46 protein-coding genes and 1 pseudogene (2 of these 47 only partly in view) are annotated in these 57671 nt (G+C 61.3%); 39 read left to right on the forward strand and 8 right to left on the reverse strand.

Annotation, left to right across the window (positions count from 1 at the left end; genetic code table 11):
• The 6 genes in view from AC3IX4_RS09605 to AC3IX4_RS09630 are tightly spaced (at most 60 nt apart) and all read left to right on the forward strand, a layout consistent with a single transcriptional unit that may run on beyond the window.
• Window positions 1-476 carry the 3' portion of an SDR family NAD(P)-dependent oxidoreductase gene (locus tag AC3IX4_RS09605; RefSeq protein ID WP_489260307.1) on the forward strand. 298 nt of this gene lie to the left of the window's left edge, so 476 of the gene's 774 nt are visible here — the last part of the coding sequence; its start codon lies off the left edge, out of view; the stop codon is at window positions 474-476.
• Window positions 477-484: 8 nt separating this feature from the next.
• On the forward strand, window positions 485-1111 hold the full coding sequence (locus AC3IX4_RS09610; protein ID WP_489260308.1) for a nuclear transport factor 2 family protein: 627 nt from the start codon (window positions 485-487) through the stop codon (window positions 1109-1111).
• A gap of 10 nt (window positions 1112-1121) precedes the next feature.
• Window positions 1122-2201: an alkene reductase gene (locus AC3IX4_RS09615; RefSeq protein ID WP_489260309.1), complete on the forward strand. Its 1080-nt coding sequence runs from the start codon at window positions 1122-1124 to the stop codon at window positions 2199-2201.
• The gene (locus AC3IX4_RS09620; protein ID WP_489260310.1) at window positions 2198-4048 is read left to right on the forward strand and encodes a long-chain-acyl-CoA synthetase; all 1851 of its coding nucleotides are present in this window, start codon (window positions 2198-2200) and stop codon (window positions 4046-4048) included. Before AC3IX4_RS09615 ends, AC3IX4_RS09620 begins: the two co-directional genes overlap by 4 nt.
• Window positions 4045-5133 carry an MBL fold metallo-hydrolase gene (locus tag AC3IX4_RS09625; RefSeq protein WP_489260311.1) on the forward strand — a complete coding sequence of 363 codons (1089 nt, stop codon included), beginning with the start codon at window positions 4045-4047 and terminating at the stop codon, window positions 5131-5133. The genes AC3IX4_RS09620 and AC3IX4_RS09625 overlap by 4 nt, the downstream gene beginning before the upstream one ends.
• 60 nt (window positions 5134-5193) lie before the next feature.
• Window positions 5194-6762 carry a DUF1302 domain-containing protein gene (locus AC3IX4_RS09630; RefSeq protein ID WP_489260312.1) on the forward strand — a complete coding sequence of 523 codons (1569 nt, stop codon included), beginning with the start codon at window positions 5194-5196 and terminating at the stop codon, window positions 6760-6762.
• A 790-nt stretch (window positions 6763-7552) separates the two neighbouring features.
• Here the strand turns inward: AC3IX4_RS09630 and AC3IX4_RS09635 are convergent.
• Window positions 7553-8791 (reverse strand): acyl-CoA dehydrogenase family protein, encoded by a 1239-nt coding sequence (locus tag AC3IX4_RS09635; protein ID WP_489260313.1) that lies wholly within the window; start codon window positions 8789-8791, stop codon window positions 7553-7555.
• Window positions 8788-9888 carry an acyl-CoA dehydrogenase family protein gene (locus tag AC3IX4_RS09640; protein WP_489260314.1) on the reverse strand — a complete coding sequence of 367 codons (1101 nt, stop codon included), beginning with the start codon at window positions 9886-9888 and terminating at the stop codon, window positions 8788-8790. The genes AC3IX4_RS09635 and AC3IX4_RS09640 overlap by 4 nt, the downstream gene beginning before the upstream one ends.
• Before the next feature lie 209 nt (window positions 9889-10097).
• Between AC3IX4_RS09640 and AC3IX4_RS09645 the strand changes: the two genes are divergently transcribed.
• Entirely contained in the window at window positions 10098-11309 is a 1212-nt protein-coding gene (locus tag AC3IX4_RS09645) for a thiolase family protein (protein ID WP_489260315.1), read from the forward strand.
• Window positions 11310-11311: 2 nt separating this feature from the next.
• A complete protein-coding gene (locus tag AC3IX4_RS09650) occupies window positions 11312-12247 on the forward strand; it encodes a bifunctional OB-fold nucleic acid binding domain-containing protein/MaoC family dehydratase (protein WP_489260316.1) in 936 nt (311 codons plus the stop codon).
• Window positions 12248-12433: 186 nt separating this feature from the next.
• Here AC3IX4_RS09650 and AC3IX4_RS09655 read toward each other — a convergent pair whose 3' ends face one another.
• Both AC3IX4_RS09655 and AC3IX4_RS09660 read right to left on the reverse strand, forming a co-directional pair.
• A complete protein-coding gene (locus AC3IX4_RS09655; protein WP_489260317.1) occupies window positions 12434-12745 on the reverse strand; it encodes a hypothetical protein in 312 nt (103 codons plus the stop codon).
• Between the two features lie 2960 nt (window positions 12746-15705).
• Entirely contained in the window at window positions 15706-16905 is a 1200-nt protein-coding gene (locus AC3IX4_RS09660) for a hypothetical protein (protein WP_489260318.1), read from the reverse strand.
• 748 nt (window positions 16906-17653) lie between these two features.
• Between AC3IX4_RS09660 and AC3IX4_RS09665 the strand changes: the two genes are divergently transcribed.
• From AC3IX4_RS09665 to AC3IX4_RS09755, 19 genes are all read left to right on the forward strand, one after another.
• The gene (locus tag AC3IX4_RS09665) at window positions 17654-18559 is read left to right on the forward strand and encodes a VOC family protein (RefSeq protein WP_489260319.1); all 906 of its coding nucleotides are present in this window, start codon (window positions 17654-17656) and stop codon (window positions 18557-18559) included.
• Entirely contained in the window at window positions 18556-19431 is an 876-nt protein-coding gene (locus tag AC3IX4_RS09670) for a CoA transferase subunit A (RefSeq protein ID WP_489260320.1), read from the forward strand. Before AC3IX4_RS09665 ends, AC3IX4_RS09670 begins: the two co-directional genes overlap by 4 nt.
• Window positions 19432-19442: 11 nt before the next feature.
• Window positions 19443-20252, forward strand: coding sequence for a CoA-transferase subunit beta (locus tag AC3IX4_RS09675; RefSeq protein ID WP_489260321.1), 810 nt, complete (start codon window positions 19443-19445; stop codon window positions 20250-20252).
• Entirely contained in the window at window positions 20249-21160 is a 912-nt protein-coding gene (locus tag AC3IX4_RS09680; RefSeq protein WP_489260322.1) for an enoyl-CoA hydratase, read from the forward strand. The genes AC3IX4_RS09675 and AC3IX4_RS09680 overlap by 4 nt, the downstream gene beginning before the upstream one ends.
• Window positions 21157-22263 (forward strand): NAD(P)H-dependent flavin oxidoreductase, encoded by a 1107-nt coding sequence (locus AC3IX4_RS09685; RefSeq protein WP_489260323.1) that lies wholly within the window; start codon window positions 21157-21159, stop codon window positions 22261-22263. The genes AC3IX4_RS09680 and AC3IX4_RS09685 overlap by 4 nt, the downstream gene beginning before the upstream one ends.
• Complete coding sequence (locus tag AC3IX4_RS09690) at window positions 22260-23012, forward strand: enoyl-CoA hydratase family protein (protein ID WP_489260324.1); 753 nt, start codon at window positions 22260-22262, stop codon at window positions 23010-23012. The genes AC3IX4_RS09685 and AC3IX4_RS09690 overlap by 4 nt, the downstream gene beginning before the upstream one ends.
• Before the next feature lie 24 nt (window positions 23013-23036).
• Complete coding sequence (locus tag AC3IX4_RS09695; RefSeq protein ID WP_489260325.1) at window positions 23037-24203, forward strand: acyl-CoA dehydrogenase family protein; 1167 nt, start codon at window positions 23037-23039, stop codon at window positions 24201-24203.
• 10 nt (window positions 24204-24213) lie between these two features.
• On the forward strand, window positions 24214-25272 hold the full coding sequence (locus AC3IX4_RS09700) for an acyl-CoA dehydrogenase family protein (protein ID WP_489260326.1): 1059 nt from the start codon (window positions 24214-24216) through the stop codon (window positions 25270-25272).
• A 3-nt stretch (window positions 25273-25275) separates the two neighbouring features.
• The gene (locus AC3IX4_RS09705; RefSeq protein ID WP_489260327.1) at window positions 25276-26427 is read left to right on the forward strand and encodes an acetyl-CoA C-acetyltransferase; all 1152 of its coding nucleotides are present in this window, start codon (window positions 25276-25278) and stop codon (window positions 26425-26427) included.
• A gap of 114 nt (window positions 26428-26541) precedes the next feature.
• Window positions 26542-27426 carry an SDR family oxidoreductase gene (locus AC3IX4_RS09710; protein WP_489260328.1) on the forward strand — a complete coding sequence of 295 codons (885 nt, stop codon included), beginning with the start codon at window positions 26542-26544 and terminating at the stop codon, window positions 27424-27426.
• A gap of 16 nt (window positions 27427-27442) precedes the next feature.
• Window positions 27443-28591, forward strand: coding sequence for an acyl-CoA dehydrogenase family protein (locus AC3IX4_RS09715; protein ID WP_489260329.1), 1149 nt, complete (start codon window positions 27443-27445; stop codon window positions 28589-28591).
• A complete protein-coding gene (locus AC3IX4_RS09720; RefSeq protein ID WP_489260330.1) occupies window positions 28588-29766 on the forward strand; it encodes an acyl-CoA dehydrogenase family protein in 1179 nt (392 codons plus the stop codon). Before AC3IX4_RS09715 ends, AC3IX4_RS09720 begins: the two co-directional genes overlap by 4 nt.
• 2 nt (window positions 29767-29768) lie before the next feature.
• Entirely contained in the window at window positions 29769-30566 is a 798-nt protein-coding gene (locus AC3IX4_RS09725) for an SDR family oxidoreductase (protein ID WP_489260331.1), read from the forward strand.
• A 10-nt stretch (window positions 30567-30576) separates the two neighbouring features.
• Entirely contained in the window at window positions 30577-31047 is a 471-nt protein-coding gene (locus AC3IX4_RS09730) for a MaoC family dehydratase (protein ID WP_489260332.1), read from the forward strand.
• Between the two features lie 10 nt (window positions 31048-31057).
• Complete coding sequence (locus tag AC3IX4_RS09735) at window positions 31058-32257, forward strand: acetyl-CoA C-acyltransferase (protein ID WP_489260333.1); 1200 nt, start codon at window positions 31058-31060, stop codon at window positions 32255-32257.
• A gap of 1390 nt (window positions 32258-33647) precedes the next feature.
• Window positions 33648-34616 (forward strand): WD40/YVTN/BNR-like repeat-containing protein, encoded by a 969-nt coding sequence (locus AC3IX4_RS09740; protein ID WP_489260334.1) that lies wholly within the window; start codon window positions 33648-33650, stop codon window positions 34614-34616.
• Between the two features lie 9 nt (window positions 34617-34625).
• The gene (locus tag AC3IX4_RS09745; RefSeq protein ID WP_489260335.1) at window positions 34626-37034 is read left to right on the forward strand and encodes an efflux RND transporter permease subunit; all 2409 of its coding nucleotides are present in this window, start codon (window positions 34626-34628) and stop codon (window positions 37032-37034) included.
• Window positions 37034-38224, forward strand: a complete 1191-nt coding sequence (locus AC3IX4_RS09750) for a helix-turn-helix transcriptional regulator (RefSeq protein WP_489260336.1) — start codon at window positions 37034-37036, stop codon at window positions 38222-38224. Before AC3IX4_RS09745 ends, AC3IX4_RS09750 begins: the two co-directional genes overlap by 1 nt.
• Before the next feature lie 140 nt (window positions 38225-38364).
• Complete coding sequence (locus AC3IX4_RS09755) at window positions 38365-39597, forward strand: helix-turn-helix transcriptional regulator (protein ID WP_489260337.1); 1233 nt, start codon at window positions 38365-38367, stop codon at window positions 39595-39597.
• Between the two features lie 147 nt (window positions 39598-39744).
• On the opposite strand, the gene AC3IX4_RS09760 is transcribed toward AC3IX4_RS09755, so the two are convergent.
• Window positions 39745-39903, reverse strand: a complete 159-nt coding sequence (locus tag AC3IX4_RS09760; RefSeq protein ID WP_489260338.1) for a hypothetical protein — start codon at window positions 39901-39903, stop codon at window positions 39745-39747.
• Window positions 39904-39908: 5 nt separating this feature from the next.
• Here AC3IX4_RS09760 and AC3IX4_RS09765 point away from each other — a divergent pair.
• A pseudogene (locus tag AC3IX4_RS09765) lies at window positions 39909-40050 on the forward strand (IS5/IS1182 family transposase); the annotation flags it as partial.
• Window positions 40051-40809: 759 nt separating this feature from the next.
• Here the strand turns inward: AC3IX4_RS09765 and AC3IX4_RS09770 are convergent.
• Window positions 40810-42012 carry a hypothetical protein gene (locus AC3IX4_RS09770; RefSeq protein WP_489260339.1) on the reverse strand — a complete coding sequence of 401 codons (1203 nt, stop codon included), beginning with the start codon at window positions 42010-42012 and terminating at the stop codon, window positions 40810-40812.
• Window positions 42013-42540: 528 nt separating this feature from the next.
• On the opposite strand from AC3IX4_RS09770, the gene AC3IX4_RS09775 reads away from it, so the two are divergent.
• The 8 genes from AC3IX4_RS09775 (at window position 42541) to greB (ending at window position 52591) form a co-directional block, all read left to right on the forward strand.
• Window positions 42541-43749: an acetyl-CoA C-acetyltransferase gene (locus AC3IX4_RS09775; RefSeq protein WP_489260340.1), complete on the forward strand. Its 1209-nt coding sequence runs from the start codon at window positions 42541-42543 to the stop codon at window positions 43747-43749.
• Window positions 43750-43760: 11 nt separating this feature from the next.
• On the forward strand, window positions 43761-45941 hold the full coding sequence (locus AC3IX4_RS09780) for a 3-hydroxyacyl-CoA dehydrogenase NAD-binding domain-containing protein (RefSeq protein WP_489260341.1): 2181 nt from the start codon (window positions 43761-43763) through the stop codon (window positions 45939-45941).
• On the forward strand, window positions 45938-46918 hold the full coding sequence (locus AC3IX4_RS09785) for an NAD(P)H-dependent flavin oxidoreductase (RefSeq protein WP_489260342.1): 981 nt from the start codon (window positions 45938-45940) through the stop codon (window positions 46916-46918). The genes AC3IX4_RS09780 and AC3IX4_RS09785 overlap by 4 nt, the downstream gene beginning before the upstream one ends.
• Window positions 46911-48047 carry a CaiB/BaiF CoA transferase family protein gene (locus AC3IX4_RS09790; RefSeq protein ID WP_489260343.1) on the forward strand — a complete coding sequence of 379 codons (1137 nt, stop codon included), beginning with the start codon at window positions 46911-46913 and terminating at the stop codon, window positions 48045-48047. Before AC3IX4_RS09785 ends, AC3IX4_RS09790 begins: the two co-directional genes overlap by 8 nt.
• A 200-nt stretch (window positions 48048-48247) precedes the next feature.
• On the forward strand, window positions 48248-49843 hold the full coding sequence (locus tag AC3IX4_RS09795) for an AMP-binding protein (protein ID WP_489260344.1): 1596 nt from the start codon (window positions 48248-48250) through the stop codon (window positions 49841-49843).
• A gap of 58 nt (window positions 49844-49901) precedes the next feature.
• A complete protein-coding gene (locus AC3IX4_RS09800; RefSeq protein ID WP_489260345.1) occupies window positions 49902-50756 on the forward strand; it encodes an SDR family NAD(P)-dependent oxidoreductase in 855 nt (284 codons plus the stop codon).
• Between the two features lie 92 nt (window positions 50757-50848).
• Window positions 50849-51889: a 3-ketosteroid-9-alpha-monooxygenase, oxygenase component gene (locus AC3IX4_RS09805; protein WP_489260346.1), complete on the forward strand. Its 1041-nt coding sequence runs from the start codon at window positions 50849-50851 to the stop codon at window positions 51887-51889.
• 219 nt (window positions 51890-52108) lie between these two features.
• Window positions 52109-52591, forward strand: a complete 483-nt coding sequence (gene greB, locus AC3IX4_RS09810; RefSeq protein ID WP_489260347.1) for a transcription elongation factor GreB — start codon at window positions 52109-52111, stop codon at window positions 52589-52591.
• Between the two features lie 7 nt (window positions 52592-52598).
• Here greB and AC3IX4_RS09815 read toward each other — a convergent pair whose 3' ends face one another.
• Together AC3IX4_RS09815 and AC3IX4_RS09820 are read right to left on the reverse strand one after the other, a co-directional pair.
• The gene (locus tag AC3IX4_RS09815) at window positions 52599-55097 is read right to left on the reverse strand and encodes an ABC transporter permease (RefSeq protein WP_489260348.1); all 2499 of its coding nucleotides are present in this window, start codon (window positions 55095-55097) and stop codon (window positions 52599-52601) included.
• A complete protein-coding gene (locus AC3IX4_RS09820; protein ID WP_489260349.1) occupies window positions 55097-55780 on the reverse strand; it encodes an ABC transporter ATP-binding protein in 684 nt (227 codons plus the stop codon). The genes AC3IX4_RS09815 and AC3IX4_RS09820 overlap by 1 nt, the downstream gene beginning before the upstream one ends.
• A gap of 11 nt (window positions 55781-55791) precedes the next feature.
• Between AC3IX4_RS09820 and AC3IX4_RS09825 the strand changes: the two genes are divergently transcribed.
• The 3 genes from AC3IX4_RS09825 to AC3IX4_RS09835 all read left to right on the forward strand — a co-directional run.
• Window positions 55792-56397, forward strand: coding sequence for an arylesterase (locus AC3IX4_RS09825; RefSeq protein ID WP_489260350.1), 606 nt, complete (start codon window positions 55792-55794; stop codon window positions 56395-56397).
• A 55-nt stretch (window positions 56398-56452) separates the two neighbouring features.
• Window positions 56453-56734 (forward strand): hypothetical protein, encoded by a 282-nt coding sequence (locus AC3IX4_RS09830; protein ID WP_489260351.1) that lies wholly within the window; start codon window positions 56453-56455, stop codon window positions 56732-56734.
• Window positions 56735-56838: 104 nt separating this feature from the next.
• Window positions 56839-57671, forward strand: partial view of a L,D-transpeptidase family protein gene (locus tag AC3IX4_RS09835; protein WP_489260352.1) — the 5' portion only. The gene runs 133 nt beyond the window's last position; only the first 833 of its 966 coding nucleotides appear in the window; it begins with the start codon at window positions 56839-56841; its stop codon lies beyond the right edge, outside the window.

Consider the following 57671-nt stretch of genomic DNA (forward strand, 5'->3'; position numbering starts at 1 on the left):
TCGACACCATGTCGACCGCCGACTGGCACGCCAACTTTACCACCACTGTCGACGGCACCTTCTGGGGCACCCGCGCGGCCATGCGTCTGATGAAGGAAAACGGTGGCGGCTCGATCGTCAACCTCGCCTCCATCTGCGGGCTGTTCGGCATGCCGTGGATGGCGGGCTATTCGGCAGCCAAGGCGGCGGTCATCAACTTCAGCCGCGCGGTCGCTTCTGAAGGCGCAGCCAGCAATATCCGCTGCAACGTCGTGATCCCTGGGATCGTTCAAACCCCGGCCACCGCGGGCATGCTGGACGATGACGCTACCCGCGAAAAAACCGAGCGGTTGATCCCCATGCGCCGCGTCGGGCAAGCCACGGAGCTGGCCAACGCCGTGCTCTTTCTGGCCAGCGATGAAGCCTCGTACATCACCGGCGCAAGCCTGGCGGTGGACGGTGGTCGCGGCTCCGAACTGTACACGGTGCTGGAGTGAACGCGACCATGGAACAGCAACTGCTTGAGCGCCTGGATCGCCTCGAATCCACCGAAGCCATCCGCCAACTGGTGGGCAAATATTCGCTGTCGCTGGACATGCGCGACCTCGATGCCCACGTCAATTTGTTCGCCGCCGACATTCGCGTAGGCCGCGAAAAAATCGGCCGTGCCCACCTCAAGGCCTGGGTCGACGACACCCTGCGTTATCAGTTCACCGGCACCTCGCACCACGTCGGCCAACACATCATCGAGTTCACCGACCCTGACCACGCCATTGGCGTGGTGTATTCGAAGAACGAGCATGAGGCCGGCAACGAGTGGGTGATCATGCAGATGCTCTACTGGGACGACTACGAGCGCGTGGACGGCCAGTGGTACTTCCGCCGTCGCCTGCCTTGCTACTGGTACGCCACCGACCTGAACAAACCACCGATCGGTGACATGAAGATGCGTTGGCCGGGCCGCGAGCCCTACCACGGCACCTTCCACGAACTGTTCCCGTCCTGGAAATCCTTCTGGAACCAAAGCCCCGCGGACGATGGCCTGCCTCAGGTTGCCGCACCTGCGCCGCTGGATGGGTTTTTGCGCGGCATCCGTCGCGATACCCCAGCGCCACGCATTCGCGTGCGTTAAGGAGGCCTGAATGAACGAACTTTTCCAGCCCACGCACTTTGGCGACATCGAACTGCGTAACCGCGTGGTCATGGCGCCCATGACCCGCAGCCGCGCCGACGACCAGGCAGTGCCGACCGAAGTGATGGTCGACTACTACGCCCAGCGCGCCAGCGCCGGCCTGATCATTGCCGAAGGCACCGCACCGTCGATGCACGGCCTGGGCTATTGCCGCACCCCCGGCATCTACTCGCCCGAACAAATCAGCGCCTGGCGCCAGGTGACCGATGCGGTACACGCCCGTGGCGGGCGCATTGTGCTGCAACTGATGCACTGCGGCCGGGTCGCCTGCGCCGAAAACAAACCAGCGGGCGCGCGCACTCAGGCGCCCTCGGCGATCGCCGCGCAAGCCGAACTGTTTACCGACACCGCGGGTCTTCAGCCAACCCTGCAACCCGAAGCCATGAGCCTGGATGAGATCGCCGCGGTGATCGACGAGTATCGCCAGGCGGCAGTCAATGCGCGTGAAGCAGGCTTTGACGGTGTTGAATTGCACGCCACCAGCGGCTACCTGCCGATGCAGTTCATGGCCCAGAACAGCAACCAGCGCAGCGACGAATACGGCGGCAACCTGGCCAACCGGGTGCGCTTCCCGCTGGACGTGCTCAAGGCCATGAGCCAGGCCATCGGTGCCGGGCGTGTCGGCCTGCGGGTCTGCCCGGGCAACCCTTACAACGACGCAGTGGACAGCGATCCGCTGGCCACCTTGCAGGCGCTGTTGGCCGGTATCGACGGCATGGGCCTGGCCTATCTGCACGTGATGCGCGCCCAAGTGCCAGACCTGGATGCCTTCGCCATCGCCCGCGCAGGCTTCACAGGCCCGTTGCTGATCAACGACGGTTTTGACGCCGACAGCGCTCGCCAAGTGCTGGCCGACGGTGCGGCGGACGGTGTGTCGTTTGCCCGTCATTTCATCGCCAACCCTGATTTGGTCGAGCGTTTTCGCGAGGGCTTGCCGCTCACCCGTTTCGACCGCAAGACCCTGTATTCCCCCGGCGCCACCGGCTACAGCGACTACGCCGTGCATCAAGCTGTAGAGGAGGGCGTATGAGCGACCTTGGCATGATCGAACAGATGGCGTCGATGCACGTCACCCGCGAGCATACCCAGCAGCTGCTTGACCGCCGTGCCCATGTCGTCGCGGCCATCAAGCCGGCCGATCACTACACCTTGGCCGACCGCTTCGAAGCACAAGTGGCCACCTACCCCGATCGCCATTTCCTGGTGATCGGCGAGCGCCGCTACAGCTACGCCGAGGTCGATGCCGAGGTGAACCGTTATGCCAATGCCTTGCAGGCCCGGGGCATCGGGTGCGGTGACGTGTGCGCCTTGGCCATGGAAAACCGCGCCGCGTTTTTCTTTGCCTGGTTTGGCCTGGCCAAGCTGGGCGCGGTGACCGCGTTCATCAACTACAACCTGGCCGGCAACCCGCTGCTGCACGCCCTGCAAACCACAGGCGCAAAAGCGGTGATCGTTGGCCAGGAGTGCCAGCAGGCATTCATCCAGACGCCAGAAGCGGCCCAGTACCCGCTGTGGTTGGTCGAAGACCCGGACCTGACGGCGCCGCCGTCGGTGTGTGATTTTGTCGACTCAAGCTTCAGCCAGCAATTGCGCCAGGCGCAGACCACGCCGGTGGACCGTGCAGGCCGTGCCCAGGTACGCGCCGAAGACACTACGATCCTGATTTTCACCAGCGGCACTACCGGCCTGCCGAAGGCCGCCAAGTACAGCCACATGCGCTGGATGACCTCCGGCGATGTCATGAAAGTGACCCTGGACGTCAGCCCTGAAGATGTCTTCTATTGCTGCCTGCCGCTGTACCACGGTGCCGCCGCCACGTCGGTGACGTCCACCGCCCTGACTTCCGGCGCCTCGATCGTGGTACGCCGGCGCTTCAGTGTCAGCGCCTTCTGGCCAGAGGTCCGCAAGAACCGGATCACGGTATTCCAGTACATCGGCGAGATCTGCCGTTACCTGCTGACCCGCGAGCCGCAGCCCGATGATCGCAACCACAGCCTGCGCTGCATGCTCGGCGCGGGCCTGAGCCCGGAGATCTGGCAGCGCTGGGTCGAGCGTTTTGGCAACCTGCAGATCTTCGAAGGCTGGGGCTCGACCGAAGCCAACGCCAACATCATCAACGTCGACAACAAAGTGGGTTCGTGCGGGCGCATTCCGTTCTGGGAAAAGACCAACGTACGGATGATCCGCTTCGACACCGAAACACAGAGCCACGTGCGCGACGAACAGGGTTTCTTCGTGCAGTGCCAGGCCGGTGAAGTGGGCGAGGCGATTGGCTACATCATCAATCACCCGGAGATCGGTGGCGGTCGCTTCGAGGGCTACACCAGCGCCGAAGCTACCGAGAGCAAAATCCTGCGCAATGTCTTCCAACAGGGCGATGCCTACTGGAGCTCCGGCGACTTGCTGCGCTACGACGATGAAGGCTATTTCTATTTCGTCGACCGCATCGGTGACACCTTCCGCTGGAAGAGCGAGAACGTATCGACCCAGGAAGTCGCTGATGCCCTGGGTGATTTCCCAGGCCTTGAACTGATCAATATCTACGGCGTCCAGGTGCCCGAGAACGAAGGGCGTGCCGGCATGGCGGCAGTGCTGATGCAGCCAGGGTATGCATTCGATCCTGTTGCGTTCTTTGAGCTTACCCAACAACGCTTGCCACGCTACGCCGCGCCCGTGTTCGTGCGCGTATGCGCCAGCGCCGACCTGACCAGTACCTTCAAGCTGCGCAAGGTCGACTTGCAGCGCCAGGGTTACAACCCGGACCTGTTCGATGACCCGCTGTACGTGCGTGACGAACGCGCGGGCAGCTACCTGCCGTACAGCGCCGAGGTGTTGGCCAGCAATGACGTGCTGCCTTTCGCCGGGGGCCAGCCATGAGTGACATCGAGGTGGGTGGCGAAGTGCGCAATGGCTTGCGCTTTCCTTGGGTGACGCCGCCTGCGGCGGGCCAGACCCTGGAGGTCGCGCCGGGCCTGTTGTGGTTGCGCATGCCGCTGCCGTTCGGCCTGGATCACATCAACCTTTACCTGCTGCGCCACGGTGAAGGTTGGGTGGTGGTCGACAGTGGCTTGAACACCGACCTTGGCAAAGAGACCTGGGAGCAGGTGTTCAGCACCGCCATGGACGGCTTGCCGGTCGTGGCCCTGATCGCCACGCACTTTCACCATGACCACACCGGCCTGATGTGCTGGCTGGCCGAACGCTTTCGTTGCCCGTTGTACATGACCTCAGGCGAGTTCCAGGCCTTGCATGTAATACCGGGCAAAGAGGATGAGCTGAACTGGGAGTTTCATCAGTTCTATCAGCAGGCCGGCCTTGAGGCGGAGGAAGTCCAGGGCTTTGTGGCGGTGGTCAACAATTCCATGTTCCACAGCCAGAGCCCGCGCAGCTTTCGCCGCTTGCAAGCCGGGCAGGCGCTCCGGATCGGCAACCGTGAATGGCAAGTGGTGATTGGTTCCGGTCATTCGCCGGAGCACGCTTGCCTGTATTGCCCACAGGATCAGTTGCTGATTTCCGGCGATCAGGTCTTGCCGCGCATCACCTCAAGCGTCTGCGTCACCGTCACCGAACCTTTGGCCAACCCCTTGGGCAACTGGCTAGACTCCATTGAACACCTGCGCAGCGTACCCGACAGTGTGCTGGTGCTGCCGGCTCACGAGCGGCCGTTCCATGGCCTGCACCGGCGTCTGGACCAGTTGCGCAGCCACCATGAAGCGCATTTGCAAAGCCTGACCGAACAGATAGACGGCGCCATGAGCGCGGCGCAAATCCGCCCGCTCCTGTTCCCGAAAATAAAGAACCGTTTCGACCTGTTGATGGCCCTGGGGGAAACGCTGGCGCACCTGAACCTGCTGGTCGAGCAGGGCGTGGTGGTGCGCGAGTGCAAAGACGGGGTGTACCAATTCTGCCTGAGTGACTCAGGTAACCAGCCGATTGACCTGTCAGCGGATATCCACCTCTGAGCCGGTCCCGGTCGTTGAAAGTTGGGCCTGTAGGCCTGTGTCCGTTCTCTGGAGAGTGAAATGCAAAATAAGAATAACAGCCGGTTTGCCAACCAACGCTTCGCCCTCGCCAGCCTTGCCACGGCGGTGGCTTTGCAGTCGGGGCTGTTGCAGGCCGGTGAAACAATCTACTTCGACAATGGGGCGACAGTGGACTGGAGCCTGACCACCAACTATGGCATCGGCATGCGCATGTCAGGGCAGGACGATGCGCTCACCAGAGGCATCAACGGTGACGACGGCGATCGTAACTTCAATCGCCATAGTCTGGTGACCAACCAGGCCAGTGCGCTGGGCGAGTTGATCATCCGCAAGGACAGCTACGGTGCGGTACTGCGGGCCAGCACCTTCTATGACGCCGTGTACCACCGCGAGAACGACAACGACTCGCCGGGCACCGTCAACAAGGCCGGCGACTTCAACGAGTTCACCAGCCGCACCCGTTACTACAGCGGCGGTCGCAGCCGTTTCCTCGACGCCTACGTGTTCGATGGCTGGCGCTTCGACAACGGCCAGCGCCTGGACGTCAAGGCGGGTCGCCACGTTGAATCCTGGGGTGAAAGCCTGTTCTATCCGGGCGTATCGGGCGCGCAGTCGCCTTCCGATGCGGTAAAAGCGTCGCTGCCGGGGGTTGAGGTCAAGGAGATCTTCCTGCCGGTCGGCCAGGTTTCGGGTTTGTGGAACATCAACTCCCAATTCAGCTTTGGCGCCTACTACCAGTACGAGTGGCTGGGCACCGAACTGCCGCCGGTGGGCAGCTACCTGTCGACCACCGATGTGGTCGGGCCGGGCCGCGAGTTCATCGCTCCCATCCCGATTCGCTATGACGGCACCAACGAGCCACGTGACAGCGGCCAGTACGGTGTGCAAGTGCGCTACCGCCCGAACGCCGACTGGGAACTGTCGGCCTTCCACATCAACTACCACGACAAGAACCCGGCAGGTGTCACCGTGGGCGGCACCTTCCCGGCGCTGCGCTACACCATCGAGTACTTTGAAGACATCAAACTCAGTGGCCTGAGTGCCTCGACCCGCTTTGGCGATGTCCAGGTCAGTGGTGAGTGGAGCTACCGTGACGGCGCGCCGACCAACGTGCTGACCTCTACGGGCGCTGCCATGACCAAGGCCAAGGGCCAACAGGCACAGTTGTCGGCCGTGTACCTGATGGGCGACAGCTGGTGGGCGCCGCAAACCACCTTCACCGGTGAAGTGGTACGGACCTGGGTGACCAGCGTCGATGAGGTACGCGGTTCTACCAACTACACTTTCGACACCGGCGCTGCGCGCCAGACCCGTTCGGCCTGGGCCTACACCGCAGGCGTAGCCTTGACCTACCCGGGTGTCTTCTCTGGGTGGGACTTGAGCGTGCCGGTCAACTACAGCCAAGTGGTCGACGGCTTCACGCCGATGGCCGGCGCGATTGGTGGTGGTGAAGGTGATCGTCGAGTGTCGGTGGGTGCGACCTTCAAGCGCCTGGGCAACCTGGAGCTGGCCACCAAGTACAACGCCTTCCTGGGTGAAGCGGACCCACTGCGTCGCAAACTGGCAGACCGTGACTACCTGACCTTCTCGGCCAAGTACACCTTCTGATAGGGCGGTGATTTCATTCGCAGGCAAGCCGGAATGCCGGACCACTGCTCCCACAAAAAAGGCGCCCAATGGGCTTTTGATTGTGTGGGAGCTGGCTTGCCAGCGAAGCTGTTGGGGCAGTGACTTCATTCGCAGGCAATGCTCCCACGTTGCAACGTGCCATGGCCTGTGAGAGTGGAGTTGCCAGCGACGCGCAATCGCGCAAACCCCACCGAGCCTACAAAAATCCAAAGCCGAACCACCAAGGCTAACAACGCCGATCCCACAGAAAATGGCACGTTGCAACCAATGTGGGAGCCGGCTTTAGCCGGCGATGCGCCGCGCGGGCGGCGCTCGATCTCAAGAGCAAAGGAAAAACCAAGGCGGACACCATGTGGCTCATGCAATCTGTTGACAGGCACTCTGCGGGTTCATCACCCTGGGAATGAAGAGAGGAAGGCCGTATCAAGGCTTCCAGGCGCTTGCCTTGGGTTTTGTGCTGTTGCCGAGATCGAGCGCCGCCCGCGCGGCGCATCGCCGGCTAAAGCCGACTCCCACATTTTTTGCAACGTGCCATGGCCTGTGGGGTGGGGGTTGTTAGCCTTGGTGGTTCGGCTTTAGATTTTTGTGATTTCGGGGGGGGGGGGCGCGTGGCTGACAACTCCAATCTCACAGGCCATGGCACGTTGCAACCAATGTGGGAGCCGGCTTTAGCCGGCGATGCGCCGCGCGGGCGGCGCTCGATCTACGCAACAGCGCAAAACCCAAGGCAAGCGCCTGGAAGCCTTGATACGGCCCTCCAGCGAAGTTGTTAAGAAACCAACTGATTAAATGCTACGCCCTTGTCATTGCGCGGCTCCGGCGCCAACCCCAGCACCCGCTCGCCGACGTTGTTACGCACGATCTCATCCGTGCCGCCCGCAATGCGCATACCCGCCGCCCCAAACCACAAACGCTGCACGAACGTCATCGTATCCCCAGGCTCACTGGCCGCCAGCACCCCACGTTGCCCTTGCAAGTCCATCGCCAAATAGGCGAAGTGCTGCAGCGTGCGCGCCGCCACGATCTTCGCCACCGACAGCTCCGGCCCAGGCTCACGCCCCTTGCCCAGCGCCGTCAGGCCTTTGCATTGCAACAGCCACAAACCCTGGGTATCCAGGTACAGGTCGCTGAGTTTTTGCCGGTAGCGGCCTTCCTCTAGAGCGGGCTTTCCATTGAACGTGCTGGCATCGATCAGCTCGGCTGCCGTGCGCCATAGATCAGCCGGCATCACCCCGCCAATCGACAGGCGCTCGTTCATCAACCCGGTGAGGGTAACTTTCCAGCCCTTGTTCAACTCGCCCACGCGCTGCTGGTCGGGCACAAACACATCGTTGAAGAACACCTCATTGAACTCCGACTCACCACTGGCCTGGCGAATTGGCCGAATCTCAATGCCCGGTGTGTCCATGGCGAGATAAAAGGTCGTCAGGCCTTCAAACTTCGGCACGTTAGGATCGGTGCGGGTCAGCACCAGGCCGTATTCGGCGAATTGGGCCAGGCTGGTCCAAACCTTCTGGCCATTGATCAGCCAGCCGTCGCGGCCATCGGTGCAGCGCTCGGCACGGGTGCGAACCATCCCCAGGTCAGAGCCTGCGCCGGGTTCGGACAACAGCTGGCACCACAGCTCGTCACCGCGCAGGGCCGGGCCGACAAAGCGCTCCACAACCTCGGGGCTGGCGTGTACAAACAGCGAGGGGATGACCATGCCCAGGCTGATACCGAAGGCCCCGACCGGCACCCGATAGTGGCCTTCCTCCTGGCGATAGATCACCTCGTGCAAGGGGCTGACCCCGCGTCCGCCCAAGGCCTGCGGCCAGGTGATGGCGCCAAAGCCGGCTTGCGCCTTGCGGTGTTGCCAGGCACGGGCGGCGCTCATGAAAGCCTGGGGCTCAAGCCCTTGGCCAAACACTTCATCGGCGCGCACCTTGCGCTGGGCGTTGGCCTCAAGCCAGGCGCGGCATTCGGCGCGGAAAACTGCTTCTTCCGGGGTGTCTTTGAAATCCATCATTCGCCTCCAAGGCGCTGTTGCAGCTGCTGGCTGATCTGTTCGCTCCACACATCCTGGCCGCCGAGCATCACCGCCAATTGCCGGGTGCGGCGATAGAACAGGTGGCAATCGAGCTCCCAGGTGTAACCCATGCCGCCGTGGGTCTGGATGTTCTCTTGGGCGGCGTAGTCGAAGGCCCGCGTGGCGCTGACCCGCGCTGCTGCGGCGGCGATGCTTAGTTCGGGGGCGTTGCTGGCCAACGCCCAGGCGCCGTAGTAGCAATGGGCGCGCGCCAGTTGGTTGAGGGTGTAGAGGTCGGCCAGCTTGTGCTTGATGCCTTGATAAGAGCCGATGGTGCGGCCGAACGCCTTGCGCTCGCGGGCATAGCTTGCCGCCATTTCCAGCGCGGCGTCGGCGCCACCGAGCTGTTCGAAGGCCAACAGGATGGCGGCGCGGTCGCGGACCTGCTGCAGCAATGCAGCCGAATCCTGGACCTGATTCAAGGGTTCGGCGCCTTGGCGATTGAACTGCAAGCTCGCCCAGGGCCGGGCATTATCGATACAAGCTTGGGCGTGGCGTTCAGTGTGGCTATCCAGCCGGGCGACCACCCAGCACGGGCTGCCTTCAGCGGTTTGCGCCAGCACCACGGCGATCGCCGCGGACTGTCCGTCGGGCACCAGTGCGACTTCGCCTTCCAGACAGCCCTGGTGGTAACGCGGCAGCACGGCGTGACCACCGTCCAAGGGCGCCGCCAGGGTCGCGATCTCGCCTTCGGCAATCGCGCCGAGCCAGGTCTGTTGTTGTGCGGTATCTGCCCCCAGCAACAAGGCCTGGGCCGCCAGGTACTGGGTTGAAGAAAACGGCACCGGCGCCAGCTGGCGACCAAGCTCTTCAGCCACCACGCACAGCTCCAATGCCCCCAGGCCGATCCCGCCGCAATGCTCAGGCAACATCAAGCCGTGCAGGCCCAGTTCGCCCAGCCCGCTCCACACACCAGGGTCATGGCTCTTGCCCTGTTCCAGCACCTGGCGGGCGACGGTCAAGGGCGATTGTCGGCTCAGGAATTTGCGCAGGCTATCGCGCAGCATGTCCTGTTCTTGAGTGAAATCGAAATTCATCGAAGGTATCCCTGCAGGTTGCAAGAAGCGCCCCATCTGGGGCGCGCCCTCCTGAGCATGGGGTTTTGACTTGGCACTGTCGTACTTGGTTTGGACTATCTAGGCCTTTCGGACGATGAGCCCGTCATGCCTGCCCCCCAACAATGGCCGCACTAATGGCAGTGATCACGCTGCTTTGATGGACCTCTCTTGATGGAGTTGCCAGAACAATGGGACTAAAAGGTCAGGCAGCGATTGTTGGCGCTGCACAGTACAAGCCTGAACGCTACGCCACCGCGCCGCGAATGTTTCACCTGGAGCAGGTGGCCGACCTTGCCGCTCGCGCCCTGGCCGATGCCGGCCTGCAGGCCAGCGACCTGGACGGGCTGGTCATCAACGGCCCGCACTTTCATGAAGCCCAAGTATTCGTGCCGGCCATGGCTGCCGAGTACCTGGGGATTGCCGTCAACTTTGCCGAAGTCGTCGACCTGGGCGGCACCACGGCGGTCGGCATGATCTGGCGCGCCGCGGCGGCCATCGAACTGGGCTTGTGCAAGGCCGTGCTGTGCGTGTTGCCGGCACGCCTGGCGCCGATGGGCCCCGATGAAGACCCTAGCGCCATGGCGCGCTCCATGCGCTTTGGCGGCCACAGCACCAACTTTGGCGCCCCTGAAGCCGAGTTCGACCTGCCGTATGGCCATATGGGCCAGAACACCGGCTACGCCATGATCGCCCAGCGCTATGCATCGCAGTACGGCTACGACCCGATGGCCCTCGCCAAAATCGCCGTCGACCAGCGCACCAACGCCCAGGCCAACCCTGATGCCATCTTCCTCGGCCAGACGTTGACCTGCGAAGACGTACTGAACAGCAAGCTGGTGGCCGACCCGCTGCACATCCTTGAAATCGTCATGCCGGTGGCCGGCGGTGCCGCGGTGATCGTGGCTTCTCCAGAAGTGGCTGCACGCTCGCGCAATCGCCCGGCGTTGATCACAGGCTTTGGTGAGCACCTGGGCTTCAAGTCCCCTACCTACGCCGAGGACATGACTCGCACCCCCGTTGGCCCAGCGGCCCAGCGTGCATTCCAGATGGCGGGGCTCAAGCCTTCGGACATCCACGCGGCGCAAATCTACGACTGCTACACCATCACCGTGCTGCTGACCCTGGAAGACGCAGGCTTCTGCGCCAAGGGCGAGGGTATGCGCTTTATTCGCGAGCACGATCTGACCTGGCGCGGTAACTTCCCGATGAACACCCACGGTGGCCAGCTCAGCTTTGGCCAGGCCGGTGCTGCGGGTGGTTTCTCTCAGGTGATCGAAGGTTTCGCCCAAATTTCCCGCAAGGCCGGTGACCGTCAACTCAAACGCTGCGACCAGGTCTTCGTCTCCGGCACCGGTGGAGTGATGAGTGAGCAGGGCGCATTGATTCTTCAGGGAGCTTGAACATGTCCAACAAACCGATGCCGGTGTACACCAGCCTGTCGGCGCCTTTCTGGGAAGGCCTCAAAGACGGCGAGATTCGTCTGCAGCAGTGCAACGCCTGCCAGCTATACACCTTCTACCCGCGTCGCCACTGCAGCCACTGCCTGGCCCATGACCTGAGCTGGAAAGTCGTCAGCGGCCACGGCACCCTGTACACCTACACCGTGGCACGCGTGCCGACCCTGCCGGAATTCGGCGGTGCCGAGCCGCAGATCCTGGCGGTGGTGGAACTGCCGGAAGGGGTGCGCATCAACACCAACCTGATCGGCCTGGACACCGACGCCATTCGCGTTGGCATGGCCGTCAAGCCGGTGTTTGCGCGGGTGAAAGAAGACGGCACGACCCTGTTGCGTTACACCGGGGCTGAAGTGGCGTTGGACCAGCGCGACGAAGTCGTTCGCCAACCCGAGGCGGTACAGGTTACCGCCGTTGCCCGCCGCGCCATCGACGTCAATGACGACGCGGCGCTGCAGGCCTTGGTCAGCGATCAGTTCAGCGACTGGAGCAGCCAAGTGCTGGTCGATCAGGCGCTGATCAACGCCTTTGCCGAGCTTTCAGGGGATGACTACTGGCTGCACACCGACCCGGAGCGCGCCCGCAAACAAGGCCCATTCGGCGGCACCATCGCCCACGGCGCGCTGGTGCAGGTGTTGATGTCGCGCATGACCGTGCCACTGGAGTGGGAAGTCACAGGCTTCACCAACATGGTCAACTACGGCTCCGACCGCCTGCGTTTCCCGACGCCTGTTCCGGCAGGCTCGCTGGTGCATTCCCGTGCACGGGTCAAGTCGGTGGAACGTAGCAAGCGTGGCGTACAGATGACCCTGGAAGTGAACGTACACATCGTCGGGCAAGAGCGGCCTTCGGTGATCAATGACCTGGTGATTTTGTATATGTGAGAGGGGTGAGCCCTTCGCGGTATGTCGACAGGCTCTCATAGGTCCCACTTCAGATATGTAGTGAGACCTGTGGGAGACCTGTGGGAGCGGGCTTTGCCCGCGAATCCAGACACCGCGGTGCGTCAGGAAAAAAGAGGTGTCCATATTCGCTGGCAAGCCAGCTCCCACAATATCATCCCCTGCAGTTTACATCCGAGTACCCGGATCACCCCGCTTCATCCCACCCAACACAGCCTCCACCACCCCTTTGGCCAACTCGATGGAATGCAGGCTGCCCAGCGCCAGAATCCGATGGTTGCGAGGTGATTGCTCGATGGCTTGGTTGAGGGTGTCGATACCGAATTCCAGATATTCAACGACATGGATCAGCGCGTCTTCGGCGTGGATGCCAGGTTGCACCGCGAGCAACGGGCGATGGCCGGCGTTGCAGTTGTCGAGAGGGTATTTCATGGTTTTGTCGAGAATCTTGCGGGGTGGGTCTGGTACGACTTTTTTCATGTGTAACTCCGAATCTGAGCTGCAGACCACTCGTTACCACACGTTGGGTGGCAGCTGTACGCGGGGTGGTAAACCGGTGGAGTTTAATCCGGCAGAGCAGAGCTCTCCCGCGTACAACTGCCATGAAGACAGCCAATAAACTTCACCGGGTTACCACACCCGATCGCTGAACATTCAGCGACTGCAAAATCCTAGGGGCATGGCTTCCCCTGGACAAGTTCATGGCAGGCGACGCGATGCGTAGGGTATTTCCTATGCCATAACCAGCGTTACAGAATCTGGCCGCCAACCACGTAGGATTTCTCATCAGCCGCGCCAGCCCCATCGCGACCGCCGTATACACCACCGCCCGTCGCGATGGGTCATACCTGGCACACCGCACTGGCCCAATCGCCGGCAAGCCGTGCTCCTACCCGACCGCGTCCACCACCACTCGTTGTAGGAGCCGAGCTTGCTCGCGATGGCGTCATCCCTGACACACCGCCCTGGCCCAATCGCCGGCAAGCCGTGCTCCTACCGACGCGCGTACACCACCGCCCGTTGTAGGAGCTGAGCTTGCTCGCGATGGCGGCTTGCCTGACACACCGCGTTGGCCTTATCGCCGGTAAGTCGTGCTCCCTCACCGTTAACCGTTCATCTCAACGGATGATTAGGTTTTGGCACTGCGCAATTTCACGAATGATCGAGGCCGTCACAGCCCATAGTCCCCCTCGGGTTGCCCGCTCACGGCACGTTAAAGAAAAGCTTCTATTGCCCTTGTGTAGGCAAAAAATTCGCCTCATCTAAAATATGAAATACAAGACAATCCATGTGATCGAATTGACCAAAAAAATACTATTATTGATTTTTAACATCCGCCTTAGGTGTTTGGGGGAATTCTCAATTTCGACAGGATCAACTTCCTTTGATCGAGTGAAGGCCCAAAGTCTCAATACCATCATAGAGAGCTGAGTAACAATCGCAATTCGCCATAAAGGCCCGGTGATGCTGAAATTCACGATATAACACGGCGCATATCGGGATTTTGGAAGCGCATTCAGCATCTCAGGAATATAGCGGCTTGTATAAAGGCTGGATACGATAAAAATAAATCCTGTAAGCATTGGCCATCCAGCCAGGATTAATTTTCCCCAAGTACTCCAGAGCTCAGAAGTCGTCACTTAGCGTTGCTTCATACAAAACTTCGCAAAACGAGCGAGCGCCCCAGACCAATGAACGAGGCCGTCAACCTCATAATCAGTCCTCGGGATGCTCGCTCCTAGTACATTAAAGAGCTATTTTTTTTGCCCTTGCATAGGCTGCAACGTTCACCTTGGATCAAATAATATTATGTTAAGCCACGAGATTGCAGTAACCCAAAAAATGTAGTTATTGATTATTAACATCCGTCTTAGGTGTTTGGGGAAGTTTTCAACTTCGGCAGGGTCAACCTCCTTTGGTCGAGTGAAAGACCAGAGTGGTGTTATTATTGTGGAGATCCGGTGAACCATTAGCATTCGCCACCAAAGACCTATGCCTTTGAAGAGAGTTAGGTCGTTTGTTGCGGAGCGAGATTTAGGAAGCGCACTCAGCATTTCAGAAAGATAGCGACTGATGTACAGGGTGGATAAGATTAAAATCCATGCTGTTAATATTGGCCATCCAAGCAAGATTAACTCTCGCCAAGTATTCCAAAACTCAAAAATAGTCATTTAAGCGTTGCCTCATACAAAATTTCGCCTACGAATTCGCCAAATCCAATATCCCAATCACCTCCCTGATAGGCCGCTGCGCCTGCCATACCTGTGGAGACAGAATGGGAGGTGTACTGCTTTAAAGGCATAGATGGGAGCATTTTCTTGGCCTTTTGGGGGCGGTAAACGAGGAGTTTCGCAATGCAGACTCGCAGCATCGACATTGCGAAGTAGAACCTCCGACTAAAGCCCTCTCTGTATCACTATTTAGGTATCAACCAAGCAGAAGGCAACGCCAACCAAGCCATGGAAAAGCATAACAGCGATAAAAATATTTTTAACTTCCGTCTTAAATGTTTGGGGAGGTTTTTTCTCTTGGTGTCCTCGGTTTTATTTGCTGTTTTCCAAGGGTATAAGACCACTGCCGCAATGTGAGCTACAGTCATAATCCTACTGAAAAAACTCAGACCCTTTAAGTGGTTGCTTTCATATGTGGCATATTGAAAGTCACTCATTGCATTCAGCATCGCCGGCAGGTGGCGGCTAATGTATAGTCCATAGCCTAGCGCTATGACAGACATCATAAGTCCCCCGCCAGAAAAAATAAGAACCGCCCAAAAGTTCCAAGAGTCAGCCCCTGTCATTTGATTTTCTGCTCATATAAAACACTTTCAATTGCCTCTCCTTTGTTGCTACCAAAATCCCTACCAACATAAGCCCCGACTCCAATAGCACAATATAACAATCGCCCTTCATATACGTTGCGGCACGGCCAATGGCGTCCATGTGATTGTTAGAACAAGCGAGGGCCTCAGATCAATGATCGAGGCCCTCACCGCCCATAGTCCCCTCGGGTTACCCGCAGTCGGCACGTTAAAGAACAGCCTCTATTGCCTTGGTGTAGTCAATAAGGTTGACTTCGGCTCAAAAAAAATAATTGAAATAATCCACGAGATTGTATTGATCCAGAAAATGTAATCATTGAGTTTTAATATCCGCCTTAGATGATTGGGGAAGTTCTCAACTTCGATTGGGTCAACTTCCCTTGATCGAGTGAAGGTCCAGAGTGGTGAAATTATTGTCGAGATCCGGTGAATCATTAACATTCGCCACCAAAGACCTATGCCTTTGAAAAGAATTAGATCGTTTGTTGCGGAGCGAGATTTAGGAAGCGCATTCAGCATTTCAGGAAGATAGCGACTGATGTAAAGGGTGGATAAGATTAAAATCCAGCCTGTAAGTAATGGCCATCCAGCCAGGATTACGTTTCCCCATGCACTCCAGAACTCAGAAATCGTCATTTAGCGTTGCCTCATACAAAATTTCGCCTACGAACTCGCCAAATCCACTACCCAATGCACCTCCCCCATAGGCCGCTGCGCCCGCCACACTTGCGGCAGCGACCACACACGCTAACCCACCACTTCCTCTGGTGGCCACCCCTAGAGCGGTACAAATCGGAGCGGCAATTCGCCCTGCAACAAAACTGCCCGCGGCGGCCCCGATAATTGACCCCACCACTTTTCCCCCTTCGATAAACTTGGCCTTTCTACACTCCTGGCTATCGGAGTCTGCATTACAGACTTCCCAGATGGCTAGGGCAGATGAAGATACGCCCAACGCAATTGCAATATAACCACCGCCCTTAATATATTTGGTGGCGCGAGAAATGGCGTTCAGATGAGTGGCATACCCCGGTATTTGACCCGGCCCGCCGGCCTTGTCCCATTGGTGCACCAAACTACGGCTCGAAATGCCAAGTGCCTTTTTAAGCTTGTCATGATTACCCAGACTTGAAAGCTTGCGCAGTCGGGTTGATCTTAAAAATTGATCATCGAGTTTATCCAATAGGCGTCTTCGCTCCGCGAAAAATTCTGGCGACTTGAGATGGCCATGTTGGCGATAAGCATTTTGATACGATTTCTCTATGTCCTGGAGCGTTTTATATATTTCCTTGAGTGGATTTTCTATCATGGCTGCGGCGACGCCTAGCCAAGTTGAACTTTCACTCAGGACAAAATTCGCAATCGCCCTTAGATTGTCGTACATGAAATCAGCTTCTTCCGGGGTCAACGGCGCCAGCGCCGCGTTGACTTCACGCGCCGCTGCCATCAGTACAGACTCCTCGTGAGTACAAACCGTATGGGGTAAATCGCTGAGAACAATCATGCTCCCGGCCTTTATCACACTCTCGATATTTGGGTTGAGACTGATGAATTTTTTTTGACTGTAAGTCGAGAAGGTTTCGAAGAGCAAATTATCGAGTTCCCGCGCCGGAATACTTTTGGTCACTATATAAAAGCCCGGACCTGCAGGCGGCTCAATCTTTGCCTTTGCCCGAAAGAACTCCTCTGGTGGACAGCGATAGAGTTCAGATTCGGGTCTCGGTACAGCGGGTTTTATTTGATTTGGGGCTGCCGGCTTACAAACTTGCGGCATAGGGCTGTATAAGCGGCGATCGTCGGGTTTGTTGGATTGATCCGTCATGTGCTCGATTCCTATTATGCAGGAGAGTGCCGATCATTGGTGTCGGCAGCAGACTGCTAGAGCAAAAATCGAGCCAGCCGTATTTATACCTTTAAAAACAATAACCTATAAAAATATGGCTTTCGTTTCACATGTTTTTAGGTTGAAAAACAAAGAAACTGCGCCAGTTGTTTCACAAATCAAGGCCATAATTTGCGCAGTCCCGATTTAGGGGCTTGAAGGTGCTCCGAGCAGGCGCTCAACACGCACGGTAAATTCGCTCTGGTTGGTGTTGTCATTTAGCCTGGGCGCTGTTTGCCAACAGCCACAAACACCTCTGTCCCCATCGCGTCATTCTTGGCACACCGAGCTGCCCCCATCGCCGGCAAGCCGTGCTCCTACAGGCGAGGGGCATGCCTGGCACGTCGCGGTGGCGCTAGCGCCGGAGCGCCGAACCGTCGCGATGGCGTCATATCTGCCACACCGCGGCGTCCCCATCGCCGGCAAGCCGTGCTCCTACAGGCGAGGCGCCATGACTGGCGCGCCGCGGTGGCGCTAGCGCCTGTTTTAGGCGCCGAGCAATCGTCGCGATGGTGTCATAACTGGCACACCGCGTTGGCCCTATCGCCGGCAAGCCGTGCTCCTGCCGGCGAGGCGTCAGCCCTGGCGCACCGCGATCCGCCGTTAGTCTCAACGGACGATTCGCCCCCATCGCCCTCCCGCGACAATCGACTCAAGCCACCCCTTTCAGTGCTTGAGGTTTTGCAGCATGACCGACATCCGCGCATTGAGTTACTTCGTCGCCCAAATCGATAATTTGGACCGCTGGCAGCGTTATGCCGAAGACGTGCTGGGCATGATGACCCACCCAGCACCCGGTGGCGGCCTGTATGTGAAGATGGACGACCGTCCTTACCGCATCCTGATCCAGCAAGGCGCGACCTCCTGCTACCTGGCCTCGGGCTGGGACACTGGCAGCAAAGCGGGCTTTGCGCGTGTGTTGGCCCGTCTTGAAGCCGCAGGCGTTGACTATGAGCGCGGCGATGCAGCACTGCGCGAACAACGCAAGGTGCAAGACATTGCCGTGGTCCGCGACCCGGTCGGCAATTGCCATGAGTTGACCTGGGGCTACCTGTCCGACTGCCAGCCCTTCACCTCGCCCCAGGGTGTGCCGCGTTTTCTCACCGGCGACATGGGCCTGGGCCACACCGTTTTGCCAGCGCCGCAGTTCGATGACTGCGCCGCGTTTTACCAGGACGTGCTGGGCTTCGAGATTTCCGACATTTTCAATTTTCGCCCGACCCCGGACGCCGACCCGGTTCGCATCCATTTCATGCACTGCGGCAACCCACGCCACCACAGCCTGGCGATTGCCGAGTTCCCGGTGCCGTCCAACTGCGTGCATGTGATGGTCGAGGTCGATTCGATGACCGAAGTCGGCCGCGCCCATGACCGCCGCGAGGCTCATGGCGTGCCGCTGTCGGCCACCCTCGGGCAGCACCTCAATGACCGCATGACCTCTTTCTATATGCAGACCCCCTCCGGTTTCGACCTGGAATACGGCTACGGCGGGCTGCTGGTCGATTGGCAACAGCATTCGGCCTTCGAATTCACCCGCGTCAGCGTCTGGGGCCATGACTTCAGTGTTGGTCAGACGCAAGGAGAGCAGCAATGAACAAATTGATGACAGCGGCCGATGCCGTTGGCCAACTGCGCGATGGCATGACCATCGGTTTCGGTGGCTGGGGCCCACGGCGCAAGCCGATGGCGATTGTGCGCGAGATTCTGCGCTCACCCGTCAAGGACCTGCGCGTGGTCGCCTATGGCGGCCCGGAAGTCGGCATGCTGTGCGCGGCCGGCAAGGTGCGCGAGCTGGTGTTCGGCTTTGCCACCCTGGATGCCATTCCGCTCGAACCTTACTTCCGCAAGGCTCGGGAAGCCGGCACGCTGCCGGTGATGGAGCTGGACGAAGGGCTGTTCCAGTGGGGGCTGAAGGCTGCGGGCATGCGCGTGCCGTTCCTGCCAGCGCGCGCCGGGCTTGCCACTGACGTGCTGACCCACAACCCACAGCTGCGCACCGTTACCTCGCCTTATGCCGACGGTGAAGTGCTGTTGGCGATGCCAGCCCTGAACCTGGACGTGGCCTTTGTCCACGTCAACCACGCCGACTACCTGGGCAACACCCTGGTGACCGGCGCCGACAGCTATTTCGATCACCTGTTTGCCCGCGCCGCCGAGCGCTGCTTCGTCTCGGCCGAACAAGTCAGCCCACGTCTGCAACTGGACGCTGCCAGCGCACGCTTCAACACCTTCGAACGCAGCCTGGTTGCAGGCGTGATCGAAGCACCGCTGGGCGCTCATCCGACCGCCTGCGGCCCGGACTACGGCTGGGACATGACCCACCTGAAAGCCTACAGCGACAGCGCGACCCAAGAGGACGGCTGGCAGCAGTACCTGCACACCTATGTGACGTGCAGCGACATCGAATACCGCGAGCGTAACGGCGGCAGTGAACGCATGGCAAACCTGCCCCTGCCGATTTTTTGAGGAGCTGCAGCATGTCCCAGAATTCCTTCAGCCTGGCTGAACTGATGATCGTCGCCGCCAGTGAAGCCTGGCGCGACAACGGCGAGTTGCTGGCTTCGGGCCTTGGCATTATTCCGCGCATTGGCGCGGGCCTGGCCAAGCTTAGCCACAGCCCCGAACTGTTGATGACCGACAGCGAAGCCTTCCTGGTCGAAGAGCCGATCCCGGTCGGCCCGCGTGGCGACTATGTGCCCAAGTACTCGGGCTACATGCCATTCGAACGTATTTTCGAGTGTGTTTGGCACGGTCGTCGGCACGCCATGATCGGCCCGACCCAGATCGACCGCTGGGCCCAGACCAACCTCTCGGTGGTCGGTGATTATCAAAAGCCGAAAGTGGCCATGCTGGGTGTGCGCGGCTTGCCGGGCAACAGCATCAACCACCTGAACTCGTTCTTTGTCCCTAACCACAACAAGCGCGTGTTTGTTGAAGGCGAAGTGGACATGGTCAGCGGCGTCGGCTTCAAGGCCGAGCGTTGGCAAGAAGGCATGCGCCGCGATTTCATGGGCGTTGGCCGCGTGGTTACCGACCTGTGTGTGATGGACTTCAACGGCCCAGACCACGCCCCGCGTGTGCTGTCGCTGCACCCGGGCGTGGACTTTGACACCGTGCAGGCGCGCACCGGTTTCGAGCTGCTCAAGGCCCCTGGCCTGGGCGAGACCGCACACCCTACCGACGAGCAACTGGCACTGATCCGCCGCCTGGACCCGCACAACCTGCGCAGCAAGCAGCTCAAGGGCGACCCGGCCGGTATTCGCACGCCAGAGCAGGTAAGCGCATGAGCCATGACGCCGAATTTGTCAGCCGCAAGGACAGCTCGGTCTATGAGACCGACGAGCCGGTGTTGTACCGGGTCGAGGACGGCGTAGCGATCCTGACCCTGAGCCGCCCGCAGTTCAACAACGTGCAGAATTCGCAGATGACCTACGCGCTGGACGCCTGCTTTCGGCGTGCCATCGACGATGACCAAGTCAAGGTCATCGTGCTGGGTGCGGTCGGCAAGCACTTCAGTGCCGGCCACGACATCGGCACCCCGGGCCGCGATGTGAACAAGTCCTTCGAGCGCACGGGGCTGTGGTGGGACCACAGCAACAAGCCCGGTGGAGAGTTCCTCTATGCCCGCGAGCAAGAGGTCTATCTGAACATGTGCCGCCGCTGGCGCGAGATGCCCAAGCCGACCATCGCCATGGTCCAGGGCGCTTGCGTGGCGGGTGGGCTGATGCTGGCCTGGGTCTGCGACCTGATCGTCGCCAGCGACGATGCGTTTTTCCAGGACCCCGTCGTGCGCATGGGCATTCCCGGCGTCGAGTATTTCGCTCACGCCTTCGAGATGCACCCGCGCATTGCCAAGGAATTTTTGATGCTCGGCGACCGCATGCCGGCCTCGCGCGCTTATGAGCTGGGCATGGTCAACCGCGTGGTTGCCCGCGATCAGCTTGAAAGCAGCACGCTGGACATCGCCCGGCGCATCGGCGCACAACCGCGCATGGGCCTGGCCTTGACCAAGCAGGCGGTCAACCATATCGAAGACTTGCAGGGCAAGCGCACCGGTATGGACGCAGCCTTCGCCTGGCACCACTTCGCCCACGTGCACAACGAACAAGTCAGCGGCGACAAGCTCGGCGGCTTCGACGGCAAGGCCATGGCCGCTGCCAACAAAGCCCAGGCGGGCGAGGGCGGTCGATCATGAGCAGCCTGTTGCAGACGCCACTGACCGAAGCCCTGGGCTGCCGTTTGCCGGTGGTGCAGACCGCCATGGGCTGGGTCGCCGACGCGCACCTGGTCGCGGCCACGACCCGTGCCGGGGGCTTCGGCTTCCTGGCCGGCGCGACCATCGCGGCCGAACAGCTGGAAGCGCAGATCCAAAAAGTGATCGACGCCACCGGCGGCAGCCAGTTTGGCTTGAATTTCCATATGTTCCAGGAAAACGCCGCCCAGTGCGTTGACCTGGCGATTAAATACAAGCTGCGTGCCGTGAGTTACGGCCGCGGTCCGGACAAAGCCACCATTGCCCGTTTCAAAAAGGCAGGCGTGCTGTGTATCCCCACCGTTGGCGCGCTCAAGCATGCGATCAAGGCTGTGGAGCTGGGCGCCGACATGATCACCTTGCAAGGCGGTGAAGGCGGCGGCCATACCGGTGGCGTACCCACGACCATCCTCTTGCCACAAGTGCTCAATGCCGTGCAGGTGCCGGTGATTGCGGCCGGTGGTTATGCCTGCGGTCGCGGCCTGGCCTCGGCGCTGGCAGCCGGTGCCAGCGGTATCGCCATGGGCACGCGCTTTATGATGACCAGCGATTCACCGACCCCGCGGGCCACCCTGGCGCGCTACCTGGCTGTCAATGACCCGCAGAAGATTCGCGTGACGACCGCTGTCGACGGCATGCGCCACCGCATGATCGACAATCCCTTTATCCAACGCCTGGAAAGTGCCAGCCCGTTGGGCCGTCTGTGGTTGGCCCTGTGCAGCGCACGACGCTGGCAGGCGCAAACGGGCATGAGCACCACGCACATGTTCAAGACCCTGATCAAGGCGATCAAGGAAGACCCAGCCAGCCTTTCGCAAGTGGTCATGGCCGCCAACCAGCCCGTGCTGCTGCAGCACTCGATGGTCGAAGGCCGCCCCGACGAGGGCATTTTGCCCAGCGGGCAGGTCGCCGCCGCCATCGATTCTTTGCTCAGCTGCCAAGTATTGCTCGACCAGATTGCAGCCGAGGCCGAAGCCTGCCTGCAACAGCTTATTGCGCGTGCCCACGCGTCCACCATCAGCAAATTGGGGAGAGCCCAGGCATGAACAGCGCATTCAATGTGAAATGTGAAAACGGGATCGCCGAACTGGTCCTCGACAAACCGCCGGTCAACGCCCTGGACAGCCGTGAATGGCTGGCCCTGGGTGCGGCCATCGACGCCCTGGGTAAAGACCCGGAAGTACGGGTGGTGATCATCCGCGCTGAAGGCCGTGGCTTCTGCGCAGGCGTCGATATCAAGGAACTGGACGCCCACCCTGAGCGCATCGTCAAGGTCAACGCCGGCAACTACGCCACCTTCAAGGCTATCCACCGTTGCCCGGTACCAGTGATTGTCGCTGTGCACGGTTTTGTACTGGGTGGCGGTATCGGCATGACCGGCGCTGCCGACATCGTCGTCGCCTCTACTTGCGCGCGCTTCGCCTTGCCGGAAGTCGACCGTGGCGCCATGGGCGGCGGCGCGCACTTGCAGCGCCTGTTCCCGGTGCAGAAAGTTCGCTACCTGTTCTTTACCGGCGCCCCGATCAGCGCCCCGGACGCCATGCAGTACGGCTTTATCGAGCGCCTGGTGGACAAGACCGAGCTGGCCAGCACTGCCCGTGAAATCGCCACGGCCATCGCTGCCAAGAGCCCGGCCATGATCCGCATCGCCAAAGAAGCCCTGAACGGCATCGAAGACGGCAACCTGGAAGACAAATACCGCTGGGAGCAAGGCTTCACCCTTGAAGCCTACACCCAGGAAGACTCGGCCGAGACCCGTCGCGCTTTTGTTGAAAAGCGCGACGCTTCTTTTTAAGCGCCACCTTCTGAGAACCACGCCATGCAATTGACCTATACCGACAAACAGAAGGCGTTCCGCACTCATGTGCGTGACTGGCTCAAGGCCAACGCGCCGACCGAACCACTGGCCAGTTATGACACCCGCGAAGGCTTCGAGCAGCACCGGGCCTGGGAGCGCAAGCTGTATGACAGCCGCCTGTCGATGGTCATGTGGCCCGATCACTTGGGCGGTCGCGGCTGCGACTTGACCGAGTGGCTGATTTTTGAAGAGGAATACTACGGCGCTGGCGCACCGTTTCGCGTCAACCAGAACGGCCAGTTGCTGCTCGGCTCGACCCTGATGGAGTTCGGCACCGAGGAGCAGAAGCAGCACTTCCTGCCGCGCATCGCTTCCAGCGAAGACATGTGGGCCCAGGGCTGGTCGGAACCGGGTGCTGGCTCCGACATGGCAGCGATCCGCAGCAAGGCCACGCGCGACGGCGATGAATACGTCATCAACGGCCAGAAAACCTGGTCGACCCGCGCCACCTTTGCCGACTGGGTATTTGGCCTGTTCCGTTCCGACCCTGACAGCAGCCGTCACCACGGCCTGAGCTTCCTGATGGTGCCGCTCAACACGCCCGGTGTGACCGTGCGGTCGATCAAGGCGCTGAACGGCAAGGACGCTTTTGCCGAAGTGTTTTTCGACGATGTGCGCGTACCGGTCACTAACCGCATTGGCGATGAAGGCCAGGGCTGGCATGTGGCAATGGCCACGGCGGGCTTTGAACGCGGCCTGTTGCTGCGCTCGCCAGCACGCTTCCAACAGACCGCCCGGCGCCTGGTGGCGCTGTACAAGGCCAACCCTGAAGCGGCGCGCCAAGACCCGGGCCTGCGCGATGCCGTGATCGAAAGCTGGATGGGCGCCCAGGCGTATGCCTGCTCGTCCTACCACACCGTGGGGCTGCTCGGAAAAGGCAACAAGATCGGCGCCGAGTCGAGCATCAACAAGGTGATCTGGTCGGAGCTGGACCTGAAGATGCACGAGACCGCCATGCGCATTCTCGGCGCACGCGGCGAACTGCGCGGCAATGCCCCCGAGGCGGTCGAGCACGGCCAGTGGCTGGAAGGTTTCCTGTTTGCCCAGGCCGGGCCGATCTACGCCGGCACCAACGAAATCCAGCGCAACATCATCGCCGAGCGGATGCTTGGCCTGCCTAGAGATTGAGGGGGCGACCATGGACTTTACCTTTACCGATGACCAACTCGCCTTTCGCGAGGCCATCAGCCGTTTTCTGATGACCGAAGCGCCCCCGGAAATGCTCCGCGAACTCTGGGAAACCGAAGAGGGTCGCTCGCCGGAACTGCGCCGCAAGATGGCCGAGCAAGGCTTGACCGCACTGTCGGTGCCTGAAGCACAAGGCGGCCTGGGCATGGATGACATTGCCTGGTCGCAGCTGACCCAGGAGCTGGGTTATTACGCCATCCCCGACTCCATGGCCGACACCGCTTATGTCGCCACAGGCTTGCTCACCAGCCTGCCGGAAGGCACTGCCCAGCGCGAAGCGCTGCTGGCTCGGATCGCCGAAGGCACGGTGCGTATCGCGGTCGGCCACCCGGTCAACCCGATGGTGGCCGATGTGCACCTGGCTGACCTGGTGTTGCTGGAACATGAAGGCGCCGTACACGCGGTGCCGGGCCAGGCCCTGGACACCGAACGCAATGCCAGTATCGACAGTTCCCGTCGTTTGAGCCGCGTGCACTGGAATCCCGACGCCAGTACCTTGCTGGTCGACGGCAAAGTGGGCAAAGGGCTCTGGGCCGACACCCTCAACCGTGGCGCCCTGGCTGTAGCCGGGCAGAGCCTGGGCCTGGCCCAGCGCATGCTGGACCTGTCCATCGACTACGCCGTGCAGCGCAAGCAGTTCGGCAAGGCCATCGGCAGCTTCCAGGCCATCAAGCACCACCTGGCCGACGTGGCCAGCCGCATCGAATTTGCCAAGCCCGTGCTGTACCGCGCTGCCCATGCCCTGGCCAAGGGCGAGGCCACTCGCGACCTGCATGTGTCCCACGCCAAGCTGGCCTGCTGCGAAGCGGCCTGGTTGGCGGCCCGGCACGGTATCCAGGTGCATGGCGCCATGGGGTACACCTGGGAGGTTGACCTGCAGATGTTCATGAAGCGTGCCTGGGCACTGGATTCGTCCTGGGGTGATCGTGCCCTGCACAAATCGCGAGTGGCCAGCGCCATCCTCGCCGACGACGCGGCCATCGGCCCGTCCCACACTTTCGAGGACTGAACCATGGCCCAAGCCTATATCGTTGATGCCCTGCGCAGCCCGACCGGCAAGCGCAAGGGCGCATTGGCCGATGTCCACGCCATTGACCTGGGCGCCCATGTGCTCAAGGCGCTGGTGGAGCGCAACGGCATCCCGAGCGAAGACTATGACGACGTGATTTTCGGTTGCGTCGACACCATCGGCTCTCAGGCCGGCGACATCGCCCGCAGCAGTTGGTTGGCCGCAGGCCTTGCGCTGAATGTGCCGGGCACCACGGTGGATCGCCAGTGCGGCTCGTCCCAGCAGGCCCTGCACTTTGCTGCTCAGGCGGTGATGAGCGGCACTCAGGATGTGATCGCCGTCGGCGGCGTGCAAACCATGACCCGCATTCCGATCGCCTCGGCCATGCTGGCCGGCCAGCCGCTGGGCTTCCCTGACCCGTTCAGCGGCAGCAAAGGCTGGCAGGCGCGCTTTGGCAACCAGCCGGTCAACCAGTTCTACGCTGCCCAGCGCATCGCCGATCACTGGAACATCAGCCGTGCGGCCATGGAAGCCTATGCGCTGGAAAGCCATGAGCGTGCGCTGCGGGCCATGGCCCAAGGCCGTTTCGAGCGTGAGATCGTGTCGTTCGAAGGCCTGTCGATGGATGAAACACCGCGCCAGAGCAGCCTTGAAAAAATGGCCAGCCTGGAGCCGGTGGACCCTGCGTACCCGTCGATCACTGCGGCGGTTTCAAGCTCCACCTGTGACGCTTCGGCCGCCTTGCTGGTGGTGTCGGAAGCGGCGCTCAAGCGCTACGGCCTGACGCCGCGAGCACGCATCCACCACCTGAGCGTGCTGGCTGACGACCCGATCTGGCACCTGACTGCACCGATCCCGGCGACCCGCGCAGCCCTGAAAAAAGCTGGCATGCGCCTGGCCGACATCGACCGCGTGGAAATCAACGAAGCCTTCGCCTCGGTGGTGATGGCCTGGCAGCAAGAGCTGGACTACGACCCAGCGCGCACCAACGTCAATGGCGGCGCCATCGCGATGGGCCACCCGTTGGGCGCCACCGGCGCGCGGCTGATGACCACCTTGCTCCATGAGCTGGAACACAGCGGCGGCCGCTATGGCCTGCAGACCATGTGCGAAGGCGGCGGCCAGGCCAACGTCACCATCATCGAACGCCTTTGACCCTGTAGGAGCAAGGCTTGCCTGCGATGGCGTCGCCGCGATTGTCAGATAGTCCGCGGCGACGCCATCGCAGGCAAGCCTGGCTCCTACCAGCCGACCGAATCAGGAGTAAGTATGGGAATTCTTAACCAACGCGTGTTCATCATCACCGGCGCCGGTGGCGGCCTGGGGGCAGCCCACGCCCGCGTATTCGCGGCCGAAGGCGCCTGCGTGCTGGTCAATGACATCAATCGCGACGCAGCCGAGGCGGTGGTCGACCAGATCCTCTCCGCTGGCGGCCAGGCGGCGGTCAACACCAGCAACATCACCGACTACGCCGACAGTGCCCTGGCCGTGCGCCAGGCCATCGACACCTGGGGTGCGCTGCACGGCGTGGTCAACAACGCCGGCATCAACCGCGACCGCATGTTCGCGTCGATGACCGAAGCTGACTGGGACGCGATCATGGCCGTGCACCTGAAGGGGCACTTCTGCATCAGCTCCCATGCCGTGCATTACTGGCGCGACCTGTCCAAGGCCGGGCAGGCGGTGGACGCTCGCATCATCAACACCACCTCCGGTGCCGGCCTGCAAGGCTCCATCGGCCAGTCCAACTATGCCGCCGCCAAGGCAGGCATCGCTGCGCTGACCCTGAACCAGGCTGCTGAACTGGCGCGCTACGGCATCACCGCCAACGCGGTAGCACCGGCCGCGCGCACCGGCATGACCACCGCGGTCGAGGCCATGGCCACGCGCATGGCCAAGCCTGATGGTGACGCGTTCGATTACTGGGCGCCAGAAAACGTCTCGTCGTTGTTGGCCTGGCTGGGTTCCAGCGCGGCGGCCGGCGTGACCGGGCGCGTGTTCGAGTCTGAAGGCGGGCGTATCTCCATCGCCGACGGCTGGCGCACCACCGCGGGCGTCGACAAGGGCGACCGCTGGCAGCCGGCCGAAGTCGGTGAGGCGATCCAGTCCCTGCTGGCCACCGAAGTGGCGGCGCAGAAGGTCTACGGCAGCTAAGCCAGGAGCACTGAGCATGGAGTTTTGCTTCAGCGAAGAACAGCAACTGATCCGCGACAGCGCGGCAGCCTTTTTCAGTGAAGTGTCGACGCCCGCCGCTGTTCGCGCAGCGATGGCCAGTGACAGCGGTCACGACGAAAAGGCCTGGCAGCGCTTGTGCCAAGAGCTGGGTTGCCAGGCCATCACCATCCCCGAGGCGCTAGGCGGCTTGGGGTTGGGCTATGTGGAACTGGCGATTGTGCTGGAGCAGATGGGCCGCACCCTGTGGTGCTCGCCATTCTTTGCCACGGTGTGCCTGGCCGTGCCGGCCTTGTTGTTGGCAGCTGACGCTGAGCAACGGCAGCGTTACCTGCCGGCAATCGCCGCCGGCGAACTGACCGCGACCCTGGCCTGGACCGGGCCACAGGCCGCGCGGGCGGGTGGGCAGTGGGGGATTGAATCCGTCGGTGCCACGTGCCAGCCAGTGGCCGGGGGTTACCAACTCGACGGCTGCCTGCGCTATGTGATCGACGGCCACAACGCCAAGCTTTTGCTGGTGGCGGCGCGTGACGAGCAGGGCATTTCACTCTTCGCCCTGGACGCCGATCACCCCGGTATCGAACGGCGCTGGACGCCGGGCATGGACCAGACCCGGCGCCAGGGCGAGATCCACCTTGACCAGGTAATCGTCCCCGCCAGCCAGCGCCTCGGTGCCGAAGGCGAGGCCTGGCCGGTGCTGGAACAAGTCATAGCCCTGGCCAAGATCGCCGTGGCCGCCGAGCAGTTGGGCGTTGCCCGCCGCACGCTCGAACTGAGCGTCGATTACCTGCAACAGCGCGAGCAGTTCGGCCGCCCGTTGTCGGGTTTTCAGGCCCTCAAGCACAAGGCGGCCGACATGCTGCTCAAGTGCGAGCTGAGCCACTCGGCAGTGTATTACGCCGCCTGTGTCGCCCAGGAAGGGATGGACGAATTGCTCGAAGCCGCTGCCATGGCCAAGGCCACGACCAGCGATGCAGCGTTCTTCAATGCGGGCAGCGCCATTCAACTGCACGGTGGCGTCGGTTTTACCTGGGAATACGATGTGCAGCTGTATTTCAAGCGTGCCAAGGCCAGCGAGCTCTACCTGGGCAATGGCGCGCAGCAACGCGAACAGATCGCCCGACTGCTGCTGGATGAACGCCCATGAAACTGACCTTCAGTACTGAAGACGAAGCCTTTCGCAAGGAAGTCGCCGACTGGTTGCAAGCCAATCTCAGCGGCGAGTTTGCCGAGTTGCGCTTTCGTGGTGGCCCGGGTGATGAACATATGTTTGCCGCCGAGCGTCGCCAGTGGGAGCGCAAGCTGGCTGAAGGCGGCTGGACCTGTGTCGGCTGGCCGCGCGAGCACGGCGGTCGGGGTGCGAGCATCGCCCAGCAAGTGATCTTTTTCGAAGAATACGCCCGCGCCGGTGCGCCGGGCCGGGTCGGGCATATCGGTGAAGGCTTGGCCGGCCCAACCATCGCCGCGTTTGGCAGTGAAGCGCAACGCCAGCGTTATCTGCCTGGCATCATCCAGGGCACCGAACTGTGGTGTCAGGGCTATTCGGAACCGGGCGCAGGTTCTGACCTTGCCAACGTCAAGACCCGTGCCCAGCTAGACCCGGCCACCGGCCAGTGGTCAATCAAGGGCCAGAAAGTCTGGACCTCGCTGGCCCATGAAGCCGAGTGGTGTTTTGTGCTGGCCCGCTGCGAAGCAGGGTCGGTGGCGCACAAGGGCCTGGGTTTTTTCCTGGTGCCGATGCACCAGAATGGCGTGACGGTGCGGCCGATCGAGCAGATGACCGGCACCTCGGAATTCAATGAAGTGTTTTTTGATGACGCCCAGGCAAGCGACTTGATCGGTTTGCCGGGCGATGGCTGGAAAATCGCCATGGCCCTGCTCGGTTTCGAGCGCGGGGTCTCGACCCTGGGCCAGCAGATGGCCTTCCAGAACGAGCTGGATGAAATCATCCGCATTGCCAAAGCCAACGGCGCGGCGAGCGACCCGGCCTTGCGCCAGCGCATCGCAGAGGCCCATACGGGGCTGCGCCTGATGCGCTACAACGCCCTGCGCATGCTTAACGCCAAGGCGGGCGATGAGCAGGCGGCGCTGGTCTACAAGCTGCACTGGGCCAGCTGGCACCGCCATCTGGGCGCCCTGGCAATGGATGTGCTTGGCCCTGAAGCCGAGCTGCTCCAAGCTGCGCCCTATCAGCTGACGCGTCTGCAGTCGCTGTTTCTATTTAGCCGTGCAGACACCCTGTACGGCGGCACCAACCAAATTCAACGTAACCTGATTGCCGAGCGCGGGCTCGGCATGCCCAAGCAATCCAAAGGCCGCTAACCATGACTATTGATCTGAAACGCCCTGAATATGTAGACGGCCACGGCCTGCTGGTTGGCAAGTCGGTATTGATCACCGCCGCAGCCGGTGCTGGCATCGGTTATGCCGCTGCCAAAAAAGCCATTGAAGAAGGCTGCCGCGGCATCGTTATCAGCGATATCCACGAAGGCCGCCTGCAAGCGTCGGTCGAGGCGCTCAAGGCCGAAACCGGCAAAGTGTCGGTGTGGGGAAAGGTCTGCAACGTCGCCGATGAAGACCAGGTGCAAGCGCTGATCGACTTTGCCGAAGACCGCCTGCAAGGCATCGATGTGCTGATCAACAACGCAGGCCTGGGCACCACCTGCGCGCTGATCGACATGCAAGACAGCGAGTGGAGCAAAGTCCTCGACGTGACCCTGACCGGCACCATGCGCATGACTCGCTACATGCTGCGGGTGATGAAGGCTCGTGGCAAGGGCGGCGCCATCGTCAACAACGCCTCGGTACTGGGCTGGCGCGCGCAGAAAGAACAGGCCCATTACGCCGCCGCCAAGGCCGGTGTGATGGCCCTGACGCGCTGCAGCGCACTGGAAGCCGCCGAATTCAATGTGCGTATCAATGCGGTGGCGCCATCGTTGGTGCTGCACCCGATGCTGCGCAAGTCGGCGCCTGAAGCGCTGCTTGAAGAGCTGGAAGCCAAAGAAGCCTTCGGCCGCGCCGCCGAAGCCTGGGAAGTGGCCAACGTGATGGTCTTCTTGGCCAGCGACTACGCCTCCTACATGACCGGCGAAATCCTGCCGGTCAGCTCCCAGCAAGCGTGAGGGCCGAACCATGACTCAGGTCTTTTCCACCGCTGCGCAACTGCGCGATGCCGTCGGCATGACGCTGGGCGCCACCGACTGGCTGGTGATCGAACAACCCCGCGTGGACTTGTTTGCCGACGCCACGGGCGACCACCAATGGATTCATGTGGACCCGGTTCGCGCAGCCGATGGGCCGTTTGGCGGCTGCATTGCCCACGGCTACCTGACCCTGGCGCTGGTCAATTACTTTCTGCCGCAACTGATGCGCGTGGACAACCTGCTGATGGGCGTCAACTACGGCTGCGACCGGGTGCGTTTCCCCGCGCCAGTGCCGGTGGGCTCACGGGTGCGCGGGGTGGGTGAAATCACCGCCGTCGAGACCCAGGCCAATGGCGGCTTGCAAGTGGTGGTGCGCGTCAGCATCGAAATTGAAGGCGCCCAGCGCCCGGGCTGTGTGGTCGACACCATCAGCCGCTACACCTTCAACCCAGAGTCCTGAGGATATTTCCATGAAAGAAGCCGTTATCGTCTCTACCGCGCGCACTGCGCTGGCCAAATCCTTCCGGGGCTCTTTCAACGATACCGAAGCCCCCGTGCTGGGTGGCCATGTGGTGCGCAGCGTGGTTGAACGCGCAGGCGTAGACCCGAGCGAGATCGATGATGTGATTATGGGCGCCGCTGTGCAGCAGGGCACCCAGGCCTACAACATCGGCCGCTTGAGCGCCTACACTGCAGGCTTGCCGACCAGCGTGCCGGGCATGGCCCTGGACCGCATGTGCGCCTCGGGCCTGATCGCCATCGGCCACGCGGCCAAGGGCATCATCACGGGCGACCTGAACATCGCCGTGGCCGGTGGCGTCGAGTCCCTGTCGCTGACCCAGAACAAGTACAAGAACACCTACCGCGCCCAATCGAAAGCGGTGCTGGAGCAGATGCCCAGCGCCTATATCCCGATGCTCGAAACCGCCGAAATCGTTTCGCGCCGCTACAACGTCAGCCGTCTGGCCCAGGACGAGTACGCCCTGCAAAGCCAGCTGCGCACCGCCGCGGCGCAACAGGCTGGGCTGTTTGGCGAAGAAATCGTGCCGCTGACTGTGCAGCAACTGCAGTTCGACAAAGAAGGCAACCCGGCCGGGCACAAACAGGTGATTGCCGGCATCGATGAATGCAACCGCGCCAGCACCACCCTGGAAGGGCTGCAGAGCCTCAAGCCGGTCTGGAAAGACGGCCAGTGGGTAGAGCAGGGCGAGTTCATCACCGCCGGCAACGCTTCGCAGTTCTCCGACGGTGCCGCCGCTTGCCTGCTGATGAGCGCCGACGAGGCACGCCATCGTGGCCTGACCCCGCTGGGCACCTATCGCGGCATCGCCGTAGCCGGCTGCGCCCCTGAAGAAATGGGCATCGGCCCACTGGTGGCGGTGCCTAAGCTGCTGGAGCGCTTCAACCTGCGAGTGTCGGATATCGACCTGTGGGAAATCAACGAAGCCTTTGCCTGCCAGGTCTTGCATTGCCGTGACGCCCTGGGCATCGCCAACGATCGCCTGAACGTCAACGGCGGCGCCATCTCCATTGGCCACCCGTTCGGCATGAGCGGCGCCCGCATGGTCGGCCATGCCTTGCTCGAAGGCCGTCGCCGTGGGGCGCGCTATGTCGTCATCTCCATGTGCATCGGTGGCGGCATGGGCGCGGCGGGGTTGTTCGAGTTGTAATCACCCGCAGCATAGCGGTGGCTTCATCGCAGGCAAGCCTGGCTCCTACAACGGTGGTACACCGCCAATCTGGTAGGAGCTGAGCTTGCTCGCGAGGCGCCATGCCTGACACACCGCGGTGGCTTCATCGCAGGCAAGCCTGGCTCCTACAACGGTGGTACACCGCCAATCTGGTAGGAGCTGAGCTTGCTCGCGAGGCGCCATGCCTGACACACCGCGGTGGCTTTATCGCAGCATAGGTATCTACACATCTTTTGGTGTACTGCATTTCGTAGCAGTGGACGAGTAGAACGAGGCCACGTCCGGCTGCGCAGCAGTCGTAAAACCTGGCACTTCAGTATTCAGATACACCGCGAGTACAGGCTTTGCGAGGACTACGTCCCCGGACCTGGCCTCGCTGAACTCGTCTACTGCTACGAATGTAGCCGCTGACGAGGTACGAGGCTGCGATCGGCAGCGAAGCGGCCGTAAAACCTGAGACCGTAATCCATCAGGCACACCGAAGGGCCTGAATTTACGACGGCTTCGCCGCCGATCGCAGCCTCGTACCTCGGCAGCGGCTACAAGAGCCGCGCTGCCCCAGAATTGTGTAGATACCTATGTTTATCGCAGGTAAGCCTGGCTCCTACAACGGTGGTACACCGCCAATCTGGTAGGAGCTGAGCTCGCGAGGCGCCATGCCTGACACACCGCGGTGGCTTTATCGCAGGTAAGCCTGGCTCCTACAACGGTGGTACACCGCCAATCTGGTAGGAGCTGAGCTTGCTCGCGAGGCGCCATGCCTGACACACCGCGGTGGCTTCATCGCAGCATAGGTATCTACACATCTTTTGGCGTACTGCTACGAATGTAGCCGCTGACGAGGTACGAGGCTGCGATCGGCAGCGAAGCGGCCGTAAAACCTGAGACCATAATCCATCAGGCACACCGAAGGGCCTGAATTTACGACGGCTTCGCCGCCGATCGCAGCCTCGTACCTCGGCAGCGGCTACAAGAGCCGCGCTGCCCCAGAGTTGTGTAGATACCTATGTTCATCGCAGGCAAGCCTGGCTCCTACAACGGTAGTACACCGCCAATCTGGTAGGAGCTGAGCTTGCTCGCGAGGCGCCATGCCTGACACACCGCGTGGCTTCATCGCAGGCAAGCCTGGCTCCTACAAAGGTGGTACACCGCCAATCTGGTAGGAGCTGAGCTTGCTCGCGAGAGGCCTTACCTGACACACCTCGATGGCGTCATTGCCGCGGTCCGGCGTTCCGGCAAACGGTAACGGCCAGACGTAAGCCATTCGGACGATGCCTCTTTCCTCAATCAAGTCGACTATCGGCTCAAGGCGGCGGCCCTTGGCCTGTCTGCCTACCCATAACAACAATCATTAGAGGACGGGTTGCCGATGAGCAAGCTGATCAGCTATGCCTTTTGTCTAGTCGTGGCCGCACTGGTGCTCTTCGCCTTTTCTCCCCGTGAATCCGGTGATCAGCAGCACGTTTCCCTTGACCTTGGCCGGGTCCAAATCAACAAGCTGGTTCGCGTCGGCTCGCAATTGGTTGCAGTGGGCGAGCGCGGCCTGATCGTCAAGAGTGACGACCAAGGCAAGAGCTGGCAGCTGCAGGACAGCGGCAGCCGCGTCACCCTCACCGATGTCACTGCACTGGACGCCAACACCCTGTTGGCGGTCGGCCATGACAGCCAGATCCTGCGCAGCACCGACGGCGGCCAGCACTGGCAGCAAATGATGCTCGACACGGCATTGGGCGAGCCATTGCTGGGTGTGTGGAGTGGTGACGGCAAAAACGCCTACGCCTTCGGCAGCTTCGGCAAGTTCTTTTTGTCTGCCGATGCTGGCCAGACATGGACCGCCCAAACCTTGCCTATCACCGGCCAGCACCTCAACAGCCTGGACGGCAGCACCGATGGGCGCCAGATCCTGGTGGGCGAGGCGGGGCTTGTGTTGCGCAGCGATGACCATGGACAGAACTGGACCTCGGTCGAGCCGTTCTACAACGGTTCGCTGTTCGGCGTGGCGCTGCTCAGCGATCACAACTGGGTGGCCTACGGTATGCGCGGGCATGTGTTTGTCAGCCATGACGACGGCCGCAACTGGGCGCAGGTCAAATTGCCTCACGAGTTTCCACTGTATGGCCACGCCAAAGTCGCCCAAGGCGCCGGTGTGGTGATTGTCGGCACCGGCGGTGCCTTCGTGCGCCTGGACGGCCAGGGCACCCTGGGCCAGACCGGCTTCATCAAGGGCCTGGGCACGCTGACATCGGCGGTCTCGATGGCTGACGGCACATTGATCGTGGCAGGGCAGCGCGGCCTGTTACAGCAGCGCAGCGGCCTACTCACGGCTTCGAGCAAGTAAGGGGTGAACATGAGCAAGCGCGAGACTCGAATCAATCAATGGGTACAGGGCTGCGCCGACCGCCTGCTGGCATGGCGCAAACCCCTGATGCTGGTGTTCCTGCTGATCACGGCAGCGTTGGGCTACAGCGCTACGCACCTGCGCCTGGACCCAGGCTTCAACAAGCAAATTCCCATCACTCACCCTTACATGCAGAGCTTTCTGCGCTACAGCGAGATTTTTTCCGGGGCCAACAGCGTCCTGGTCAGCGTGCGCTGGAAAGGTGAGGGCGATATCTACAACAAGGCCTTCCTGGAAACCCTGAAAAACGTCACCGATGACGTGTTTTTCATTCCGGGTGTACGCCGCGCCAGCGTGCGTTCGCTGTTTACCCCGGATGTGCGCTACATCGAGATCACCGAAGACGGTTACTTCGGTGACGTCGTGGTGCCGCCGCACTTCAGTGGCACGCCCAAGGATCTGGAGCAGGTGCGCAGCAACACAGCACGCTCCGGGCAGATTGGCGCGCTGGTGGCCAATGACCTGAGCGCGGCGATGGTGCGAGCGGACCTGCAGGAGTTCAACCCGGACACCGGTGAGCGCGTGTCCTATGTGGAGATCGCCAAACAACTGGAAGCCATCCGGGCCAAGTACGACAACGCCGATATCGAGCTGAACATCGTCGGCTTCTCCAAGCTGGTGGGCGATGTGGTCGATGGCCTGTTCGTGGTCATCAGCTTCTTTGTCATGGCCTTCTTCATTACCGCCGCCATGCTCTGGCTGTATTGCCGCTCGATCAAGCTGACGGTGGTTTCACTGGTGGTCGCCATGCTGCCGGTGATCTGGCTGCTGGGCCTGTTGCCGTTGATGGGGCTGGGTATCGACCCGATGTCGATCCTGGTGCCGTTCTTGATTTTCTCCATCGGCGTGTCCCACGCGGTGCAGATGACCAACGCCTGGAAACAGGACGTGCTGGCGGGCAGTGATTCGATTCGGGCGGCGCATTCGGCGTTCTGCAAAATCTTCATTCCCGGCGCCCTGGCGCTGCTGATGAACGCCCTGGGCTTTGGCGTGATCATGCTGATCGACATTCCTATCGTCCACGAGCTGGGCGTGACGGCCTGCATCGGCGTGATGCTGATGATTGTCACCAACAAAATGATGCTGCCGATCATTATTTCCCACCTGAAGCTGGAGTCAGGTTCGGCGCAGACCAACTATGTTGCGCCCGGCCACAAGCACAAACTGTGGTGGCGGCTGTCGGTGGTGGCCGAGCCCAAGCCTGCGCTGGTGGTGTTTGCCATCAGCCTGGCGTTGCTGGTGGGCGGGGCGATCAAAAGCCGCGACCTGGTGGTGGGAGATGTGGGCACCGGTGCGCCGGAACTGCGCAGCGATTCGCGCTACAACCGTGACAACGCCAATATCATTGACCGCTATTCCATCGGCCTGGACGTGCTGGCGGTGTACTTGCAAGCGCCGAACATCAAGGAAGCCTGCCTGGACCCGGATGTGATGCGTACCGTCGAAGAACTCGACTTCAAGGCTCGCAGCCTGCCCGGCGTGCAGTCCGTGCAAAGCGTGGCGAGCATGGGCAAGGTGACGATTTCCGGCAACAACGAAGGCAACCCGCGTTGGGCCGCTATTCCCGGTTCCGAGCGCGGCCTGCAGCCAGGCTCCCAGGCCTACACCAGTTCTCACGGGCTGGTGGTCGATGGCTGCGGCACCATGCAGATCCTGGTGTTTCTCAACAACCATGATGGCGCCACGGTGGGCCAGGTGGTCGGTGGGCTCGAAAGTATCATCAAGGCCATTGATCAACCTAAGGTGCAGATCCATCTGGCCGGCGGCAACGTCGGGGTGATGGCCGCCTCCAACGAAGCGGTCAAGCAGGCCGAGGTGCAGATGCACGCGGCGCTGCTGGGGTCGGTGGCGCTGTTCTGCTGGCTGACCTTCCGCTCATTTCGCGCGGTGCTGTGCATCATCACCCCGCTGGCGATCGTTGCCACCTTGTGCAACGCGATGATGGCGACCCTGGGCATTGGCCTTAAAGTCTCGACGCTGCCGGTACTGGCCCTGGGGGTCGGTGTGGGGGTCGATTACGGTATCTACCTGTACGAACGAATGCAGCATGAGCTGGCCAGCGGCAAGGACCTGCGCAATGCCTTCTACGAAGCCATGTGCCAACGCGGCACGGCGGCGTTGTTCACGGCCTTCACCATGTCCATCGGGGTCGGCACCTGGGCCTTTGCAACGCTCAAGTTCCAGGCCGACATGGGCATCCTGCTGGCGTTCATGTTCCTGGTGAACGTGTTCGGCGCGATCTTCCTGTTGCCAGGGCTGGCGGCGTGGTTCCACCGCTCGCGGCCGCTGGTGGTGGTTGCACCGCAGGCTGAAAAAGCGGCCAAGGCTCAGCCGCAAATGGCCGAGGCGAATGCCTGATGAACAGCAAAGCCAGCAGCGCAAGCCCGTTGTGCGATATGTCGATAGACGACTATGACCAGCTGCTGGAGCTGCTCTATGGCGCCGCGGTCGACGAGCACGGCTGGAGCAAGGTGCTGGCGCGGTTGCAGGCCTTGTTCGATGCCAACTACGTGACCTTGATCCTGCGGACCGCGGACTTATCGTCCACGGGCCTGATGATCGTGCTGGGCAATATCGAAGGGCAGGGGGGCGTGGCTTACTTCACGTACCCCTACGGCCTGACGCCGTTTATCAACTCCCCGGTGGAGCAGGTGTTTACCGTCGGTGACCTGATGGACCGGGAGGCCTGGCGCAACAGTGACTACTACCGCCAGTACTGCGAGCCCAAGGGTGTTTTCCATGTCCTGGGGGTGGACATCGAGCCACCTTGCGGCGGCAGGTTTCGCTTTCGCATCACCCGCCCCGAATCGGCCGAGGATTTCACTGAGGCGCAGCGCAAGTTCTGCGAGCGCCTGGTGCCGCACCTGCGACGGGTGCTGCACATTCATGGCGCCCTGGGCCGCACCGAATCGCTCAGCTCCCAGTATTCCCAGGCCATTGGCCGACTGTCGGTGGCCACCCTGGTGCTGGACGACAATGGCCGCCTGATCGAGCACAACGACATGGCGCGCGAACTGCTGCGCCAGGGCGATGGCTTGAAGCTGGTCGGCGGTTGCCTGGAGGCTTACTACCCCGGTGACAACAAACGCCTGTGCCAGGCCATTCGCCAGGCATTGGCCGACAGTCGCGGTGAGACGATCGCGCTGTCTCAGGCGTTGTCCATCAGTCGCCCGTCGGGCAGCGTCAGCCTGGGCCTGGTGGTCGAACCGATGCCACGCAAGGACTGGGTCGATGGCAAGGGCCAACCGGCGCTGATGATTTATGTGCGCGATGCAGTCGGGCGTTCGCTGCTGAACACGGCGATGATTCGCCAGGTGTTCGGCTTCACGCCCTCTGAAACCTCGCTGGCCATGGAGCTGGCCAACGGTTTGTCGCTGGAAGAGGCGGCCAATGAACTGGGTATTCGTCGCAATACGGCGCGGGCACATTTGCGCGCCATTTTTTCCAAGACTGGGGTGCGCCGACAGACTGAATTGGTGCGCGTCATGCTCAACAGTGTGGTGAGCCTGGGCCAGGAGAAACAGGAAACCGACCGGCTACCGCGCTAAGCAGAGTTTGGAGCTTGTTGAAGTGTTAGGCTGTGGTTACATTGGCTCGCGGCTCCACAAGAGCGGCGAGCGGAATCTTTGGACAATAACAAAAAGCCGACCCCGTACCGACGGGTAGATTGGCTAATGAGGTTCACGTCATGCGATCGATATCACTGGTGGCGCCTGCGGTACAACCGCAAATCTCGATGTTTGAATACGACCGGCTGGTGCGCGCCATTCACGCCGGTGGCCTGGACAACCAGGCACTGAGCACGGCCCTGGAAGCCTTGCGCGTGCAGTTCGATGCCAACTACGTCACCTTGATCCTGCGCATTCCTGGCATTGAAGAGATTGGCCTGATGATCGTGGCCGGCAACTTCGAAGCCCATGGCCAAGTGGCCTACTTCACCTACCACCACGTCACCAGCCCATTCGGCAAGCAGGCGGTCGATACCGTCTTCACCCAACAGGACGTGATGAGCGACGAGCAGTGGGGAGCGAGCAGTTACTACCAGGATTACTGCCGCGGCAACGACGTGCATCACATCATGGGCGTCGACATCTCCACCTTCGATGAAGGCGTGCTGCGCCTGCGCATCACGCGCTCCAGCGCCGGCAAAAGCTTCAGTGCTGACGACCGGGCACTCTGTTCCATGCTGATCCCCCACCTGCGCCAGAGCCTGCATGTGCACAACCTGCTGGGGCGCAGCGAATCGATGGGCGAAGTCTATGCCCAGGCCATCAACCGACTGTCACTGGCCGCCATCGTGTTGGATGAAGCCGGCACCGTCCTGCAGCTCAACGACGTGGCCCGCAGCCTGCTCGACCAGGCCGACGGGTTGAAGATGGTCGGCGGGCGCCTGGAAGCCACCTACCCCAGCGACAACCGCGAACTGCACAAGCTGCTGCACAGTGCGTTCGACCAGGCCCACCAGCAAGGGGGGCGAGACTCACGTGAGGTATTGTCGATCTCGCGGCCTTCAGGCGAAGTGAACCTGGGCGTGGTGGTGGAGGCAATCCCGGCCCAGGGCTGGGGCGAAGGCCGGGGCCAGCCTCGGGTGGTGGTCTACGTGCGCGATGCAGTGGGCAAGTCCCAGGCCAACAACAACGTGGCCAAGCAACTGTTCAACTTCACCCCGGCGGAAACCGCCTTGGCGCTGGAATTGGCCAACGGCCTGTCCTTGGAAGAAGCGGCCGAAGCCCTCGGCATCATGCGCAACACCGCCCGTGCGCACCTGCGCGCGATCTTCTCCAAGACCGGTGTTCGTCGCCAGGCAGAGTTGGTGCGGGTGATGCTCAACAGCGTGGTCAGCCTGGGTGCCAACAGCATGATGCCGTTAAAGCGGCCCACTGAGACCGCGCAGCGGCCGGAGCTCAAGCGCGTTCGCTGATTTGAAATTGCATCTATTAGTGCGCAAGCCGCAGCTCACTCGCTTGTAGGAGCACGGCTTGCCGGCGATGAAGCCACCGCGGTGTATCAGGGATGACGCCGCGGGGGTAAATCGGAGCGCCGAACCGCCAGTTCCTACCTCTGAACTTCACTCATCGACAATTTTCCCATTGACGCGGATGACAGGCCTGCGCTTTTCAGCGAAGCCGCACAATTCGTCGATAGTCCTCGGGAAGTTGGTGTAGGGCACGTTGTACTGGATGAACTCGGCCAGGCATTCCGGGAAGACATCCCAAATCAGCCACAAGACTCGCGGTGTATGAAATCACGCCCATGCGCAAAATTTGCGCACCTGACCCTGAGCGCTTCGATCCCTGAAAACACCATGATCATGAACTTCCGGCACCTGCTGGAGAAGCATAAGTTGGCGCCTGCGATCCTCGCGGTCATTAACAGCTAATGGGTATGAGCGAATTATGCGTGTAACACGGAGGCGTGGGTTGATCCCGCCAAGTCGGAGCGGCGCTGTGGCTCCGGCAATGGGTTTGGCCACTTTTCCTCCTTAGATAAACTTAGGCTTTAAACACGCTTGGCTATCTGAAGCCGCGCTGCAGACTTCCCAGGCGTGAAGGGTTGATGAAAAGATGTTCAATGTAGTTGCTGTAATATGGTGACTGCCCTTCATGTGATTTTGGTGCGACTAATGGTATTTGCATGAGTGGTTAGGCGAGTGAGGGCCTCAGACCAATGGTCGAGGCCGTCACATTACCTAATCCCCCTCGGGTTTCTCGCTTTCGGAACATTAAAGAGCAGGCTCTAATGCCCCTATATGGGAAGTGAAGCTTACCTCGTCTTTAATAGGTAAATTCCGATAGTCCACGAAATCGCATTGATCAATAAAATATAAATATTGATTTTTAACATTCGCTTTAAGTGTTTTGGGAGGTTGTCAATCTCGACAGGGTCAATTCCCGCTGGTCCAGCCAAGATTTTCATTGCCATCATAGAAAGCTGGGAGACAATTGTCATTCGCCGCATGAGGCCGGACACTTCGAAGTTCACCATCATGTAGTAGGGTGAGCGTCTGGATTTAGGGAGTGCATTCAGTATTTCAGGGATGTAGCGGCTTGTATAAAGGCTGAATATTATTAAAATCCATCCTGTAAGCAATGGCAATCCAATCAGGATTGTCTCTCCCCACCTACTCCAAAACTCAAAAATAGTCATTGAGCGTTGCCTCATACAAAATTTCGCCTATGAACTCGCCAGCCCCACTAACCAATGTACCTCCCCCATAGGCCGCTGCGCCCGCCACACCAGCGGCAGCCACCACGCACGCTAATCCACCAATTCCTCCGCTGGCTGCCCCTAGAGCGGTACAAACCGGGCCAGCAGCCGTTGATACAGCGAAAGATCCCACAGCTGCTCCGGCAATTGACCCCACCAATTTTCCCCCTTCGACAAATTTTGCTTTTCTACACTCCTGGCTATCTGGGCCCGCACTGCAGACTTCCCGGATATGTAAAATTGATGAAGCAACTCCCAACGAAATTGCAATATATCCCCCGGCCCTAATATATTGGGTGGCGCGACTAATTTCTTTCAAATGAGTGGCATACCCCGGTATTGGACCCGGCCCGCCAGCTTTGTCCCAGTGGTGTACCAAGCTACGACTCGAAATGCCAAGTGACTTTTTAAGCTTGTCATGATTGCCCAAACTGAAAAATTTGCGCAATCGGGTTGATTTCAGAAATTGAGCATCGAGTTGGTTCAATAAGCGTTTTCGTTCTGCGAGAAAATCTGGCGACTTGAGATGACCATGTTGGCGATAAGTGTTTTGATACGCCTCCTCAATGCCTCGGAGCGTTTTTTGTATGCCCTCGAGTGGGTTTTCTATCATGGCTGCGGCGACGCCTAGCCAAGTCGAAGCTTCATTCAGGACATAATTCGCAATCGCAGTACGATTGTCATACATGAAATCAGCTTCTTCCGGGGTCAACGGGTCCAGCGCAGTTTTGACCTCCCGCGCAGCTGCCATCAGTAACGATTCTTCGTGAGTGAAGTCCTTATTGGGTAAGTCGCTGAGCACCATCATGCTCCCAGCCTTTATTACATGTTCAATATGTGGATTGAGTTTGCCAAATTTTATGCAAACTGAAGCCGAAGGAGGCGCTTCGAAAATTAAGCCATACAGTTCTCGAGCTGGAATACTTTTGGTCACTATATAAAAGCCCGGACCAGCAGGCGGCTCAGCCTTTACCTTTGGCCGAAAGAACTCTTCGGGTGGGCATCTGTATAATTCTGATTCGGGTCTCGGTACAGCAGGTTTCATCTGGTTTGGGGCAGCCGGCTTAAGAACTTGCGGCATAGGGCTGTATAAACGACGATCGTCGGGTTTGTTGGATTGATCCGTCATGTGCTCGATTCCCATTATGCAAGTGAGTGCCGATCATTGGTGTCGGCAGCAGACTGCTAGAGCAAAAATCGAACCAACCCTATTTAGGCCTTTAAAATCAACAGCCTATAAAAAATGACTTTCGTTTTTCATGTTTTTAGGTTGAAAAAACCAAGAAACAGCGCCAGTTGTTTCACAAGTCAAGGCCATAATTTGCACAGCCCCGATTCAGGGGCTTGAAGGCGCTCCGACTAACGTTCAACACGCGCGGCAAATTTGCTCGGGCTGGTGCTGTCATTTAGCCGGGGCACTGTTCGCCAAGGGCCGCAAACACCCTGTCCCCATCGCGTCATACTTGGTACACCGCGCTAGCTCCATCGCCGGCAAGCCGTGCTCCTACCCGACCGCGTACACCGCCCCGAAGAACCTAGTCGCGATGGCCTCACCACAGACCCGCGATGAACCACTCCCTCTAGTCCATTCGGACGATGAGCCCTCCGTCTTCAGTTCCAATAATCATCGCTCAATGCGTCTTTTCTGGAACTTATCATGACTGAAGCTTTCATCTACGACCATGTGCGCACCCCCCGTGGCAAGGGCAAGCCCGACGGTGCCCTGCATGAAGTCACCCCCGTCAACCTGGCAAGCCAAGTGTTCAAGGCATTGCGCGAGCGCAGCCAGATCGACAGCGCGTTGATCGAGGACGTGGTACTGGGGTGCGTCATCCCGGTGGGCGAGCAGGGCGGCAACATCGCCCGCATCGCGGCACTGAATGCAGACTACGCCCAGAGCGTGCCAGGTATCCAGATCAATCGCTACTGCGGCTCTGGCCTTGAAGCGGTGAACCTGGCCGCTGCCAAGGTCATGGCCGGGATGGTCGATTTGATCATCGGCGGCGGCGTCGAATGCATGTCCCGGGTGCAGATGGGGTCCGATGGCGGCGCCTGGGCCTGTGACCCGCAGGTGGCGTTCAAGACCCGTTTCGTCATGCAGGGCATCAGTGCCGACTTGCTGGCCACCCACTATGGCCTGAGCCGTCAGGATTGCGACCACTATGCGGTGCACAGCCAGCAACGCGCAGCGCAGGCCTGGCGCGAAGGGCGCTTTGCGCGCTCGGTGCTGTGCGTGACCGACATCCTCGGCTTGCCGCTGCTCGATCGCGACGAAACCATTCGGGGTGAAGTCAGCCTGGATCAGTTGGCCCAGCTCAAGCCGGCGTTTGCCGAGATGGGCGCCAAGGCCGGTTTTGACAGCATCGCCTTGCAGCGTTATCCGCAGTTCGAACGCATCAATCATGTGCACCACGCCGGCAATAGCTCGGGCATTGTCGATGGCGCCAGCGGGGTGTTGATCGGCAATGCCGAAGTCGGTCGGCGCCTGGGTCTCAAACCCAGGGCGCGGCTGGTCAGCACGGCCACCTTGGGTGCTGACCCGACCCTGATGCTGGCGGCCCCGGCCGATGCCGCGCGCAAAGCCCTGGCCAAGGCCGGCATGCAGGCCTCGGACATCGCTCTGTGGGAACTCAACGAGGCGTTTTCCTCGGTGGTGCTGGCCTTTATGACCGAGCTTTCAGTGCCTCACGAACGCATCAACGTCAATGGCGGCGCCATCGCCATGGGCCATCCCCTCGGGGCTTCGGGCGCCATGATCCTTGGCACGCTGCTGGATGAAATGGAACGCCAGGACGTCGCCACCGGGCTGGTCAGCCTGTGCGAAGCGGCTGGCATGGCCAGCGCCACCATCATTGAACGCCTCTGAGACGCCCAGACATGACTGACTACTTCACCTATGCCGTCGATGCCGACGGTATCTGCAGCCTGACCATCGACCAGCCGGACTCCAGCACCAATGTGATGGACCAGCATTTTATCGACAGCTTTCGCAGTGCCCTGGAGCGCGCTTGGGCCGACGATACGGTCAAGGGCATTGTGCTCACCTCGGCCAAGAGCAGTTTTGTGGCCGGTGCCGACCTCAAGAGCCTGGAAAAGATTCTGACCACCCGCCAAGACCCACAAACCTTGTATTCACAATGCTGGGCCTTCTCCAGCCTGTTGCGCACACTGGAAACCGCCGGCAAGCCAGTGGTGGCCGCGCTCAATGGCCCGGCCCTGGGCGGTGGGTTCGAAATCGCGCTGGCGTGCCACCGGCGCATTGCCGTCGACAGCCGCCAGATGTTGGTTGGCCTGCCGGAAGTGGGTGTAGGCCTGCTGCCGGGCGCCGGTGGCACCCAGCGCTATCTGCGACTGCTGGGGGTCGCCAAGGCGCTGCCGTTGCTGCTGCAGGGCAGCCAGCTCAAGGCCGAAAAAGCCCTGGAGCTGGGCTTGCTGGATGAAGTGGTCGCAGCCGATCAACTGCTGACACGTGCCCGCCAGTGGCTGCTTGAACAACCCGATGCAGTCAAGCCTTGGGACAAGAAGGGCTTTCGCATTCCGGGCGGCGGCCACCCGCAACAGCCGGACCTGGCCCAGCTGTTTCTTGGCACGGCAGCCAGCCTGCAAGCCACCACCTTTCGCAATATGCCCGCGCCACTGGCCATTGCCTCTTGCCTCTATGAAGGCATGCAGTTGCCGATGGACAAGGCTTTGCAGGTGGAGTGCAAGTACTTCGTCAAGCTCAACCTGGACCCGGTGGCCGGCAACATGGTCCGCACCCTGTTCATCAACAAGACTAAGGCGGACAAGCTGGTGCGTAGGCCGGCGGGGATCCCCACGCGCCACCACAGCCGCATCGGCGTGCTCGGTGCGGGCCTGATGGGGGCCGGTGTCGCCCTGGTAGCGGCCCAGGCCGGTATAGACGTGGTGCTGATAGATCGCGATCAGGCGGCTGCCGACAACGGTAAGGCTTATGCCTTCAAACGACTGGCACGTGAGGTCGAGAAAGGCCGCCTGAGCGAAGAAAAAATGCAGCAGGTGCTTGCCCGCATCCATCCGGGCTGTGACTACGCAGGCCTTGGCGAGGTGTCGCTGGTGGTCGAGGCGGTGTTTGAGGACCGGGACGTCAAGGCCCAGGTATTCGCCCTGGCGGAAGCGGCCATGCCGGCCGACGCCGTGTTGGCCAGTAACACCTCGGCACTGCCGATTACCGGGCTTGCAGCGGGTATTGCCCGGCCGGGCAATATGCTGGGCCTGCATTTCTTCTCGCCGGTAGAGCGTATGCCCTTGGTGGAAGTGATTCGCGGCCAGCAAACGTCCGACCGCTGCCTGGCCGAGGCCATGGATTTTGTCGCTCAACTGCGCAAGACACCGATCCTGGTCAACGACAGCCGAGGCTTCTTTACCAGCCGTTTTATCGGCGCCTATATCAATGAAGGCGTGACCATGGTGCGCGACGGGATCAACCCGGCGCTGATCGAAAACGTGGCGCGCATGACCGGCTACCCGGTCGGGCCGTTGAGCATTTGCGACGAGGTCGGCCTGGACTTGGCTCATAAAGGCGCTCAGCAGGCCGCCAAGGATCTGGGTGACGCGCACGCGCCAGGCTCCTCGGTCGCGGTGATTACCACGTTGGTTGTCGATCATGGTCGACATGGCCGCAAAAACGGCCAGGGTTTCTATGCCTACGAGGCCGATGGCAGTAAGTCACTCTGGGAGGGCCTGGCTCGGATCTGGCCGCAGTTACCCGCTGACCAACAGCCGGACGCTGAGGCTGTGCGCAAGCGTCTGCTGTTCGCCCAGTTTGCCGATGCGGCCCGTTGCCTGGCCGAAGGTGTGCTGACCGACCCGGCCGATGGCGATATCGGCGGCTGCTTCGGGGTTGGCTTTCCCATGTACCTCGGCGGGCCGTTCGCGGCCATGGACACCCTTGGCATCGCCACTGTGGTGCAGGCCTGTGATGAGCTGGCCGTCGATTGCGACGCCGAGCGTTTCGCCATCCCGCAGCTGCTGCGTGAGATGGTCGTCAAGGGCCAGACGTTTTATGGAGCCAACGCTGTAGTGGGGAACCTGGTATGAACCTCAACAACTTTTTCGGCGCCAACCTGCGGCTGCCCTTGATCGGCTCGCCCATGTTCCTGGCCAGCGGTGTGGAGCTGGTGGTGGCGCAGTGCAAGAGCGGCATCGTCGGCACCTTTCCCACCCTCAACGCGCGCCCGGCCGCCAGCCTGGACGCATGGCTCGAGCAGATCCGTGCAGCCTTGAGCGAACATGATCGCGAGCATCCTTCGCGGCCTGCGGCGCCGTTTGGCGTGAACCTGATCCTGCATCGCTCCAATGACCGCCAGCAGCATGACCTGGACACCGTCGTGCGCCATCAAGTACCGCTGGTGATCACCTCGGTGGGTAAGCCCGATGAGGTGGTGCGTCGGGTGCACGCTTATGGCGGCAAGGTGCTGCATGATGTGATCAGCCTTGAGCATGCCCGCAAGGCGATTGCCTGCGGCGTGGACGGTTTGATCCTGGTCTGTGCAGGGGCCGGTGGGCACGCCGGCAGCCTGTCGCCGTTTGCCTTCGTGAGTGAAGTGCGAAAGATCTGGAGTGGCCCGCTGGTATTGGCCGGCGGCATGGGCGATGGCCAGAGTATCCGCGCTGCCGAGATGCTGGGGGCGGATTATGCCTATATGGGCACGCGCTTCTTGGCCACCCGTGAATCGCAGGCCTCCTCTGGCCACAAACAGATGCTGGTGGACGACGGCACTGCCGATATCGCCTATACCCCCGTGTTCAGTGGCATTGGCGCCAATTACCTGAGTAACAGCATTCGCGCCTGCGGCATCGACCCGGCTCAGTTGACAGGCCAACAGACGGGGGGCAAGCCGGACCTGTTTGCCACGCTTGAAGACACACCGAAGGCCTGGAAGGACATCTGGTCGGCCGGGCACAGCATCGCCGCCATCCATGACGTGCCCAGCGTTGCCGAACTGGTCGAGCGGCTGTCAGCCGAATACCACGCCGCCGCCACCAAGCCTCAATGGAGCACTGCGCATGAGTGACCACCAACCCTTGGCGGGCATTCGCGTGCTGGATTTCACCCAGTTGTTGCCTGGGCCGCTGTGCACCTTGCACCTGGCCGACCTGGGCGCCGAAGTGATCAAGATCGAGCCGTCTGACGGTGGTGACCCAACCCGCGGGCCGAAGGGCGCCACGGCGATGTTTTTGATGCTCAACCGCAACAAACGCTCGCTGGCGGTGGACCTGCGCAGTGAAGCCGGTCAGGCCTTGTTGCACTCGTTGGTGGCAACGGCCGATGTGCTGGTCGAGGGCTTTCGCCCTGGCGTGGCGGCTCGTCTGGGGATGGGCTTTGAGCAGCTGCGCAAGATCAATCCACGGCTTGTGTATTGCTCGATCAGCGGCTACGGGCAGCATGGCCCGATGGCCCAGGCCGCTGGCCACGACATCAACTATCAGTCACTGGCCGGCGTACTGGAGCAGAGCGGCAGTGCCGAGGGAGGTCCGGCCCAGGGTAACTTCCCGGTCGCTGACCTTGCGGGCGGTGCGCTGTCGGCGGCCACCGGCATTCTGGCCGCCTTGTTTGACGCGGCTCGCAGTGGGCGCGGGCGGCATGTGGACATCGCCATGACCGATTGCGTGATGGCCTTGAACATCATGACCGCCAGCGCCTGGCAGCAGGGCGGGGCGCCGGTCCCGCGCGGGCAGGACTTCTTGTCCGGTGGCCTGGCCTGCTACGGCACCTACGCCACCGCCGATGGCCGCTACCTGGCCGTGGGTGCGGTGGAGATGAAATTCTGGCGTGCCTTCTGCGATGCGCTCGAGCGGCCGGACCTCTACCACCTCGGGCACGTACCCGGCGAGGCGGGTGCCCAGGCCAAGGCGGCGGTGGCGGGCATTATCCAACGGCACGATCTGGCGCACTGGGTCACGCATTTTGCAGAGGTCGATGCGTGTGTCACCCCGGTCTTGCGCATCGACGAAGTGGCCGAGCACCCCAATACCCAGGCGCGCGGCATGTTGATCGAAGCGGATCACCCGCAACTGGGCCGCTACCTGAGTTTCGCCTGCCCGTTGCGCATGGGCGACGGCCCCTGGCCGCCAACGCGCCCGGCGCCTGCATTGGGTGCCGACAATGCTGCTATCGAACATGAACTGCACGGTTTTGCGTAGGAGCCGGGTTTACCCGCGATGAACGCGCCGCGGTTTGTCTGGAGCACCGCGGTGTGGCCATCGCAGCCAAGGCTGGCTCCTACACGGTTTGGTAGGAGCCGGGTTTACCGGAGTGCCGGACCACCGCGATGAGTGCGCCGCAGTCTGGCCTGAGTTTCGCTATTCACCCTTGAGCTTGCTAAGTGGGAGATAACAATAATATGCAGCAACGCACCTACAACCTGGCTGACCTGTTTGAACAGGTAGCCCAAGCTGTCCCCGACCGCATCGCCGTGATCTGCGGTGCTTTCCAGGCCACCTACGCCGAACTCGATCGCCGCGCCACGCACCTGGCGGTGGCCCTGCAAGCCCGGGGCGTGAGGTCGGGCGATCGGGTCGGCCTGCAGCTCTTTAACGGCCCTGAGTACGTGGAAGGTTTTCTCGCTGCGTGCAAGCTGGGCGCGATGCCGGTCAACATCAACTATCGCTATGTCGCCGATGAGCTGGCGTATCTCTACGACAATGCCGGGCTCAAGGCGCTGCTATACGCCGAGTCGTTGGCGCCGCGAGTGGAGCCGATACTGGAGCGTTTTCCCACCCTCAGCGTGGCCTGCCGTTCGGGTGCCCAGTATGAGCAATTGCTCAAGGAGACCGGGGCATCGTTGCAACCGGTGGTGAGGAGTAGCGACGACCTTATGCTGCTTTACACCGGCGGCACCACGGGCCAACCCAAAGGCGTGATGTGGCCGCACAAGGCCTTGTTTTTTGGCGCATTGGGCGGCGGTGGTTATTTCCGCGCCGGGCAGAAGCCAGTCACGACTGCAGAGGAACTGGGCGAGGTCGCCCAGGCCTGTGCGCCGCTGCGCCACCTGGCCGTTGCTCCGTTGATGCACGGCGCGGCCTTGTGGGCCATTCTGTCGTCGCTGTTTGCCGGGCAGACGGTGGTGATGCGCGAACAGGGCGAGTTCGATGCCGTGGCCATCTGGGATCAAGTGGAGCAGGAAAAAATCCATATCATCGCCATCGTCGGTGATGCCATGGGGATGCCCTTGCTCGATGCGCTCAAGCAGCATCCGGGGCGTTGGGACCTGTCTTGCCTGATGGCATTGGGGTCGGGCGGTGGCCTGTTTTCTGGGCATGTACAGCAGGGCTTGCGCGAGCATTTGTGCAGCCATACCCAGGTCAACGACAGCATGGGTTCTTCCGAAGGCGGGGTGCTGGGCAGCGGTTCGCGGCCAGAAAAAGGCGACGGCCTGATCCGCATTGCGCCGCGTGACGACGTGCGGGTGGTCAGCACTGACCTGTCGCGCGTGTTGGGCCCTGGCGAAACGGGCTTGCTGGCGCGCGGCGGCCATGTGCCGGTCGGCTATTTCGGTGACCCGGAGAAAACCGCCAAAACCTTTTTTGAAATGGACGGCCAGCGCTACGTCAACATGGGTGACATGGCCAGGCTTGAGGCCGACGGCAGCATCGTGGTGCTGGGGCGTGATTCCCAGTGCATCAACAGCGGTGGCGAAAAAGTCCATGTCGAAGAAGTCGAGGACGTGCTGCATCGTCACCCGGCCGTGCTCGACGCCGTGGTAGTCGGGGCAGCGGATCCGCGCTGGGGCAAGGTGGTCAGTGCCGTGGTCAGTTTGCGCAGCGGGCAGACGGTTTCGCTTGAGCAACTGCAGGCGTTCTGCAGCCAGTACCTGGCGCGCTACAAGGTGCCCCGCCACTTGGCGGTAGTCGAGGCGGTGCAGCGTTCTCCAGCCGGCAAGGCCGATTATCGCTGGGCAGATACCGTCATGGAGCGAGCGCTGTCTGGTCTGAATTGACGATGTAAGGCCCTGGGGCTCGGCGCCATGCTGGTGGCCGGACCCCAGGAGACTGTCGATGAACAAGGTAGCTTTCATTACTGGCGCAAGCCGTGGCATTGGCCGCGAAACGGCGCTGGAGTTCGCCCGCCAGGGCTTCGATGTGGCCATCAGCGCCCGCACTCTGGAAGAGGGTGATCGCCATGCCCATGCCCTGACCCATGCCGATGGTGCGCCGCTGGCCGGCAGCTTGCGCAGCACCGCACAGGCCATCGAGGCCCTGGGCCGGCGCGCCTGGATCATTCCCATGGACTTGCTCGATGTGGACTCTGTGCATGCGGCCGCCGAGCAGGTACTGCGCGAAGCGGGCCGGGTCGATGTGTTGGTCAATAACGCTATCTACCAGGGCAGCGACCTGAACGCGAAATTTCTTGATCTGACCCCCGACACGCTTGAACGCATTTATCGCGCCTATCTGCTGGCGCCGGTATTGCTGTGCCAGGCGCTGGCCCGGCACATGCTCGAACGTGGTGACGGGGTGATCATCAACGTCACCTCCGGGGCTGGCGAAAGCAACCCGCCGGTGCCTGCAGGCGAGGGCGGTTGGGGCTATGCCTACGGGGCAGGCAAGGCGATGGTCTCGCGCTTGTCCGGCGTATTGGCGGTCGAACACGGCCGCGGCGGCCTGCGCGCCTACACCATCAACCCCGGCGTGGTCACCACCGAGGCCTTGCAGGCCACCATCGGCGAGCAAGGCGTGATTGCCCTGCGCAACGGCTCGGCGCCACCCCAGGTTCCTGCCCAAGTCATGCGTTGGCTGGCGCTGGAAGACCTGGAAGGCAAGCACCAACGGCGCACTATCAATGTTCAGCCGTTCGCCCTGGAACAGCAGATCGTGGCCGATTGGCGAGCACCTAGTCCGATCGGAGGATGAGCGCAGCGGTGCGCTTGGCGATCATTCCCTAAGAACTATGTGGTCTTAGGCGATTACCCCCTTCGATAAGAATTAGAAATGAGGACCTTCAGATGACCCAATTGATCGACATCAAGCCGGTCGCGGAAACTGTGCCCTATCGCTATGCCCGTGGTTGGCACTGCCTGGGTGACGCCGACAGCTTCCGTGACGGCAAGCTGCATACCTTGAACATTTTGGGTGGGCGGATGGTCGGCTTTGCCAACCAGGCCGGCGAAATCAGTGTGCTGGACGCCTATTGCCCGCACATGGGCGCCGACCTGTCCACCGGTGAATTGGTCAACGGCAAAGTGGTCTGCCCCTTCCACCACTGGGCCTACGAGGCCAGTGGCCGCTGCAGCGAAATTCCGTATTGCAAGCGTATTCCGCCCAAGGCCAAGACCCGCCGCTGGCAGACTTGTGAAGTCAACAAGCTGCTGTTTATCTGGAATAACCCCGAAGGCAATCCTCCGGCTGAAGGCGTGGAAATCCCGTACTTCCCGGAAATCGACAGCGACGAATGGTCCAGTGACTGGCACATCGACCTGCTGATGATCGAAACCCACCCGCGCGAGCTGGTTGATAACCTGGCCGATGCCCAGCATTTCGGCCCGGTACACGGCACGCCGGTGAAGTATTTTGCCAACGTGTTCGAGGGCCATGTCGGCCATCAGATCTTCCACGGTGACTCGAAGCACCTGGGCGGTGACTTGGTGGCAGAAAGCGCCTACTACGGCCCAGCCACTCACTTCACCCGCATGCGCGCCGAGTTCGATGGCTTGACCGTGCATTCGATCCTGCTCAACTGCCATGTGCCGGTCACGCCCAACAGCTTCGAACTGCGCTTTGGCGTGCTGGTGAAAAAGGTGCCGGGTTGGACCGAGGAGCAGAACCGCGAACTGGCGCTGCAATACGTGCAGAACAACCGCACCTCGTTCTACCAGGACGTGGATATCTGGAAGACCAAGATCCGCATCGACGCCCCGGTACTGGCCGAAGGTGACGGCCCGATCTACCAGCTGCGCGACTGGTACAGCCAGTTCTACATGGATGAGGCCCAAGTGCCGGCCGAGTGGGCACAGCGCCGCGAGATCGTGACTGCCGACCACCGTTAAGCGGCGTGTTTATCGCGGCTAAAGCCAGCGCCTACTCGATCCTGTAGGAGCCAGCCTTGGCTGCGATGACCTCACCACGGTGCATCAGGTAAACCGCGGTGCGTTCATCGCGGCTAAAGCCGGCTCCTACCTAAAGCCATCCTGCCACCGCGAAGCTTTTGGCCCGATCAAGGCTATGGTACTTTTCTGCTCCTACGCGCAAAGCAGGAACGGCAGACATTGAGCACCAAGATCATCACGAAGGAAGGCTTCGACGCGCTGAAGAAAGAGCTCGATTACCTCTGGCGCGAACACCGTCCCGATATCACGCAGAAAGTCACCTGGGCCGCCTCCCTGGGCGACCGCAGCGAAAACGCCGACTACCAGTACAACAAGAAACTGCTGCGCGAAATCGACCGTCGCGTGCGCTATCTGCGCAAGCGTCTGGAAGACATGCGTGTGGTGGAGTATTCGCCCGAACAGGATGGCCGGGTGTTTTTCGGCGCCTGGGTCGAGATCGAGAATGAAGCGGGTGAGCTGAAGAAGTTTCGCATCGTCGGCTATGACGAAATCTATGGGCGCATGGACTACATCTCCATCGACTCGCCCATGGCCCGCGCCCTGCTCAAGAAAGAAGTCGGGGACGAAGTGATCGTCCCCACGCCATCAGGCGACATGCTCTGGTGGGTGAACGAAATCCATTACCAGCCCACGCCCGACTGAAAGTCCCTTACCCCTCGCGCAGTACCGTCAGCGGGCCGCTGTTCAGGGCTCGCCGCGTGCCGTAGATACCGGCACCACCTACCAGCACCGCGCCCACCAGTGGCAGTAGCAACAGCCAGGGGTGCGGCGCCCAGGTAAGGTCCAGGGCGTAGCGATAGAGCACCAGGCTGATCACCTCGCAACCCACGGCCGCCAGCAAGCCGCTGGCTGCGCCCAACAGGCCGAATTCTATACGCCGAGTCTTGAGCAGCAAGCGTCGTTCGGCGCCCAGGGCGCGCAGCAAGGCCCCTTGGCGAATCCGTTCATCCAGCGTTGCCTGCAGGCCGGCGAAGAGCACCGCAAGGCCCGCCGCCAGGACAAACAACAGCACGTACTCAACGGCCAAGGTTACCTGGCCGAGGATGCTGCGCAGTTGTGCCAGCAGGGCCTCGACCTCAAGAATGGTGACCGCCGGGAACGCCCTGGACAGCGCCACGATTTGCGCGTCGTGGCCGGGGGCAAGGTAAAAGCTGGTGAGATAGGTGGTCGGCAAATCCTGCAGGGTGCCGGGCTGGAAGATCATGTAGAAGTTGGGCTGGAAGTTGTCCCAGTTGACCTGGCGCAGGCTGGTGACGCGCGCCTCGCGGATCATGCCGCCGACGTTGAAGGTCATGCGGTCGCCCAGGTTGAGCTTGAGGCTGGTCGCCAACTGAGACTCCACCGACACGCCCGGCAGGTCATCAGACTTGATGTCGCTCCACCAATGGCCAGCGGTCAAGGTGTTGCCGCTGGGCAGGTGGGCGGCCCAGGTCAGGCTCAGGTCGCGCTGGACCGCACGATCACCGCTGGAGTCCTTGCTGACGATCTGGCGAACCGCCTCGCCGTTGATCTGGGTCAGGCGCCCGGGGATGACCGGGTAGAGCGGGGCCGCCTGGGCCGACACATCATTCAATTGGTGAGCAAAGTTGTCCTTGTCGGCCGGCAGGATGTTCAGCGCGAAATAATTGGGTGCGTCCTTGGGCAACTGGTTTTGCCAGGTGTCGAGCAGCTCGCCGCGCAGCAGCGCAATCAAGGCCATCGCCAGCAGGATCAGACCGAAGGCGAGCGCTTGGCCCGCGGCAGCCAGCGGGTGGCGCAGTAACTGGCCCAGGCCCAGGCGCCAGGGCAGCGAGGCACCGGAGAGGGCGCGACGCAGGGTGCGCAGGCCGAGTAGCAGCAGGCCACCCAACAGCACTGCGGCTACCAGGCCACCGCCGAGCAGGGCGAAGGTCAGCACCAGGTCCAGGCTCAGGCGCCACATGATCAGGGTCAAGGCCAAGAGCGCGGTGCCGTAGATCAGCCAACTGCTCGGCGGCACCGGAAGCAGGTCGCGGCGCAGCACCCGCAGCGGCGGCACCCGGCCCAGCGCCGCCAGTGGCGGCAAGGCGAACCCGGCCAGCGCCACCAGCCCTGTGGCGATCCCCGCCACGGCCGGCAGTACGCCGCCGGGCGGCACTTCGGTGGGCAGCAGGCCGTGGAGCAACTGGAACAGCACTTGTTGCGCCAGCCAGCCGAGCAATGCCCCGGCGACACTGGCGACCAGCCCCAGTGCGGCCAGTTGCAGGCAGAACAGACTCAAGGCTTGGCGCCGGGACAGCCCCAGGCAGCGCAGCAGGGCGCTCGCATCATAACGGCGGCTGGCAAAACGGCTGGCGCACAAGGCCACGGCAACACCGCTGAGCAGGACCGCCACCAGGCTTGCCATGTTCAGGTAGCGTTCGGCCTTGCCCAGGGCTCCGCCGATCTGCCGGTTGCCGTCGCGCGAATCCTGCAGGCGTTGGTTGGCTTCAAGTGTGGGTTTAATAGCGTTGCGATAGGCCAGCAAGGCCTCGGGATTGCCGCGCCAGAGCTCGCGGTAGGTGACCCGACTGCCGGGCTGAACCACGCCAGTGGCATCGAGGTCGGCGAGGTTGATCAACACCCGAGGGGTCAAGCTGTAGAAGTTGCCGGCACGGTCTGGCTCGTAGGTGAGTACCCGGCTCATGCGCAGGGTTTTCAGGCCGACATCGATGCTGTCGCCCATCTTCAGGTTCAGTGCGGCTAATAACCGCGGTTCGACCCAGGCCTCACCGGGTGCCGGGCCGCCGCCACGGGTCTCGGGGCCATAGGGTTCGGCGGCACTCTTGAGCTCGCCGCGGAGGGGATAGGTAGTGTCGGCCGCCTTGATACTCGACAGCTGGATGCCGTTGTCGGTGGCCACCACGCTTGAGAACTCGACCACACTGGCATGAGTCAGGCCAAGGCCAGTGCCGCTGCTGATCTGCTCGGTGCGGGCAGGGGAGGAGCCCTGGAGGATCAGGTCGGCACCGAGAAATTCGGTCGCCCGCAACAGCATGGCGCCATTGAGGCGAGCGCCAAAATAGCCGATGGCGGTGCTGGCCGCGACCGCCACCACCAGAGCGAAGAACAAGACTCGCAGTTCCGTGGCGCGAGCATCGCGCCAGAGTTGCCGCATGGCCAGGCCGAACAAGCGCGAAGTGGGTGTCATCAAGGCTCCAGAGGGGCGACCAGGCGGCCGGCGTCCAGGCGGATCTGGCGATGGCAGCGGTGTGCCAGTCGCTCGTCGTGGGTCACCAGCACCAGGGTAGTGCCGCGTTCCTTGTTCAGTTCGAACAACAGATCGCTGATGCGCTCGCCCGTGTGGCTGTCGAGGTTACCGGTGGGCTCATCGGCGAACAGCACCGACGGCTCGGCTGCAAAGGCCCTGGCGATGGCGACGCGCTGTTGCTCGCCGCCGGAAAGCTGGCGCGGAGAATGGGTCAGTCGCGCCGCCAGTCCGACCCGCTCGAGCAAGTGACGGGCCTGGCTGCGGGCATCCTTGCGGCCATCGAGCTCCAGCGGCAACATGACGTTTTCCAGGGCATTAAGGCTGTCGAGCAATTGAAATGACTGGAAGACAAAACCCACGTGTTCGGCGCGCACTTGTGCGCGCTGATCTTCGTCCAGGGTGCTCAGGTCATTGCCGGCCAGCACCACCGCGCCGAAGCTGGGCAGGTCAAGGCCCGCGAGCAACCCCAGCAGGGTCGACTTGCCTGAGCCCGAGGCGCCGACAATAGCCAGGCTGTCGCCCTGGGCCAATTCCAGTGAGAGTTCATGCAGGATGGTCAGATCGCCTTCCGCGCTGGGGACCACTTTGCTAAGGTTGCGCGCTGTCAGAATGCTTGCGCCCATGGAGAGTCCGTATGCGAGTGTGGTTATTGAGTGTCGGCCTGGCCATGCTGTGCCTGGCTCAAGGCGCGACGGCGGGAACCGTTCTGGTCGTTGGCGATAGTATCAGCGCGGCTTTCGGCCTGGATACCCGCCAAGGGTGGGTGGCCTTGCTGGAACAGCGGCTCAAACGCGAGGGTTTTGACGATAAAGTGGTCAATGCCTCGATCAGTGGCGACACCAGTGCAGGCGGCCAGGCGCGGCTGCCGGCGCTGCTTGCCGAGCATAAGCCAAGCCTGGTGATTCTGGAACTTGGAGGCAATGATGGCCTGCGTGGCCAACAGCCAGCTCAATTGCAACAAAATCTTGCATCGATGGTGGATCTCTCTCGGCAGGCAGGGGCCAAGGTCTTGCTGCTGGGTATGCAACTGCCACCCAACTATGGTGCGCGCTACACTCAGGCGTTTGCCGGCGTTTATAGACAGCTTGCCGAGGAGAAAAACCTGCCTTGGGTGCCGTTTTTCCTTCAAGGGGTGGGCGGGGTACCCGAACTGATGCAGGGCGACGGAATCCACCCGGCCCAAGGGGCGCAGGGCAAGTTGCTGGAAAATGTCTGGCCGACGCTAAAACCGCTGCTTTGAGCTTTTCTCGGCACACGCTTTCGGCTAAGGTGGCGCCCCCGCTCTGGAGCCCCCGATGTCGCGTCCTGCCTGGTCCCTTTTCGCCTATAAACTGATCGAACCTGATGAGCAGCTGGACTTGTTCGCCTGTCAGGAGGTGAGGGTGCACCTGGTCACACGTCAATTGGAACTGGGTGGCTCGGCCGACCGCACGCTGTGCGGCACCTTGTTACCCGCTCAACCCCGCTGGCTGGCGGTGGAACCGACCATTTATCGCGACAGACGGTTGTGCAAACTGTGTCGCGCCATCCTCGACGCGCAACGGCGGGGCACCCGGCCCATCTGGCCTGAGCTCTGATCGGCGACCCTCAAGGGGGCTCGCGGTAGGGTAGCTCCCGTATTTTCGGGGGGCGGTGTACAATCGACGTCTTGACTTAACTGAATTTGCGAAGGATTTTCCGGATGTTGCCGCGTTTTTCCGCCGTTACCCGCTGCCTGTCACTTGCTGTCGTAATGGCGACAGGTTCTGCATCGGCCTTGGAGTTCCCTCTTCCGCCACCGGGCGAGGACATCATTGGCCAGGTACAGACGATCAAGGCTAAGTACGAAGATACCTTTGCCGACATCGCGACCGCCAACGACCTTGGCTATCTGGAAATGGTCGCCGCCAACCCGGGTGTCGATGCCTGGTTGCCGGGCGCGGGCACAGAGATTGTCCTGCCCACCCGTTTTATCCTGCCGCCAGGCCCGCGTGAAGGTATCGTGATCAACCTGGCCGAATACCGGCTGTACTACTACCCCAAGGGTCAGAGTGTGGTGTACACCTACCCGTTGGGTATCGGTCGCGAAGGCTGGGGTTCGCCCATCGCGCAGACCAAGGTCACCGCCAAGACGCCTAACCCGACCTGGACGCCACCCGCTTCGATCAAGGCCGAGCACGCCGCCGACGGCGACCCGCTGCCGAACGTAGTGCCGGCAGGGCCGGATAACCCGCTGGGCCCGTTCAAGTTCACCCTGGGTGTTCCGGGCTACCTGATCCACGGCTCGAACAAACTGTTCGGGATCGGCATGCGTACCAGCCATGGCTGTTTCCGCATGTACAACAACAACGTGCTTGCGCTGGCTGGCATGGCGCCTGTTGGCACATCGGTTCGCATTATCAACGAGCCCTACAAGTTCGGCCTGAGCGGCGGCAAGGTTTATCTGGAAGCGCACACGCCACTGGATGACAAGGGCGACCCGTCGGTGGTGGACAAGCATACGGCCGTGATCAATGCCTTGCTCAACCGCAAGGA

This window comes from Pseudomonas sp. KH_021, assembly GCF_057838865.1.

Bases quoted from the DNA above. Each gene is read 5' to 3' on its own strand.
- AC3IX4_RS09610 (WP_489260308.1), top strand. From the start codon at position 485: ATGGAACAGCAACTGCTTGAGCGCCTGGATCGCCTCGAATCCACCGAA.
- AC3IX4_RS09615 (WP_489260309.1), top strand. From the start codon at position 1,122: ATGAACGAACTTTTCCAGCCCACGCACTTTGGCGACATCGAACTGCGT.
- AC3IX4_RS09620 (WP_489260310.1), top strand. From the start codon at position 2,198: ATGAGCGACCTTGGCATGATCGAACAGATGGCGTCGATGCACGTCACC.
- AC3IX4_RS09625 (WP_489260311.1), top strand. From the start codon at position 4,045: ATGAGTGACATCGAGGTGGGTGGCGAAGTGCGCAATGGCTTGCGCTTT.
- AC3IX4_RS09630 (WP_489260312.1), top strand. From the start codon at position 5,194: ATGCAAAATAAGAATAACAGCCGGTTTGCCAACCAACGCTTCGCCCTC.
- AC3IX4_RS09635 (WP_489260313.1), bottom strand. From the start codon at position 8,791: ATGATGGATTTCAAAGACACCCCGGAAGAAGCAGTTTTCCGCGCCGAA.
- AC3IX4_RS09640 (WP_489260314.1), bottom strand. From the start codon at position 9,888: ATGAATTTCGATTTCACTCAAGAACAGGACATGCTGCGCGATAGCCTG.
- AC3IX4_RS09645 (WP_489260315.1), top strand. From the start codon at position 10,098: ATGGGACTAAAAGGTCAGGCAGCGATTGTTGGCGCTGCACAGTACAAG.
- AC3IX4_RS09650 (WP_489260316.1), top strand. From the start codon at position 11,312: ATGTCCAACAAACCGATGCCGGTGTACACCAGCCTGTCGGCGCCTTTC.
- AC3IX4_RS09655 (WP_489260317.1), bottom strand. From the start codon at position 12,745: ATGAAAAAAGTCGTACCAGACCCACCCCGCAAGATTCTCGACAAAACC.
- AC3IX4_RS09660 (WP_489260318.1), bottom strand. From the start codon at position 16,905: ATGACGGATCAATCCAACAAACCCGACGATCGCCGCTTATACAGCCCT.
- AC3IX4_RS09665 (WP_489260319.1), top strand. From the start codon at position 17,654: ATGACCGACATCCGCGCATTGAGTTACTTCGTCGCCCAAATCGATAAT.
- AC3IX4_RS09670 (WP_489260320.1), top strand. From the start codon at position 18,556: ATGAACAAATTGATGACAGCGGCCGATGCCGTTGGCCAACTGCGCGAT.
- AC3IX4_RS09675 (WP_489260321.1), top strand. From the start codon at position 19,443: ATGTCCCAGAATTCCTTCAGCCTGGCTGAACTGATGATCGTCGCCGCC.
- AC3IX4_RS09680 (WP_489260322.1), top strand. From the start codon at position 20,249: ATGAGCCATGACGCCGAATTTGTCAGCCGCAAGGACAGCTCGGTCTAT.
- AC3IX4_RS09685 (WP_489260323.1), top strand. From the start codon at position 21,157: ATGAGCAGCCTGTTGCAGACGCCACTGACCGAAGCCCTGGGCTGCCGT.
- AC3IX4_RS09690 (WP_489260324.1), top strand. From the start codon at position 22,260: ATGAACAGCGCATTCAATGTGAAATGTGAAAACGGGATCGCCGAACTG.
- AC3IX4_RS09695 (WP_489260325.1), top strand. From the start codon at position 23,037: ATGCAATTGACCTATACCGACAAACAGAAGGCGTTCCGCACTCATGTG.
- AC3IX4_RS09700 (WP_489260326.1), top strand. From the start codon at position 24,214: ATGGACTTTACCTTTACCGATGACCAACTCGCCTTTCGCGAGGCCATC.
- AC3IX4_RS09705 (WP_489260327.1), top strand. From the start codon at position 25,276: ATGGCCCAAGCCTATATCGTTGATGCCCTGCGCAGCCCGACCGGCAAG.
- AC3IX4_RS09710 (WP_489260328.1), top strand. From the start codon at position 26,542: ATGGGAATTCTTAACCAACGCGTGTTCATCATCACCGGCGCCGGTGGC.
- AC3IX4_RS09715 (WP_489260329.1), top strand. From the start codon at position 27,443: ATGGAGTTTTGCTTCAGCGAAGAACAGCAACTGATCCGCGACAGCGCG.
- AC3IX4_RS09720 (WP_489260330.1), top strand. From the start codon at position 28,588: ATGAAACTGACCTTCAGTACTGAAGACGAAGCCTTTCGCAAGGAAGTC.
- AC3IX4_RS09725 (WP_489260331.1), top strand. From the start codon at position 29,769: ATGACTATTGATCTGAAACGCCCTGAATATGTAGACGGCCACGGCCTG.
- AC3IX4_RS09730 (WP_489260332.1), top strand. From the start codon at position 30,577: ATGACTCAGGTCTTTTCCACCGCTGCGCAACTGCGCGATGCCGTCGGC.
- AC3IX4_RS09735 (WP_489260333.1), top strand. From the start codon at position 31,058: ATGAAAGAAGCCGTTATCGTCTCTACCGCGCGCACTGCGCTGGCCAAA.
- AC3IX4_RS09740 (WP_489260334.1), top strand. From the start codon at position 33,648: ATGAGCAAGCTGATCAGCTATGCCTTTTGTCTAGTCGTGGCCGCACTG.
- AC3IX4_RS09745 (WP_489260335.1), top strand. From the start codon at position 34,626: ATGAGCAAGCGCGAGACTCGAATCAATCAATGGGTACAGGGCTGCGCC.
- AC3IX4_RS09750 (WP_489260336.1), top strand. From the start codon at position 37,034: ATGAACAGCAAAGCCAGCAGCGCAAGCCCGTTGTGCGATATGTCGATA.
- AC3IX4_RS09755 (WP_489260337.1), top strand. From the start codon at position 38,365: ATGCGATCGATATCACTGGTGGCGCCTGCGGTACAACCGCAAATCTCG.
- AC3IX4_RS09770 (WP_489260339.1), bottom strand. From the start codon at position 42,012: ATGACGGATCAATCCAACAAACCCGACGATCGTCGTTTATACAGCCCT.
- AC3IX4_RS09775 (WP_489260340.1), top strand. From the start codon at position 42,541: ATGACTGAAGCTTTCATCTACGACCATGTGCGCACCCCCCGTGGCAAG.
- AC3IX4_RS09780 (WP_489260341.1), top strand. From the start codon at position 43,761: ATGACTGACTACTTCACCTATGCCGTCGATGCCGACGGTATCTGCAGC.
- AC3IX4_RS09785 (WP_489260342.1), top strand. From the start codon at position 45,938: ATGAACCTCAACAACTTTTTCGGCGCCAACCTGCGGCTGCCCTTGATC.
- AC3IX4_RS09790 (WP_489260343.1), top strand. From the start codon at position 46,911: ATGAGTGACCACCAACCCTTGGCGGGCATTCGCGTGCTGGATTTCACC.
- AC3IX4_RS09795 (WP_489260344.1), top strand. From the start codon at position 48,248: ATGCAGCAACGCACCTACAACCTGGCTGACCTGTTTGAACAGGTAGCC.
- AC3IX4_RS09800 (WP_489260345.1), top strand. From the start codon at position 49,902: ATGAACAAGGTAGCTTTCATTACTGGCGCAAGCCGTGGCATTGGCCGC.
- AC3IX4_RS09805 (WP_489260346.1), top strand. From the start codon at position 50,849: ATGACCCAATTGATCGACATCAAGCCGGTCGCGGAAACTGTGCCCTAT.
- AC3IX4_RS09815 (WP_489260348.1), bottom strand. From the start codon at position 55,097: ATGACACCCACTTCGCGCTTGTTCGGCCTGGCCATGCGGCAACTCTGG.
- AC3IX4_RS09820 (WP_489260349.1), bottom strand. From the start codon at position 55,780: ATGGGCGCAAGCATTCTGACAGCGCGCAACCTTAGCAAAGTGGTCCCC.
- AC3IX4_RS09825 (WP_489260350.1), top strand. From the start codon at position 55,792: ATGCGAGTGTGGTTATTGAGTGTCGGCCTGGCCATGCTGTGCCTGGCT.
- AC3IX4_RS09830 (WP_489260351.1), top strand. From the start codon at position 56,453: ATGTCGCGTCCTGCCTGGTCCCTTTTCGCCTATAAACTGATCGAACCT.